This window comes from Burkholderia sp. SIMBA_062 (genome assembly GCF_046534765.1).
Classification (GTDB): Bacteria; Pseudomonadota; Gammaproteobacteria; order Burkholderiales; family Burkholderiaceae; genus Burkholderia; species Burkholderia ambifaria.
On sequence record NZ_JAWRYD010000049.1, the window covers coordinates 1 to 42,455 of the forward strand.

The following is a 42,455-nucleotide window of genomic DNA, read 5'->3' on the forward strand; positions in this document are numbered from 1 at the left end:
GAATCGCTTTTTCATTGCCGTTCCTCTCTCGAACGGACTCTACACCGTCACCGTACTAAACGCGGGGAGCAGGTCACGAGCGCACCAGTGGCCACGCCGGATAGAATTGGGCGTAGCTAGCCAGCGATGGCCCCACGCGCACTCCCACTCCAGCTTTGTCGCACTATTCACATAGCTTGTGGAGACACACATTCCTCCACGCTCGGCCGCAATCATACGCATCAGGTCGATACCGAGTTTGGCCGCATTGTGACTGCAGGCGGCGCACCAATGACCTCGAACGACTGCCCCTGGATAAGCCCACCAGCGATGCCCTAGTGCGCACTCCCATTCCAGTTGGGTAGTTGTATTCCTGTAGGAATTGGTTAGGCAACGCCCTCCGTGACCGGCCGCCAACCGACGCATGAGGTCGATACCAAATCGCTTCGCCTCATGCTGGCACTCCGTGCACCATGCTCCACGAAAGATCCGCGCACCTAACATTTCCCATTCGTGACCGGCCTTACATCGAAACCGATAGTTTGCCTTACTTCCTTCATAAACTTGGGAAAGGCAGCTTCCGCCGTGGTTCGCGGCGCACGCGCGTAAGCGAGTCATCCCATCCTTGAGGCGATACGCGTGGACCTTCTGCTGGTTCGAACAGATGCGACACCATGCACCGCGCGTGACCTCGAGACCAACCGTCTCCCATTCATGACCTTCCGCGCACCGGAAACGATAGCGGTCTGAAAGTTTGGTGTAGATTTTCGTCAGGCATTTGCCGCCGTGCGAACGCGCGACATTGCGCATTCGGTTCATCCCGTCGGGGGCGGCCATGCGTTTCGAATGTTTGGCATGCGCGCACAGTACGCACCAAGCCCCTTTCTCCAAACTACCGACAGACTTTTCAAAGATATGCCCCTCACGGCAAGCAAATCTATAGCGTGTCGATCGCCCCACATATCGGTCCGACAGACATCGGCCACCTGCCTGACGCGCGAGGTGTTTAAGGTACTGCAAAGCTTCGTCATCTCTACAGGCAGGGCAGTTCACGAGGTGATAGAAAAGATGAGAGCCCGATCGACTCACTTCATGGCCCTTTGGGCAGCGGAATCGATATTGCGCATGCCAGCCGAGCCACTCCGTATCGAGCAGCTTCAATCCGTATGGCAAGAGTGCCTTGCGCAAGCGCTTCAACTGATCGGCGGACAATGCAGCTCCTCACATCGGTAGCATTCCTTCGACGATGCCTGCTAGCTTACCCGTGGACACACTTCAACGTTGGGGAGATTTCGTATCGGATTGACCCGATGAAGTTTGGGGGCTAGTCTTCGCTTTTTAACTAAACGAACTCCCCAAGCCTATGGCAACTTACCTTGAACTGAAAGCACAGGCGGATGCGTTGGCAAAACAGGCAGAGGCTGCACGTCTCGCGGAACTTGAAACGATTGTTGCGGCGATTCGGGAACAAGTGGCGGAATATGGTATTACGCCTGAGCAGATCTTCGGGCGAAAGCGTGGGAGCGTCGCTGGCAAGCGTGCGCCTGCGGCTCCGAAGTATCAGGATCCGAAGACCGGTGCTACGTGGAGCGGCCGCGGCAAGCCGCCTCAATGGATCGCCAAGGCGAAGAACCGCGATCGCTTTCTGATTGTCGCCGCTGACGTCGAATAAGGCGGTAGTTTTTCGATCCTCATCGTCGGCCGATCGGTCGGCGATGCTGCGCTCAATATAGCGCGAGAGTGCATATCCGATGTGTGGACCCTAGCTCCGCACTACGAGCAATGGCGCAGCCTTCGACCGTCGAACAAACATGCGCGCCGTTCAAGATTCCCCCAAGCACGGCTACCTCGAAGGTACGGTAGCCAAGCAGCCTCTCATAGCGGACCACCCGATTCAGCTTGAGTCGTCCCAATCACCTCAAGTCCGCACTCACGAAACCAAGCAATCGATTCTGGCAACCGCCGCCGAATACGTTGATATTTCTGCGCAACTCGCGCTCGGTCGACAGCGCTTACCAGGACACATAGTCACGTCGCCAACGGACCTTCCATTTATATCGATATTAATTCACAACAAACGAAGATCTATAGCGCGGCGCACCCAGAATTCCCGCTCAAATTCGCCACCACAAATCTCCAGGCCGATTTAGATCGACCGACAATCAACGGCGCACCGAAAAAATTAGCGTACATTGCATTGATTAAAATCGATCTCAGATGTACGATAATTTCGACGAATGCTTAAGCGAATTTTTTCACACCCATCCTTGTAGGCTCCACTATCGCGAGGAGGAAACGCTGGAGAAAGTAAGCGATGAATTACCGGCTCGCCCCTGACTCCACATCGCATTTCGGGGCAGGGAAGATAACATTGAAGCGCCCAGCAGAAATTTTGGAACATCGAATTCCACAATTATCCCGACCACATGAAAGTAAATTTTGGGAAGATTTTTTCCATTTTCACACTAGCATCCTTTATTTTTTCCGCCGCGGGATATCTACTGTGGGCCCCGACCGACGCCCCGACCGACGTATTCGATACACACGGACGAGACAAGTGTCGCGCGAGCTCATCTCCAGAAGGCATCGGACAAGTGTATCTGCATATCGAGGGGGGATCGGGTGGAAAATTCCGTATGAAAGGTTCGGTGTATGTTCCGGTCTGGCTGTGGCCGAAAGCCGCCCCCGAGTCGCTGAGAGGATGGGCCAGCCTTCCCGCGATGTCAGAAGACGGAAATATACATTTTGCCGGGCTACCGGTATCCATTTCCCCTCCAGTCGAAACCAGGCTTGGTTCGATCGCGGTTTATCAGATGGATATCGAAGAACGATCTGTCGGCATCGGATCCCTTCGAAATTACCCTTTCGACCAATATTGGGTGGGCATAAAATCGGCACAATTGAATCTGCAAACGCAGTCTGGACAACCAGTCGCAAGTGTCCCGTTGGAGCTAAGTGTTCGCTTCGATGGCGAGTCTGGATGGGACGCACGACGCGACATCGGCGTGGATGATGCGACACCAGCACGCTTCGATACCTTCACAAGTCAGAGCAATCAATCCTCTGGGATGCGTTCCTGTGGATTTACCATCAAGCGAAGCTTCTGGTATATCGGGTTCGTTTTTTCGTTGCTTGCCATCTCGGCCACGCCTGTCTTATACGTCTGGCGTCGACCGCAGGAACCAGCTGGACTGGAACTCATCGCGGCGATTCTTGGTATGGCGACCCTGCGATCCTATCTGATTGGCCCACCACCGTCTGTTGGAAGTCTATTGCCCTTCGATTTTATCTTGGCGTTAGTTATTATCGCGGTCGCTTTTATTCCGCTCTGGAAGCGCAGCCCCCATGGACCGAAATGACCGCCTCTCAACGTCAGCGCACAAGCGCCGAAGCGGATAGCACACGTCCTTTCGCATCGGTCACGATTTTCGTGCCTTGCAACTACATTTTGATTTTTTTGGAGAAACAATGGGACCTATTTATCTGACTGCATTCGCCGGCGTAGCCGGGGCCATTTTGGCCCTTGTCGGCGTTTTCATCACGAGCCGAACCCAAACAATCAACCTAGATATCAATAATCAATTTCAACTCGCACTTGCCAAGGAAAAATCCAGAATCGATCTGCTGACGAAATCCAATGAAACTGCAGCCATTCAACTAGCCACTGCACATAAACTTCTGAGTCATATAGCTCGAGAATTCTCCATAACTGGACTCAACATCATGTGGAGCGCATCAATGTCTGTTGACGAATTCAATGGAAAATATTTTTCATTATGCGAGAAAGCCGACGAAATCAGAATGATCGTTGATTTTCATGCGTCCTCAGCCTCTGAGGCTTGCAGCGAAATGTACGGTCAGATGAATATTTTTTGGGGAAATTTTCGCCAAGTCCTGCACCTCACCGAGATGGGCGAAAAAGTGGATCACAATACTCGATGCTTTCAAAAGGCGCATGACGCGGCGATGGAAATCGAAAAAAAGGCGGCTTTCGCAAAAAGCCGATTGCGACAAAGCGTTGAATCGCATCGAGTTTTTGCCTAAACTCAGACCCTTGTCAGTTGGTCACCAAGTGTGCTCGGACCGGCCGTCCACACTCGAGTTGATACCCGCCCGTAGATCGCAGCCCTGCTTAGACTGAAAGGAACAAGGGACATTAACCTCGGTGGAAGATCTCGTTGTTTTCAGATAACTTGGGCGTCTCGAGAATGGCTATTTGGGCATTCTGCAGCACTTCGTCGCTTACTTCGTAACGGCGTAGCCATTCGGTCGTCGACTTGGCGGTATTGTAGGTCGCCGCCTCTCCGCTCACAGAACCGTGTTGCAACGCATCGAGATCATTCGTCCGGATCATGCGCAATACGTGATCGAGCACAATATAGGCAGGAGGTACAACGGGCGGTTGACCGTCGACGTCGGAAGCTCCTGAATCAGGTATGACTCCGGCACGGACCACAATACCGCGGCCGTAGTCTCCGATCGCGAACCATTCCTGAGGCAACTCGGAGCGCAGTCGCGAGAGGCCGCCCACGGCGTCGAGCATCGATTGATCAATGGCAGTCAGCCAATCCACCGTTTTTATCTTCCCTTTCAGTTGACGCGTTGCGAGGTCGCTAGGCACGCCCACATCGAGGCCTGGCAACATGCGCGAGATCAAATATTCGGTGGATTCGTTCTGATTGACGCTCGTGGGCGAGAGATTGACCGCGAAACCTGCGTGTCCGTGAGCCGCGCCAAGTCGACTCGCCGCGTCAAAGAAGAGCTTCACGAACGCGTCAGGATTCGACAGTACGTTAGCCGAGGGCCAGGAAAATGACAACGCGTTGAATCCTCGGTTTCCGGCCTTTTCCTGCCGTTGCCGCAGACCTACCACGGAGAACTGATAGAGGCTCGCGTCAGTCGGCTCTTTACCCCCGACGTAGTCGAAGTCAAAACGATCCTCGGGCGTCAATAAAGTGGCAAGCACTGCTATTGGCTTCGCCATCGTGATCGCCTGTGCGGCCTTGCCGTTATTCCAGACAAACGTCAACTTGTCGGGTACGGCCTGGACATACTCTTCGAAGCACTCGGCAATCGCGGCGCGCACGGACGTGTCGTAGGCGCGCTCGAAATACAGCGCAGCACGTACGACGAGCGCCGCGCCGATGCCACCGGTCGCGTACCGAGGTTCGAGCAAGCCGTTGGCGATAAGGGCAAGATCTTGATTTTCCTTGGCCAGATCGAAGAAGTTTTTGTCGAAGATTCTGTGCAATTTCGGTCGCGTGATCTATTAGCCACGTGTACGTCGATCTTGAGCTGTTCGCACGCAAGCCACCTGTTCGTTAAATCCTTTATATTCAATTCCTGCCCACGCCCAATTAAGGCTACTTGCACGGAAAACGCGTGGACAAGGCATGCAAATAATCAAGTCTGATCAATTGAAAAACATTGATTCCAGGCGGAGGATTGTTAACCACCGACATTGCACCTGGTGCATTCAACAGATAATCATCCAGGATCGATAGCTTGTTTTTCATATCCAGATCGACACTTGGTGGCAAGCAAAACACCCCCTTTCTGGGGTCTTTTGTCAAGGATTCGTTTACTGCATAGAATCCGTCGGTAACACCGGTTAGCCAATACTTAAATTCAAATGAATCTTTGAAATTCTGATAATGCTTCCAATCTACCGCATTCACGGTGCCTGTTACGGCGAGTGCGATGAGCCCAACACAGATCCTTTTCATCGTATTCCCGAATTCTGCGATTGTCAGTGGTCGACTCACCTAGCATGACCCGCAAGCTGTCGACGCCTCCGTCGTTCCTCGCTTCGACCAAGCCAGACGTTATGTGATGCAAACACCGTGGATGCTAACGCATCATATCGGAACCATAGTGGGCATGCCAGCCCCGCTCAAAGGTCCCGATCCAAATCAACGACTTGTGTCGTTGCGGGATGTGCTCGCCTTCAACGTGCGCGCGGTTCGGGTCAGAAACTCGCTGAGTCAAGAACAACTCGGATTCGCAGCAGAGCTAGATCGAACATTCATCAGCCAAGTGGAACGGGCGCGGATCAATGTCTCGCTTGACAATATTGAGCGCCTAGCCGATGCGTTGGGCGTGGCGGCCCACATTTTGCTTCAACGTCCCGACCCCAGCTCTATCGCGAAGACCCAGAAGGTCGGATAGAGATGCCATCGGCGCAAAGGAACGTTGCCTAACGCCGGTGAAGGCGGCGGCGCACCTTAATTAAGCTCCATTTGCTTGGGCGTCCATCTGTGTTCGGGCGACGCTGTTGCTGAACCGCTACACCGCGTCCCGCGGCTTGAGAAAAGCCTTCTGCGCTATCTCCTAGATCGCTGAGACACGCCCGAAACAAGCGCCGCGCCGCAACGAATCCACATTCGGGTCGATCAGCCGAAGCTTGCCGCCGGCGACGATCCGCTCTTGACGAGCGACTGCACCGGGTCCTCGAAGCCGGCCCAAGCCGCCATCGCGACGAACCCACCAACGCGACTACACCGCACGTCGAGCTTCTCGAGACCTGCTGTTACGTGTTGGGGCTGACGAGGACGACGGTGACGGGCGTGGGTGAAAACGCCTTCACGATGGCGTCGATATCGTCCGGCTTGGTGGCGCCACCGCGGGAAGCACATTGGCGCCCGCCTGCGAATACGCCCTCAGCCGTGTCAGCGAGCCCTCAAGCTTGGTTCTTTCCAGCGCCTCTCGAGAAAACAGCCAGCCGGTAAAGCCTGGCCTGCCCCTCAGAACTGCTTCCGGCTTCATTTCGCCACTAAGGATCAACCGAAAAAGACGCTCGACCATCTCGTTACGCCAAGCGCACGACCGAAGCACCCGTGCCAACGCTATCTGTCCGGCGCCCTCATAATCGACGAGCGGTAAATCTTCGGCAAGCTTGAGTAGCTTCTCGATACCGGATCTCAACACTTGCACGTTTACTCGTTTGTTGAACTGCACGGTGCCTCCTTGAGCCTCCGGAAAGAGGAGCGGGAGCAACACGATCTGCCGTCGATTCGAAATCCCAAGATTTCGTAGCGCCTTGATACCCGACTGCTCATGCAAGATCTGCCGAATCTTCGGTAGGTCTTCGCGCCGAACTGCTAGCAACATTCGCCTGCTTCGAGACGGGCGATATTTGACCTCGATTAGCCCCTTCCCGGCCAACTCCTTGAGCTTCTCCTCTTTCATATTGAGTTCTCGAGCAGCGCTGGAGGCCCACATCCAAGGCAATCGAGATGAAACGGCGTCCACCATGGAATTTCTGCGATCAAGCGAAGGCCACGGCCAATGGTCGACGAGGTACTGCAAAAAGCATTCCTTCAGGAATCCGAATTGCGTTTTATGATGATTTGAGCGAATATAAAGATAGATGCCGCGAAAGGTTGATTCGATGGATCCCTCGTCATCACCTCGCTCCTTGTGCATGGCACTCAGATACGTTAAAAAGCCACATGGCCAAGCTGATAGTGCATCAGCCGCTGGTTCGAGAGTCGCGATAGCGTTGCTCATTTCGCCGATGTGACTTGCCCCACGAAAGTAACCGCCCTTGTCGGCATCAGCCGGGCTCCCGAAGTGCACAACAAGAACAATCATCTCATGCAACGAAAGTCCATCGAATACAGAAGATTCTCCGCAAAAATTTGGAAGCCTACTAGCTATTATTGAGGATAGCTCAGTGAACTTCGTTGGTGCTGACGATGTTTGCATGTCTGCAAACCGTTCTCCACAGTCGCAGCAAAGCAGCGATTTTCTTGTCCAAAGTATGGGTCGGTTGCACGCGCCACACCGATCGATCAGCCAGCATCGATGCTTGGTGCACGCTAGATAGGGACGCAATTCCCACTCGGCTGCCCAGCGCGTCTGTTCGCGCAAGCAAAGCGGGCAGCACCGTGCAGTCTTGTTCAGCCACGCCCTGGGCGCAGAGCGACGTAAACTGATCAGACTATTCAAGTATCGTCTCGATTCGACCGGGGGCGCGATACGATCCCAAGACAACGCCTTCTCAAGAGCCGTCTCGTCGAGGACTACACCAAGCTGATACAGGCGATCTAGCGAGATACCATTGCTGACGGCGATGCGCTTCATATAGGCCGAACTCGCCTCTCCGACCTGGATGACCGGGTGCATAAACATCCTTGGAGGAGAGGCGATTGCAACCGCTACCGACGATTCAGCGGAGTTTCTTGCCATTTCCATTCACGTCGCGAGCGAGATACCAGAAGGGCTCACCAGTACCCACGAGATCACGCAACTCCGCATCGGGGTGAAATGGATTGAGCCTACCTACCCCACCAGCCCAGACCTCCTCGGCAAAAGCTTGTTCGAATTCCGTAAGACCGAGCCGACTCTTACCACGCTCAATGGCACACAAAACCGCCCCGTCGATGATCTTGGCAACGTAGTCGATTACACCGGCGGAAGCCAAGTACATTCTCATCGCGAAATCCGGAGAATAAAGTTCGGAGCACGGCAAGGGTAATCGGCTCTGCATGTACTTCAGTACGCCAGCAAATTCCCGACGATCGTCCGGCAGCGCCCAATCAAACCGACGCAGCTCATGATGCGCTGAGAATCGCCGGGTCAGCTGAGGGTTAGCCTCCAGAACCGTAGCACTCTTCGGCAGGCCCGCTACGATCATCACAATGCTGCTAGCCTCCAGGAGATTCTTCAACCAATCCGTTGCGCGACTTGCCTCCGCTATCTGCCCGGCGTCGACGAAATGCTGAAATTCGTCGATGATCAGCAATTCCACCCTGCATTGTTTGAGTAGCTCGAGGAGGTATATCGTCCGATCTTCCGCCGAAGCTCGCCGTATTCGATCCCCTAGTGCATGGAGGATCGCCTGCACGAGGTTCTTGATGGTTGGCCTCGATGGCATGACAACATATAGCACCGGAACAACCGGGCCTTCGGTTGTTTCAAACCGCTCGAACTGGCTGGCATAGAACTTCAGGATGGTGGTCTTCCCGGTTCCAGTGTGTCCCAAGAATGCTAGTGCGCGCGGCCCCGGTGACATCGCTCGCCATTGACGATGAATAGCAGCGATCCGCCGCAAAGCGATGCAGAATCGGTCATAGTGGATGAGTTCTTTTCGTATCGAAAATCTGACGACCAGAGTACGTGACTTCTTCGCGTCCTCAGGAAGGCCGATCGTCGCAAGAAAATCAAGAGGATCTTTTTTGATGGTTTGGATATCAGTACCCACGAGCGTCTCCTTGATACTTGGGATTCGGCGAGCCATTCAGATCGGGGATCTGTCCGATGTCGAACGAGTCAGGCATAGGCTGTTGCGATTCTCGGATACGTGGCCGACTCGAGTTGCGAGAGCGACGACGATCGCTCGACTCATCAGAAAACACTTGCTCGCTGTCCGTGATATCGAGGGAAGCAGCTCGCTTGCGATCTCGCAGTTTCTTCGCCCGCAAAGCTTCGCGAATCATGGACTGGATCTCAGCCTTCACTCGCAACAGATGCTCGTCGTTCCACTTGTTCCCGTGAGCAAGCCTTGTCCGTTGGCGAATCAGAAGATGCTGGTGTAAGGTCATGCCGTCCGCATAGTTCGCGAATCGTTGCGTAACGGGCACCTTGAAATAGCTCCCAGCTTCGTCATCAAAGACGTGGATGTAGCTGACATCATCTTCGTAGCGCTTCAACTGCACGTGCGTCCGGTAGTTGCGCGCACGGCTGCGCAGTACCTGGAGGTGTTCGTTGTTGTAGTACAGGCCATCAAGCTCGACGCCGTAGTGCCAAACGGTTCGGCTCTCCGGTAGTCCCGTCAATACATCGAGCAGTTGCGGGTGTGCCGGCAGTTCGATCCGTACGTTCGCGATACCCTGTTGCCATTTTTCTGCTGGAGTCATTCCCAACGCGCGATGCGGCGTATAGTGATACTCGTCGACGATCCATTTGATAAGGATCTGCGTCAGCGTCTTCAGATCGATCGCGGCCAGTTGCTCCGCCGGGTAATCGCCACGTTCATCGACGCACGAGAACACGGTCCCCGGCAGCTTATGCATCACTGAGCGCTGGATTGTGCCGATTACTCGCTCGACAGCCCCTTTGAACTCCGGTTGCCCCGCGGGGCAATAGAGCATCGAGATGCCCATCTCGCCACACACCATCTGGACCGCTTCCGCGTGGAGCTCCATGCCGTTGTCGACGGCAACGAGGTGCGGAATGCCGTACCCAGGATGTTCGCGATGCAGATCGACAATCTTGCCCCATCCCGCCTTTGGCAAGATCGCGCGTTTGAGGCACTGCAGTACCGATTGGGCCGAGGGAGTTCGGAAGCTTATATAGAAGCCAAGAATGACTCGACTATATCGGTCGATAGCAACCGTGATCCACGGCCGGCCCAACGGCAGGTTCGTGGCCAGGTCGATCACCAGGACATCCAGAGGCGTGTGGTCGATCTCGACACGATGCAAGGGAAAATCGGCTGTGGCCATTCCCTTCACCCAACGGGCCTTTCTAGCGGCAAGGTCTTTCCCCAGCCGCGCTTCGTCCGCCACGTTCTGATCGAGGTTCCTCAACCAGCGATACACCGTCGACTCGACAGGACAGGTGAGCGGCGACTGATCAGGTCGATTCTTGTTGTATTGGTTGATCTTCTCGACCAAGCTACCGTAGACATCTTGTCCCGAACGCTTCTGTGGATCGAGATATATCTCGTTAACAGCCTCCTCAAATAGCACCTGGATGACGCCATCGCGTCGACGCCCGCTATTCGTTCTGCGATCGGTCAGCTTGGTGACACATTGCGTGTATCGATATTGTCTCCACCAGCGCTTGATACTGCTGACCGAGGGCACCACCGTATCGCCGATCTCTGCAGCAATCTTCGCGGTCTGTTCGCGTATCCACGCGTTCGTATCAGTGAAACTTTCCGTCAGCTTCTGCATGTAAATGTGCCGACGCCGTGCATTTTGCTGATGGTGTTTCGGGAATGTAGAGAGATCGCGTGGAACGGCCGTGAACAGCACGTTCGGATCGACATTCAGACTCTGCTCATCGATTGACATCGTGTTGAGCAAAACCGCTTGGTAAAGCTCGTCGCGACTCATCGTGCGCGGCTCGCCCTCATCACACTCGAGCTTTATCTTCCCGAAAACCGTCCGGCCAATAATCGTCCATCGTTTGAGTCCTTCTCGGAATACCAGACCCTTCTTGAAGGTGAATCGGATCATGATTGCTCCTCCGAGGCGAAGCGCAGCATGGTCGAATTCGTCAATGCGGTGTCGCGATCGAACTCCAGGCAACCTGCTGACAGCAGGCGCATGATCGCGTGTTCACTCCCTGCGATTGAACAGGCACGGCCAAATGTCAACGGTTGAACCTGAGCTAAACGCCGCAAAAGCTCAACACGTTCGAATCCGGATGGAGTGGATCGGCGGTGATAACTTAGGCGCTCAAGATTGGCAATTCTTGCTGCACCTCCGACGTCGCGTTCGGTCAAAACCTTGAACGACTGACCTCGATGCGCGTAGTGCTGCGCGATATCTTGCAGCCGCTCACGCAGGTCAACCCGACGTAGCTTCGATGAAGGCTTGATCTCGACATGTACAGACGCTCCATTTCTCATCGTCAGTTCAAAATCGGGAAAGTACTGCCGTACTCGATGGTGGCGGTCGCGATAAGTCACTCGGGTCGGTTGCTCGCGATAGCGTGCGACGTCCGGCGAAAACTCGAAGTGCATGGCCGCATCGAACTCAAGCCGCGATTCACACTGCACGAGCGCGCGATTCTTGGTTGAGGGATACAAGTAGCGGACACGTCGTCCAGATCGGGTCAGCACTTTGCGTGCAGTAGTCGTCTTCTTCATGGTTCAGTAATAGGAGATCCGCCCGCTCTTCACGCGGGTACAGATACGGATAGCACCAAATTTCGGACGTAAGTACACCCCGCCACGCGTGCTACGCGTGGTCGATGGATACAAACGGAAGGGAAGAAGGCTTGACGATATGGATCATCTGGACGAAACTACCGGCGTCAACTAGTGGTGCGTCCAGCCCACACAAGAAGCGGGGCAAGCCTTTGGGTTTGTCTCGCTTTTTACATTTTGGCGTCCTCCTTCCCTCTTCTGACCACGCGACCAACAATCGGTCGCTCTACCTCCTGGCCCATTCCGCTTCGCATTGCGATGACATCGCGAATCACGCGCACTTGCGCATCGGTCAGCCTGTCCAGGTCGTGCCAAAGCTCGCTGCAGAGACGATATACGTCGGCAGACGCCGTATGAGGAATCGTGAAGTGTCGTTGCGAGAGCAACAGGGCCTCGTGCAGACTCGAGTGTTCGTCGTCTGAGAGCCGCAGGCACGCGGCGAGCCGGTCAACGACTGCCGGCGAGGGAGGGCCCTTCGTACCAAGCTCAATGGCCGAGACGTAGCTTTGCTCAAGCGCCATGGCCACTGCCAGATCCTTCTGGCGAATGCCGTAGCGAAGTCTGAGTGCGCGTAGTCGTTCGGAAAAGGGGCTCACCTAGTTAACTCATGAAAGGAGTTCTTAGCACCGAGCAATGTTATGGTGACTCCGCGCAAGAAGTCAAAAGCACCGCTTTGATTTTAGGGAGCTTTTTGTACTTCGCATGCGATGCAATAGGATAATTACAGAGACACGGACGCGCGCTGAAAACGCCACCCACAAAGGGATTCGTCGATTTCAGCGCGAGTTAGAATGTTTCTTCTGGAACAAAACCCCGAGCGGATATCTGAGCTCCGGTCAGCAATACAGCTCTTTGCAACGACTGGGGATCGTTTCGATCTAAGCTCGGCAACCAGCCACCAATGTGCCTACTCTCCGTCCGCAGCAACCCGCAAACCTCACCACTCGGAAGGAATGCTCTTCTCGCCGCCTGCACACAACTTCGACCGAGCAGTCTCATCTCTCGGTCATCCTCGAGCTAGGAATTCGACCAAATTAGCAACATAATTCTCAGCGCGACGAAAAATGAAGCTACACGCGATGGGCTTCGACAGGTGACGTCTTTGTCAGCCGAGAAAATTCAAGCATGAGGTGCACATGTGCAGCATCAATGAAACCTTCGGTACAGAATTTCCATCCGTTGGTCCTAATTCAGACATCCCATCAACCGTGATCGACATGCTTACTGCGCTTGTGCAAAAGATGGTCGATGAATCTGGGAATCCTAATGACTTTGACTCACGCGCGTGGATGCTTGACTGGATTCACTCCCCGATTCCTGCTCTTGGTGGGAGACGGCCGACAGACTACCTTCACACACCCGATGGAATTGATCTAATTTCGAGGATGCTAGTGAGCGGACAAATGGGTGCCTACTGGTAAATCAATTCGGCCTATGGCGCCACGAGTCCGTTCGGTTCGACGTCTGACGACCGCGTCAATGATCACGTCGGAGGTTGTCCACAGATTGCACCTCTCGCTCCAGCCCGAGCGACGCCGACAGGCTGGTCGCACGAAACCGCACGCGCAGCAGGTACGACTGCAGCCTGCACACTAGGTAGCGGGCCTTGCTCCCGAGGGGCTACTCTGTTGCAGGCCGAATACCAATCGGCGGTTTGATTCGAGCGCGAATCTCTTGGCACACCGGAATTCCCGAGTCAACCGCGACCTCCAAGGAAATACATAACACGAATCGGACGTTGCCGACGAGGTCGCCAGCATCAGCGGCACAGTTCACCTTGCACTCGAATCGATCGCCATCTATGAATGCTACGGCGTCCTCGCCCTCCAATATCTCGTGCTGTACCGTTCTTCGCAAGGCCGTCCTATCGTGAACGCTGTTGGTTCTCTTGATACGCAGTTGTTCCTGAGGTGGCGTGATCCATAGCCGAGATGGTGACTCATCTCGCCGCCCAGCGCTCGCTCGATCAGCGCCTTCTTAAGGGCCAACGTCGCGGCATTGATCACTTCGGCTGTCATCGGGCCGCTGCCGAATTGCTCAAGCAGCTCGGCAGGAATCGCCGGCAGGTCTACCGGTTTGGCTTTCGGTTTGCGAGGCATATAGTCTCCTTCGGAGCATCATGTGCCTTGAACACGAAATTACTGACAGGCCCGCGCTCGACACCCCACCACTACCGGATACACGCATGACCGCAACCGCAGCCGTCACAGCCTCAGCCATCTCGACAGTCTCAGCAGTATCCGCAGCGATTGACATTATTCGCAACCTCGGCCTGGTCGCCATTCCCTTTACGCTGTATTTTGCGTGGACAAAAATCGGCTTCCGGGTGATCGCGCAGGCCACGTGGGGCGTCAGGCGGCATGCCGCATCGGGCATAAGTCGCTTGACATTGATCAACATGAAAGACCGCGCCATTCCGGTTTTCCACGTCCATGCCGAGCAGGACGGCATGGTGATCCCCCTCAAAGATTTCGACCCACCGCTCATCTTGCGAGCGTATGAAGCAACGAATGTCGAGATACCGGAAGTCAGCCAGTATTACGTCGGAGACCAGCCGTTCAAATGGGAAGCGGGAAGCGAACTGCACAAGATCACTATCTACCTGTCAACAGCTTCGAAAATGGTGAAGTGCATGAGTGGTTCCCCCCCAAGCCATATCGGTTTCGCCATGAGAATGAAAAGAGCGCTCGTGTTCCGGCATACCGAGACGTTTAACAATCGCGTGTACAACGACAGCATCAAATACGCGATTGTCTATCGACTCGATGGCACCCAGCACACTGCGTTCATCGACAAGAGCGGATTCATCGATTGGGAATTTTCCCCCAACATGCTGCGCCTACAGGACATGCCCAGCGAGCAGGCGATTCGCGTCGCCCTCGATGCGTCAGGCATCGACAAAATCATCGGCCATTACTTCGTTGAAACACTCGGACAGAATCGCCCGAAATCAGCCGCCGGTCGCAAGTGACTTGTCACAAGCGCCCCATACACGCGAGGATCGCTTCGGTGGCCGTGCCGCCCGCGCCCACCTGTGCCGCAACCTCGCGCGTGCAGGTTCATAAGCGGCGCGTTGTGTGACAAATTCCTTCGGGCTACTACAGGAACAGTTCTAGCCCAGCTGCGGAAGAAATGAGGTATCGACAACGTACTGCTTCGGGTTGGCGGGGTTGATGACAACGTCAACCTCGTTGCTCCGTACATAGAGTCTCGGATCGAACCAGAGCGCATCACTCTGGAATACGTAGACCTTGTTCGTCGCCGGGTTAAGCCATTGTGCTGTGAGGCGCCATGGATTTTGACCGTTGACTGATTCACCATGGTCGAGTTCAATGCGTTCAAGTCGGGCCGATATGCGTACACCAAATCGCGGCAACCATTCGCGAATCCGGGCCCTGCGAATACACCACCCGAGCAACAATCTCATCTCTTGACCCCCAAGCCTAGGATTTCGGCCAATTTAGCAACATAATTCCTAGCGTGATGATGAAGCTACAAGCGGTGGACTTCGACCATTGCTATCTTCGTCGCCCCGCAGAAACTCAAGCGCGAGGCACACATGTCCAGCATCCACGAAACCGCCGATGGTGAATCACCGGCAGCGAGTCTGACTTCCAACATCCCATTCGCCGTGATCGACATGCTCACTGCGCGGGATCAGAAGATCGTTGACGAATCTGGAAATCCTAAGGACTTTGACTCGCGAGCGTGGGTGGTTGACTGGCTGCACTCACCGATTCCGGCTCTTGGTGGGAGACGGCCCGCTGATTACCTTCATACATCCGATGGCGTTGATCTAATTTCGAGGATGCTGGTGAGCTTGCAAGCGGGAACCTACTGGTAGATCCGACAATGGTATGTCTTTATATGCCAAATTTAGTGAACTCATAAGGCGTGCTTGATGATTTATACAGCCCAGCCTTAATTCGGTCAATCTGCAGCCGAGTGAAGTCAGTATTATGCGGAAGATACATTTTCTGCGTGACCAGCGTCGTCCAATCCCCCTCCGAAACTACACGAGCGCGGGCATAAAACACGAAACTCTCGTGGGTAATAAACGGATGCTCTTTAGCTTGAAATACGCAGGTTGGATCGTGGTAGATCCCTTGGACGACGGTAGAGAAATTCACCATGCAGATATGAGGCTGTTTGCCATACCCATTCAACTGGATGGGATCGTTCAATACGGCAAACAAATGCTTCTTCGACCCCGTTTGGACGAGTACGGCTGAGCCTTCTCTTGGCGCCCATGCCATGATGGCTCAATCCGCTTGAATAGCAAAAATCTGATTGAGTTCGGCTTGATCCCGCAGGCGCTCCATAATTGCCTCAACCTGCGCTTGGTTGTACCCGATCGCAGCCAGCAGACTCTCATGCTGGATGGGTACCATATTTCGATGTGGGTCGGTCCACTCGGGGCAACTGCGCTGGGCGTCATCCACCAATTGGCTGACAGTCATCGCACCATAGTGGTCCCAAACGGCGTCCAACAAGGTTGTATCAGCCTTACTCAGGCAACGAAAAACCCAGTCGTTGACAGCCTTGCTCTTGTTCAACACAACCTGGTGGTCCGCCAGATCCGAAACCCACTCGTCCCAGCCCCCCAGCACCGGCTTCGGATCACCGCCAGTGAGCAAAGCATACGTCCGAGAGAGCACTGGACCTTGCTCCGTTGAGAGAACCGCGTCACCAATAATCGGCTCTGCATACTCTTGGAGCGCTCGCCGTTCAGCGAGGTACAAGAGACGCATCAGCTTCATGCTTGGCATTGGGTCTGCGGCGCGCGCGAGCAAATACCCAGCGACCTGCGCAGCCTTGTGTTCATTGAAGATGAGCTCGAGCATGATGTGTCTCCGGAGCGTACTGGGGACGGCGGAGTCCGACCGACTGACCACTTAGCACTGTGAAGTCTTGACAAACGCAAATTTCGCACGTGCGAAATTCACTTCGACTGTATCTCGCGGATTCCTGTGTGTCTATAAGCAGATATCGGCGAACCGTCACTGAAATTTAAGACCGTTGCAATTCCGCTACCGAGAAAACGCCGCAAGTTTCGAACCACGCCGCAACTGGCGGCGCTCAACGCGCAACGCTCGTACTGTGGCCGTCCAGTTGGTAACCCGTTTGTTACATCGCTAGAACTTAATCTTCGCCCCTCCTAATCGTGGATTGCTCCAGCAAGCGTGCTCAGAGCGTCGAGTCGACTATGTCGGCACGCTCGTCTATCGAGACAGACAAGCGGGTCGACAGATGTTCGATGCCTTGGCAACCGGACTCGCCCGTTCGAATTTAGACTATTTAAAACAATAATTTGATAGTTTTGCTCAAATACCGCAAAAAAGGTCACTTTTTTTGCCAACCTACAACGGGTCGCTCGGCACAGCCGCACGCCCCCCATCCCACCCCCAATAATCCTCCTTGACACCCTATCTTTCGATATATATCTTTAGATATGTTTTCCGATATATAGGACACGATCATGCGACACAACCCCTCCCGCGGCCATGCCCGATGCGACGGTCATGGTGCGCATGCCGGCCCTGACTGGTTCGTCGGCCTCTGGCACGCGATCGGCCGCCATCGCCGCGGCCACGACCCGTTCGGCGGCGGCGGTCCGTTCGGCGGCCGTGGCGGACGCGGCGGCTTTGGCGATTTCGGCGACGACGGCATGCCGCGCGGCCGCCAGTTCAGCTCCGACGATCTCCAGTTGTTGCTGCTCGCGTTGGTCTCCGAGCAGCCTAGCCACGGCTACGAGCTGATCAAGGCGCTCGACACGCGCTCGAACGGCTTCTACAGCCCGAGCCCCGGCATGGTGTATCCGGCGCTCACGTATCTCGAGGAAGTCGGCTTCGTCGCGTCGCAGGCGGAAGGCAATCGCAAGCGCTATGCGCTGACCGATGCCGGCCGCGCGCATCTCGACGCGCAGCGCGAACGCGTCGACACGCTGTTCGCGCGCCTCACGCACCTCGCGCGCAAGATGGAATTCATGCGCCGCGCGTTCGCTGGCGAATCGGCGAGCAGCGAAGCGCCGGACGATGCACAGCCCGGCTGGCTTCCGGAGTTCGTCGAAGCGCGTCTCGCGCTCAAGCGGGCGCTGCTGCACAAGAGCGCCGCCGATGCCGAGGAACAACGGCGCATCGCGGCGATCATGCGCCGCGCGACGGCCGAAATCGAGGGCGGCACCGGCGCGTAATCCGCGCCGCCCCGTCAAACCCCAAGGAGAACGGATTGATGCAGAACACCTCCGAGCGCACCGTGACCCGCGTGCGCCATACCCTCAAGTTCCGCCTGCTGCAGGTCGTGCGCGTGCATGCCGTGACGCCGCATCTGCTGCGCGTCACGCTCAGCGGCCCCGACCTCGCTGATTTCGAATCGTCGTCGTTCGACGATCACGTGAAGGTGTTTTTCCCGCCGCCCGGCGCCGAGCGGCCCGCGATGCCAACGCTCGGCGCGAACGGCCCCGAGTTTCCCGAAGGCGAACCGAAGCCGGTCGCGCGCGACTTCACGCCACGCCGCTTCGACCGCGCCGCCTGCGAACTCGATCTCGAATTCGTGCTGAACCATCCGGGCCCCGCATCGCAGTGGGCGGCGCAGGCTAGCGTCGGCCAAAGGCTCGGCATCGGCGGCCCGCGCGGTTCGTTCGTGGTCCCAATCGATTTCGACTGGCATCTGCTGATCGGCGACGATACGGCGCTGCCGGCGATCGCACGGCGTCTCGAGCAATTGCCGGCGGGCGCCCGTGCGGCGGTCGTGCTGGAAGTCGCGGATCGCACCGCGCAGATCGCGTTCGATACGCGCGCCGACGTGCATGAAATCTGGCGTTTTCGCGCCGAAGCCGACGCGGCGGACGGCGACGTGCTGCTGAATGCGGTGCGCGAACTGCCGCTGCCGTCCTCCGGCGACGGTTATGTCTGGGCGGCGGGTGAAGCGCAATCGATGCGCGCCGTGCGCCTGCACCTGACCGGCGAGCGCGGCATCGACAAGTCGCGGATCCGCGCGGCGGCATACTGGAAGCGCGGTGCGGCGGCCGTACACGAAACGCTGGAAGACTGACGCGAACGGGCGTCCGCGCATCGGCGGGCTTGGCATCGGCGGCGCGGCTGGTATATATGTATGTCTGCGACGCCGCTGTCGGGCGACAGCCGCCGCAGCCCGCCCAGGAGCGCCCGGTCATGACAAGAGAAAGCCACGCTTCGCCTTTCCTTCGCAACCTGAAGATCGCCGGCTATTGCGGCCTGGCGGCCGTCGTGCTCGCGCTGTTCGTCGCGATGTGCGCGATCCTGAAGGAAAGTTCTCTCGAACGCGACGCCGCCCGGCACCCGGGCGAAACGCCCGAACTGCACGAAGCAGGCGACGGCACGTCGGCATCGGCCGACGCGGCCAAGACGCCGGGTTGATGGCGTCCGGCCAGCACTTCTCCCGCTTGGTTCTCTCAGGGCGCGCGCTCGCGCCCCATCATCACCGCGTGCACCACGTCGCCGATCCGTTCGAGCAACTCGACCACGCGTTGCCCGTACAGGTGCGCGGCCAGCGCGCCGGCCGTGCCGACCAGCACACCGCCGGCCATGTCGAACGGCCAGTGCACGCCCGCATACACCCGACCCCACGCAATCGCGACGGCCATCGCAGCCATCACGAACCCGGTCAGCCGCGTGCTGCCGGCGAGCATCATGCCGACGGCGAGGCTCCACGCGAACGTCATGTGATCGCTCGGAAACGAGCTGTCCGGCACATGCGGAATCAGTTGCGTGCCGACGCCGGCCATGAACGGCCGCGGCGAAAACCAGAAATGCCCGAGCACCTGCGCGAGCGCCAGCGCCACGCATGTGCCGACGCCGGCTTCGATCGCCTGGCGCCGCGTCGGGCGCTCGCCGAAGATCCAGGTGAGCAGCAGCATCGCAGGCAGCGCATAGACGAGCCAGTCGGCGGCGAAGATCGCGAGGCGGGCCACGCCGGGGTGCGGCGCGGCGCCGGCATTGATGGCGGAAAACAGGGTGAGATTGAGGTTCTGCATGAATCCGGTTGCGTGGGGCGTGATGAGTGGACCGGCCGTGCCGGTCGGAGGCAAACGATGCTAGGGCGCACCCGCTTAAGCGTTGCTTAATGCGTCGGCCCCCGATGACGAGGGCCGGCCAGTGCGCCGCGCGCGAACGCACTTAGAGCCCGCACTGCAACACTAGTTCACACAATTGTCACATCGGCGCGGGACCGTCTCCCGTAGAAGCTCACCAATCATCCCGTAAAGCCTCACCTTTTTTGCATCGTGGTGTCATTGATCGGAGCGAACAGCGGGCCGCCGGGCGCCCTCCACGCCGTTTGTGCCGCTCATCTCAATATTTACGCGGCAAATGAATCGAAATCGGCAACAATTAATTCCATATGCGGCATCGCACAACGGCGACGCACAGGCATACGATTACGACCAATCATCCACGAAGCGATCAACAACAAGGAGTCCGCATGAAAATCAGCGATGTCCGATCAAAAGCGTTTGCGATGCCATTGACCAGCCCCGCTTTCCCGATGGGGCCGTACCGTTTCGTCGATCGTGAGTTTCTGATCATCACGTATCGCACCGATCCGGACCGTCTGCGTGAGATCGTTCCCGAGCCGCTGCAGATCACCGAGCCGCTCGTGCAGTACGAATTCATCCGCATGGCCGATTCGACCGGCTTCGGCGACTACACCGAAAGCGGCCAGGTGATCCCGGTCGAATACAACGGCCAGCGCGGCGGCTACACGCTCGCGATGTATCTCGACGATCACCCGCCGATCGCCGGCGGCCGCGAGCTGTGGGGCTTCCCGAAGAAGCTCGCGTCGCCCACGCTGCACGTGAACACCGATCACATCCTCGGCACGCTCGACTACGGCAAGGTGCGCGTCGCGACCGGCACGATGGGCTACAAGCACAAGGAACTCGACATCGACGAGCAGGCGAAACGCCTCGCCGGCCCGAACTTCCTGCTGAAGATCATCCCGCACGTCGACGGCACCGCCCGCGTGTGCGAACTGGTGCGCTACTACATGCAGGACATCAAGATGAAGGGCGCATGGACGGGCCCCGCGTCGCTCGAACTGGCGCCGCACGCACTTGCGCCGGTGGCCGACCTGCCGGTGCTCGAGATCGTCGAAGCGCGCCACATCGTCGCGGATTTGACACTCGGCCTCGGCGAAGTCGTCTACGATTACCTGGCTCAATAACACGTCCGCAGTCCTCTCCCTGTCAATCCTTTCACCACGGGAATTCGAAATGAGCAACCTGAATGGCAAGACCGCAGTCGTCACGGGCGCCGCAAGCGGCATCGGCAAGGAAATCGCACTGGAGCTCGCGAAGGCGGGCGCGGCCGTCGCGATCGCCGACCTGAACCAGGACGGCGCGAACGCGGTTGCCGACGAGATCAACAAGGCAGGCGGCAAGGCAATCGGCGTCGCGATGGACGTGACCAACGAGGACGCCGTGAACAGCGGCATCGACAAGGTCGCCGAAGCGTTCGGCTCGGTCGACATCCTCGTGTCGAACGCCGGCATCCAGATCGTCAATCCGATCGAGAACTATTCGTTTTCCGACTGGAAGAAGATGCAGGCGATCCACGTCGACGGCGCGTTCCTGACGACCAAGGCCGCGCTCAAGCACATGTACAAGGATGATCGCGGCGGCGTCGTGATCTACATGGGCTCGGTGCACTCGCACGAAGCGTCGCCGCTGAAGTCGGCCTACGTGACGGCCAAGCACGGCTTGCTCGGCCTGGCGCGCGTGCTGGCGAAGGAAGGCGCGAAGCACAACGTGCGCTCGCACGTCGTGTGTCCGGGCTTCGTGCGCACGCCGCTCGTCGACAAGCAGATTCCGGAGCAGGCGAAGGAGCTCGGGATCAGCGAAGAGGAAGTGATCAAGAAGGTGATGCTCGGCAACACGGTCGACGGCGTGTTCACGACGGTGCAGGACGTCGCCCAGACGGTGCTGTTCCTGTCGGCGTTCCCGAGCGCCGCGCTCACGGGGCAGTCGTTCATCGTCAGCCACGGCTGGTTCATGCAGTAATGTCTTCGCCTCCCTGACGGGAGGCGATTGCCGCACCACCGCCCATTCTCAAGACTCACGATGGCGTGCCGTCGATCGACGTTACGCCATCCGTCTCCGCCATCACGGCGGGATTTCTCGGAGCAACTGATGAAACCGCACGCGCGTACAGAAAAGCAGGCCGTCGATGCGGCGGACCTGCATCACGAAGCCGGCGCACCGGCCGCTGCGCGGTCGCTGCCGTACGAAACGATCGCGCTCGTCCTGCAAGGCGGCGGCGCACTCGGCGCGTATCAGGCCGGCGTGTTCGAAGGGCTGCACGAAGCGAACGTTCCGCTCGACTGGATCGCAGGCATCTCGATCGGCGCGCTCAACACCGCGCTGATCGCCGGCAATGCGCCCGAACATCGCGTCGAGCGGCTGCGCGAATTCTGGGAAACGATCTGCCAGCCGGCGTTCTTTCCCGCGATTCCGGCCGCGTTCGAATTCGCGCTGTTCAACAGCATCGACCAGATCCGCACGTTCTTCACCGCATCGCAGGCCGCGAGCGCGATGATGCAGGGCCAGCAGGGCTTCTTCGTGCCGCGCTTCCCGCCGCCGGTGCCGGGCGTGTCCGATCATCCGGAAAAGATCAGCTGGTACGACACGTCGGCGCTGCGCGCGACGCTGCTCAAGCTGTGCGATTTCGACCGGATCAACTCGGGCGAAATGCGCGTGTCGGTCGGCGCGGTCAACGTCGGCACCGGCAACTTCGTGTACTTCGACAACTCGCGCATTCGCCTCACGCCCGAGCACTTCATGGCATCCGGCGCGCTGCCGCCTGCGTTCCCGCCCGTCGAGATCGACGGCGAGTACTACTGGGACGGCGGCGTCGTGTCGAACACGCCGCTGATGGAAGTGCTGCGCGCGCGCCCGCGCCGCGACACGCTCGCGTTCCAGGTCGATCTGTGGAGCGCACGCGGGCCGCTGCCGCGCACGATGGCCGATGTCGCGGAACGCACGAAGGACGTGCAGTATTCGAGCCGCACGCGTTTCGTCACCGACACGCTGCAGCGCGAACAGCGCTACCGCAACGTGCTGCGCCACGTGCTCGATCAGGTGCCGGAAGAGCAGCGCAAGAATGACCCGTGGTGCGTCGAGGCTGAAGCGATGTCGAGCGGGAAGAAGTACAACATCCAGCACCTGATCTATCAGCAGAAGGCGTACGAGCACCACTACAAGGACTATCAGTTCGGTCTGTCGACGATGCGCGACCACTGGTCCGCGGGTCTCGACGACATCCGCAAGACGCTCGCGGTCAAGGACGGCCTCGCGCTGCCCGTCAACGACGCGGGCTTCGTCACGCACGACATTCACCGCCGCCGGTAATGCCGTGTGCCGCGGACCGGCGCGCTGCCTGCGCCGGTCCGTCCTCTTTTCCGATTCGACATGCCGATTTTCATTGCACTGTTCGCGCTCATCGCCATTGGCTGGGGCGCGGTTCACCTGTTTCACGTCATCGCCGCGCAGTTCGGCCAGCCGGTCGCGATCGCGGCCGCCGTGCTCGCCGGCGCCATCCTGATCGCGCTGATCGCGTGGTGGATTAAACGCCGCCGCGACATCGCGCCGAACACGAAAGAGCAAGGCTGGACCCACATCGTGCATCGCGCATGGGGCGAGGTGCGCGTGTCCGCGTCGCAGGGGCTGCTGTGGCTGTCGCAAGACGGCGCGGACGGCCGCTATACGCTGTCGCAGCTCGACGGCTGCGAGGCCGCGCCGATCGACGGCCGCTGGCATCTGGTCGTGCGCGTGCGCGACGCGGTGCCCGGCGAATGGAAGCTGCCGATGATGGACAAGCGCGATGCGCGGCGCTGGGCGCGCGTGCTGTTGCTCGCGAAGGACAATCGCCTGTAACGGGCCCGAGCTGCGCGCTGGCGCCTGCCGGCCCGCATGCGGCCGCACCGGGCGACAGGCTGAAGCGTTCGGCCTCGCCCATGCCGCGTCCGGTCGAGTCGGCACCACGGCGTGCGTCCTGCACGGCGGCGCGGCTCCCTATCGCGCGCCGAGCGCCCATAACGCGTCGAGCACATGCTGTGTCGAGCGCTCGACCGGGCCGACCCGATGCGCGATACCCAATTCACGCCACAACGCCGGCCGCAGCGGCCGCATGACGACGCGTGCGTCGGGCGGCGGGGCGCCCGCCTCGTGCGGCAATAGCGTCGCGCCGTAACCCGCGGCAACCAGACTCTTGATCGCATCGTTGTAGTTGAGTTCGATGCGCGGCTCGGGCCTGTGGCCGCCGAGCGCAAACCATTCCGTCGTGAGCCGCGACAGGCGGGTGGTCGCATCGTTGAGAATCAGCGGACGCGTGGCCAGATAGGCCGGCGTCACACGCGCCGGAAGCCGCCAGTCCGCGGGCAGGAAGGCCAGCACCGGATCGCGCCGCCACGCGCGGATCGACAGCCCCGCGACCGCCGCCTGCGGCAGCGCGACCAGCCCGACGTCGAGCGTGCCCTGCGCGATGCGCGCGAGCGTGTCTTGCGACGTGAGCACCGCGATCTGCACGTCGATATCCGGATGCCGCTCGCGCAACCGGGCCACCGCCTGCGGCAACAGATGGGCGATCGCCCCGGTCGATGCGCCGAGGCGCACGCGCCCGGTGAGCCCCTGTACTTGCCGCTCCACGTCGTCGAGTGTCGACTCGACCTCGGCCAGCAGACGGCGCGCCCGCTCCACCAGCACGGCACCGATGGTAGACGGCTGCACGTTGCCGCGCGTGCGCGACAGCAACGGCGCGCCGATGCGGCTTTCGAGTTCGGCGACATGAAGACTGACCGTCGGCGGCGCCAGATGAAGCAGTTGAGCGGCGGCCACGAACGATCCCTGGTCGGCGATCGCGACCAGCGTACGCAGTCGGTCCAGACTGATCTCGCGCATGCGCCTCCTCTCGTTCAGGAAAACTGAATCCGGTAATCAGGAAATTCAACTTTTCCTATTCTAGGCGTTCGGTGGACGATACGGCTTTCCCGATGCCCGAAACGAGGAACGCGACCATCATGAGCCTCCCCACTGTCTATATCGACGGCAACCAAGGTACGACCGGATTGCAGATCCACGAGCGCCTGCGGGATCGCACCGACCTGCGGCTCGTCACGCTGCCGGATGCAGAACGCAAGGACCCCGTACGGCGCGCCGAAGCAATCAACGCATCCGATATCGCGATTCTGTGCCTGCCCGACGCCGCGGCGCGCGAAGCGGTCGGCTTCATCCGGAATCCCGCGGTACGCGTGATCGACGCGAGTTCGGCCCATCGCACCGAACCGGATTGGGTCTACGGTTTTCCCGAGATGGTCGACGGGCACGCGCAGACAATCGCGCACGCGCGGCGCGTCACCAATCCGGGCTGCTATCCCACCGGCGCGATCGGCCTGCTTCGGCCGCTGCAACAGGCGGGCCTGCTGCCGCGCGATTACCCGGTGAGCATCCATGCGGTGTCCGGTTACTCGGGTGGCGGGCGTGCCGCCGTCGACGCGTTCGAATCGAACGGCGCCGCACGCGCGCAACCGCTTCAGCTCTACGGCCTCGCGCTCGCGCACAAGCATGTGCCCGAAATACAGCTGCATGCCGGGCTCGCGCACCGTCCGCTGTTCGTGCCGGCTTACGGCGCCTATCGGCAGGGCATCGTGCTGACCGTGCCGATCGAACTGCGCCTGCTCCCGGCCGGCGTGACCGGTGAGGCGCTGCACGCGTGCCTCGCGCACCATTACGCCGGCGCGCGCCACGTCGAGGTCACGCCGCTCGCGGACACGCACGCGATCACGCATCTCGATTCGCAAGCGCTGAACGGGTCGAACGACCTGCGGCTCAGCGTGTTCTTCAATGCCGAGCACGGTCAGGTGCTGCTGGCCGCCGTGTTCGACAATCTCGGCAAAGGGGCATCCGGCGCGGCCGTGCAGAATCTCGACCTGATGCTCGGTGCGGCGAGCGCGGTGAAAGCGGCATGAACGTCGCGCGGGCGCCATCGTCGGTCGGCCCGGCGCATCGCGGCCGCCGATGCGGCGGTGCCTGCTGAACGCAGCGGCTCGCGACGCGGCTGCATGCTGTAAACGGCCGCTTGCCGATGCGTCGCACATGCCCCCGTAAAAGCTCACCTTTGGCCGATTTCAGCCTGCAGCTTCACTTGCCGCGGCATTCAACCCGGCGAGCGCCTCCACCAGAAAATCGACGCACACGCGCACCTTCGCCGACGCCGCGACGCGTTCCGGATACACGGCCCAGATGTTCGCCGGCTGAATCGCGTCCGGCAGCACGCGACAGAGCTCGCCACGCTCGATCAGCGGCGCCGCTTCCCAGATCGAACGCAGCACGATCCCGCGTCCGGCCAGCGCCCATTGCACGGCCACCTCGCCGTGGTTCGTCGACAGCGCGCCGCCGACCTTCACCGTGGCCGTTTCCCCACGTACGTTCAACCGCCAGACGCCGAACGGATGGTCGCGCTCCTTGATTGCGAGACAGTCGTGCGACGCGAGATCCGCGAGCGTGCGCGGCGTGCCGCGCCGTGCGAGATAGGCGGGCGACGCGCACAGCACGCGATGGTTGGTGGCAAGGCGGCGCGCGATCAGGTGGTCTGCGATCTCGTCGCCGATCCGCACGTCGAGGTCGTAGCCTTCGCCCGCGACGTCGACGAGCCGGTCGAACAGATCGAGCCGCACGTTGAGCTGCGGATAGCGCGCGGAGAAGTCGAGCAGCGCCGGCGCGACGACATGACGGCCGAAGCCGAAGCTGCTCGAGATACGCAGCGTGCCGCGCGGCACCGTGCGCGTGGTCGACACGTCTTCGACGAGATGATCGACGTCATCGAGAATCTTCTCGGCACGCGCGAACACGCGCTCGCCGGCTTCCGTGACCGTCACGCGGCGCGTCGAGCGATGCAGCAGGCGCGTGCCGAGCTGCGCCTCGAGCAGCGCGATGCGCTTGCTCACATATGCGGGCGACACCGCGAGCTGCTCGGCGGCCGCGCTGAAGCTCGTCAGACGGACGACCAGGCTGAATACGCGCAGGTCGTCGAGATTCGGCGATTTGTTCACGATTCGTGTAAAGTCGATTAACCTTTCGCGTGATTTTAATCTGATTGGAAATAAATAAAATGGCGTCATGTTCCGCCGCGCATGCCGCCGGCGGCCCGACCAGCCACGGAGGCTTGCATGAGCGACAAGACGTACAGGATTGCCGTCATCCCCGGTGACGGCATCGGCCGTGAAGTGATGCCCGAGGGCCTGCGCGCGCTCGACGCGGTGACCGCGCGCTTCGGCATCCGCTTCCAGTTCGAGCAGATCGACTGGGCCAGCTGCGACTACTACGCGCAGCACGGCAAGATGATGCCGGATGACTGGAAGGCGCAGCTGTCGGGCATGGACGCGATCCTGTTCGGCGCGGTCGGCTGGCCCGCGACGGTGCCCGATCACATTTCGCTGTGGGGTTCGCTGCTGAAGTTCCGCCGCGAGTTCGACCAGTACATCAACCTGCGGCCCGCACGCCTGTTCGACGGCGTGCCGTCGCCGCTGGCCGGCCGCAAGGCGGGCGACATCGACTTCATGATCGTGCGCGAGAACACCGAGGGCGAATATTCGTCGGTCGGCGGCACGATGTTCGAAGGCACCGAACGCGAAGTGGTCATGCAGCAGTCGATCTTCACGCGCCACGGCACCGAGCGCGTGCTGAAGTTCGCGTTCGAGCTCGCCCAGCGCCGCGCGAAGCGGCTGACCGTCGCGACGAAGAGCAACGGCATCGCGATCAGCATGCCGTGGTGGGATGCGCGCGCGGCCGAAATGGGCGAGCGTTATCCCGAGATCGCCGTGGACAAGCAGCACATCGACATCCTGTGCGCGCGCTTCGTGCTGCAGCCCGACCGCTTCGACGTCGTCGTCGCGTCGAACCTGTTCGGCGACATCCTTTCCGACCTCGGGCCGGCCTGCACGGGCACGATCGGCATCGCGCCGTCGGCGAACCTCAACCCCGATCGCACGTTTCCGTCGCTGTTCGAACCGGTGCACGGCTCCGCGCCGGACATCACGGGCCAGTACATCGCGAACCCGATTGCAATGATCTGGTCGGCCGCGCTGATGCTCGACTTCCTCGGCAACGGCGCCGGACGCGAGCGCGAAGCGCACGACGCGATCGTCGCGGCGATCGAGGACGTGCTGCGCGCCGGGCCGCGCACGCGCGATCTGGGCGGCGAGGCAGGAACGCAGGAAGTCGGTGAGGCGATCGCGGCGCGCATCGCCGGCTGACGGAACGATGTGTGAAGATGCGCGGCTCCCGGGTGGTCGAATGTCGTGGTCGAGGGCGAGCAACACGACCGACTGCCGCGCACCTTTGCCGATTCCGATGCGCGCGTTTGCATGCGTTCATGCGTGCAAGCGTGTCGTTGTCGTTGTCGATGTCGATGTCGATGTCGATGTCGATGTCGATGTCGATGTCGATGTCGAACGGTGAGTTGCATCGCGTATCGATGCACACCGATGGAATCTCACCGTGCGTTTTGGGAAGGTGCCGCCAATGCCGCATTCGAATCACGTCCGCTTCGCATGCGAACGGCAACCGATCACGCACGTCGATGCGTGCGGTACTTCCGTCAGCGCATCCGCGCCGTTTCCTGCGAGGATCGAGCGGTGAGATGCAGAGCGTGAAGAATCACACCGTTCCGCACAGAATGCTCCATCTCCCGTAAACGCTCACCTCAACACGCAGCTCCCGTATTTCCTCACCTTTGAGTACGCGTGGACGCGCTCGAGGCATGATCGAGCGCGTCCACGCGTCGTCATCGTGCTGCGTCACAGCCCGAGATCGGACAGGCCGGGATGATCGTCCGGACGGCGGCCGAGCGGCCAGTGGTACAGGCGATCCGCTTCGCGAATCGGCAGGTCGTTGATGCTCGCGTGGCGATGCGCCATCAATCCGTTTTCGTCGAACTCCCAGTTCTCGTTCCCGTATGAGCGGAACCAGTTGCCCGCGTCGTCATGCCATTCGTATGCGAATCGCACCGCGATGCGATTGCCGCCGAACGCCCACAGCTCCTTGATCAACCGATAGTCGAGCTCGCGCGTCCATTTGCGCTGCAGCAGGCCGACGATCTCGTCGCGGCCCGTCACGAACTCCGCGCGATTGCGCCACTGGCTCTGCGGCGTATAGGCGAGCGAGACGCGCTGCGGGTCGCGCGTGTTCCACGCATCTTCCGCGGCGCGCACTTTCTGGCGCGCCGTGTCGAGCGTGAACGGCGGAACGGGCGGACGAACTTCCGGGGAAGCGGACATGGAATGCTCCTGTTCAAGGTTCTGGCTGCGCACGAATGCAACCGGTTGGGACGTACTACTTCGACGCTCGAGACACCGTATCGAGCAAGAGTTCTGCCGTTGCGCGCGCATCGCGCGCGGCGGTCGCATCGCCGCAGACGAGCGCCACGCCGATCGCGCCGTCGATCAGCACCAGCCATTGGCGCGCGACGCGGGCCAACCCGCGACGTTCGATCCCGGCGTCGTCGGCATATGCGTCGAACCGCTCGCGCACGAACGCCAGCAGGCGCGCCTTGTGCATACGCGCGACGACGCGCACCGGATCGTCGGCGTCGGCGATCTCGCCGGATGCGTTCAGGAACGCGCAGCCGTGAAAATCGGGTTGCGCAAACCAGTCGCGCAGCACATCGAACATGCCGAGCAAGTGCGCGCGCGGCGACTTGCCGCGCGAGAGCGTTGCATCGACGAACCAGCGCATCCAGCGTTCGTCACGGCGCTCGAGCGCGGCGACGACCAGCGCCTCCTTCGATTCGAAATGCGAATAAAAGCTCTTTCGCGCGGCGCCGGACCGCTTCACGATCGCATCGACACCCGTGGCGTGGATGCCGCCCGAGTAGATCAGCGCTTCGGCCGCGTCGAGCAGCCGGTCGCGAACGGCCGGTTCGCCGGAAAGGTCATCTTGTGTGTTCATGGGTTTACAGTAGAACGATCGTTCTCCCTCGTCAACACCCGCGCGAAATGGCCCTGTCGGCGGGAGGGGCGAACGACGCGTGGTTCCGATCGCGGGCGGCGGTAGCTCGTCGTGTCGAGTCCGCAGTTCGAACCACGATGGTTGAACGGTGAATGGAACAAATAGGGGACAGCGCACCGATCGGTGTCGGCCGGAGGCTCACGGGTGAGTTCGCACGGCATTGATCGCCTCACGCATCGAGGCTGCGGTGTGATCGCGCTGCCGGGTGAGGTGCTGCCGAGGTGCTGTCGCGGGAACAGAGCAAAGCCGTCGTAAGCGGATGATGTCGCCGGGGCTCGATACCTAAGCGCGGCATGAGAAAGCGGGAGGGCAGGAAGAAAGACACGCGCGGGGCGACGCGACAGAATGGATTGGGGGCGTGCGCTTGATGGGTGAGTTGCATGCGCGATTGCATGTCACCGATGCGTCCGGCGGAATCGACGCGTGATCGCCTCGTTTCGCAAACGAGAAGGTGCGTGCTACCCGCTGCATTGCGCGCCCAAGCGCGCCATCAAAGCGCGATCGCGCCACCATTCGGCACGCGAGCACGGCTCCCGAATAATCTCACCTTACGCGTTCGTCGAAGCCGAGCGGCCCCGCAAACGCTCGTGCCGGCATGCGCGGGGCAGTCGGCAAACGCGCCGCGCCGCCCCATCGGCACTCAGACCGTCCAGTCGAGAATCACCTTGCCGCTTTCACCGGACAGCATCGCGGCGAAGCCTTTCTCGTAATCGTCGGCCGCAAAGCGATGCGTGATGATCGGCGCCAGATCGAGGCCGCTTTGCAGCATCGCGACCATCTTGTACCAGGTCTCGAACATCTCGCGACCGTAGATGCCCTTGATCTCGAGCCCCTTGAAGATCACCTGGTTCCAGTCGATCGCCGTCTGCGCGGGCGGAATGCCGAGCAGCGCGACCTTGCCGCCGTGATTCATCGCCTCGAGCATGCTGGTGAACGCGCTCGGCACGCCCGACATCTCGAGGCCGACGTCGAAGCCTTCCGTCATGCGCAGGTCGTCCATCACGTCGCGCAGCGACTCGCGCGCGACGTTGACCGCACGCGTCGCACCCATCTTGCGCGCGAGTTCGAGCCGATAGTCGTTGATGTCGGTGATCACGACGTTGCGTGCGCCGACATGCTTGGCGATCGCGGCGGCCATGACGCCGATCGGGCCCGCGCCGGTGATCAGCACGTCTTCGCCGACGAGATTGAACGACAGCGCCGTGTGCGTCGCGTTGCCGAACGGATCGAAGATCGACGCGAGATCGTCGGAAATCTCGGGCGGGATCTTGAACGCGTTGAACGCGGGAATCGCCAGATACTCGGCGAACGCGCCCTCGCGGTTCACGCCGACGCCGACGGTGTTGCGGCACAGATGCCGGCGCCCGGCGCGACAATTGCGGCAGAAACCGCACGTGATGTGGCCTTCGCCGGACACGCGATCGCCGATCGCGAAGCCGCGCACTTCCTGCCCCATCTCGACGATCTCGCCGACGTATTCGTGACCGACGTGCATCGGCACGGGAATCGTTTTCTGCGCCCAGTCGTCCCACTTCCAGATATGGATGTCGGTGCCGCAGATCGCCGTGCGGTGAATCTTGATCAGCACGTCGTTGTGTCCGACTTCGGGGCGCTTCACGCGGGTGAGCGTGAGGCCAGGGGCGCGTTCGAGCTTTGCCAGTGCTTTCATGATCGCGCCTCCGTCAGACGATGCCGAGCAACTTGCCGACGCGCACGAACGCGGCGACCGTCTGATCGATCTGTTCGGGGGTATGCGCGGCGCTCATCTGCGTGCGGATGCGCGCGCGGCCGCGCGGCACGACCGGGAACGAGAAGCCGATCACGTAGACGCCTTCGGCGAGCAACTTGTCGGCCATGTTCGTCGCGAGCTGCGCGTCGCCGAGCATCACCGGGATGATCGGATGCGCGCCCGGCACGAGCGTGAAGCCCGCGGCGGTCATCTGCTCGCGGAACCGCACGCCGTTCTCGCGCACGCGTTCGCGCAGCTTCGCGCCTTCGTCGCTGCCGAGCAGCTCCAGCACCTTCAGCGATGCCGCGGCAATGCTCGGCGTCAGCGTGTTCGAGAACAGGTACGGGCGCGAACGCTGACGCAGCAGCTCGATCACCTCGCGACGCGCGGCGACATAGCCGCCCGACGCGCCGCCCAGCGCCTTGCCGAGCGTGCCTGTGATGATGTCCACGCGACCGTCGACGCCGCAGTGCTCGGGCGTGCCGCGACCATGCGCGCCGATGAAGCCGACCGCGTGCGAATCGTCGACCATCACGAGTGCGCCATAACGATCGGCGAGGTCGCAGATGCGTTTCAGGTCGGCGATGATGCCGTCCATCGAGAACACGCCGTCGGTCGCGATCAGCTTGTGGCGCGCGCCCGCGGCGTCGGCTTCCTTCAGCTTCGCCTCGAGGTCCGACAGGTCGTTGTTCTTGTAACGGAAACGCTTCGCCTTGCAAAGGCGGATGCCGTCGATGATGCTCGCGTGGTTCAGCTCGTCGCTGATCACCGCGTCGTTCTCGTCGAGCAACGTCTCGAACAGGCCACCGTTCGCATCGAAGCAGCTCGAATAGAGGATGCTGTCCTCGGTGCCGAGAAACGACGCCAGCGCGCTTTCGAGCTGCTTGTGCACGGTTTGCGTGCCGCAGATGAAGCGCACCGATGCCATGCCGAAGCCGTCCTGGTCGAGACCGGCCTGCGCCGCGGCGATCAGGCGCGGATCGTTCGCCAGGCCCAGATAGTTGTTCGCGCAGAAATTCAGCACGCCGGCACCGCCGGCAAGCCGCACAGCCGCCGCCTGGGGACTCGCGATCTCGCGCTCGGTCTTGTAAAAACCGTCCGCGCGGATCTGGTCGAGCGTCCCGCGCACCTGGGCGAGAAAGGCATCACGCATCGCAAAGCTCCTGACAGGGATTCGCATTCCGCAGCGCCCCGCTCGTGGCGGACGCGCAACGGCCTGCTACTGTTATAGTCGGTCGTTCGGTTGACCGCATTTATCCAATATTCCGAACTAGAATTCGAAATACCGAACAACTCTAAGCGAACGGAAACCAAATGGCAAGTTCCTCCGCGTCGCGGCGCACGCCTGCCGGCGCCGCACCGCAGCCGCCGGGCGTGACGCCGCCGCGGGTCGGCGAGCAAATCCAGCGCCTGCGCAACGAGCGCAAGCTGACGCTCGACGACCTGTCGCGCGCGGCCGGCGTATCGAAGTCGATGCTCTCCGAGATCGAGCGCGACAAGGCCAATCCGACGATCGCGGTTGCGTGGCGGCTCACCAATGCGCTCGGCATCACGCTCGACGAACTGTTCTCGCAACCGAAGACGGCGGAGACGATCCGCGTGGACGGCCCGCACGACATTCCGACGCTCGCCGGTCACGACGGCCGCTATCAATTGCGCGTGTGGGGCCCGATCGACCTGGCCGGCAAGTTCGAATGGTACGAACTGACGCTGCCGGGCGGCGGAGCGCTCGTATCGAACGCGCACGAACCGGGCACGCGCGAGCACCTCACCGTGCTGCAGGGCGCGATGGAAATCGAAGCCGCGGCCGCGAGCCGACGCCTGAAGGCGGGGGACACCGCACGCTACGCGGCCGACACGCCGCATGCGATCCGCAACCCCGGCAAGGCCGAAGCGCGCGCATTACTGATCGTGATTCATCGCTGAAAACGCGGATAGCTGGCCGAAAGGCCAGTTGCGGAAAATACTGTATGTTTGTACAGTATACGGACATTCCGCCATGCATGGCCGGGGTCGGCGCACCGAGGCGCCCGCTCCGGTCGACAGGAGCCTGCGATGACAGAAGAACAAGATTTGGCCGCGCTCAGCTTCAAGGCTGCCGCGCACGACCTCGAGCTTATCGTCCGCCATATAGCCGAGCGCTACATCCGTCAGCGCGTCCCGCTGTCGTGGCGTCTGCTGCACGCCATCGAAGCCGAGGCGCTCGCCGATCTCGGCTTTGCCAGCCGGCACGACGCCGGCATGCGTCAATTGTTCGAACGGCCGTCGGACATGACCTTTCCCGAAACGGATGATCCAATCGACTTCGGCCGGTCGAACGCACTGCCCGCCGTCTTTTCGTTCGCGGTCCTCGCATATGAAGCCGCGGCCCGGTCGCAAGAAGCCGCGCGCCGCGAGCGCGTTCAACGTCCGTCCAATGCATGGGGCGACTGACGCCACGCCCGGATCGTCCGACACGGCGGCCGGCTCTCGCATCCTGCTGCCCGCGATGTTGCGCAAAAGGGCTATCATACACGCAACTAACGGAATAAATAGCATGTCCCTTCCCACGCCCTCCGACACCCCGACACGCCCGGAAGAAAAGGATCTGTTCGACCGCGGCGCATCCGACTGGATCGTGTCGCCCGAAACCGCATTCGACGCATGGCTTGCCATGCAGGACTACCGCCGTTCGTCAGCCGACGTCTATCGCGCACAATGGGGGGCCTTTCTCACGTGGCTGCGTGCCCACCAGAAAAACCTGGCGACGGTCGATACCGCGTCGATCGCGAACTTCGTCGGCGAGCTGCCTATCCGGAAAACGCAGCGCATGCGCTATCTGCGGCTGATCGAGCGTGTGCTCGACCACATCCGGCGCACCGAGCTCGCGTCCACCAACCCGGCCCGCTTCATTGCTCAGGATGGCGAAGCGAACTGGCGCCAGGCACGCGACAACGAGCCGACCGGTTTCCTGACACCGGCCGAACGCGCGAAGTTGCTGGCCTACCTGTTTTCGCCGATCGGCGTATCGGGCTCCGCCTACTGGAAAGAGCGGCGCGACCGCGCGCTCGTCGCTGCGTTTCTCGGCGCCGGCGTGAAGACCGGCGAAGCACGTGCGCTTACCATTAGTTGCATCAACACGAGTGGAACGTCGCTGCAGATACCGTCGACGCATCCGGATTTCGCGCGCGAAACCCATCTGGCGTCGTTCGCGATCGCGTTGCTCGAAGCGTGGCTCGTCGAGCGCAAGCGCCAGGAGATTCCTGGTGAACTCGTGTTTCCGGCGTCGCACACCGGTCGGCCGATGCACAAGGCGACGATGCTGCGCGCGATCGATGCGATCGTCGAATCGGCGGGGCTCACGTCGTCACGCACCGCGCGCGCGAGCCCGCAAACGCTGCGCAACACATATGCGGCCGAACTGTTCGAACACGACGTGCCGCCCGAGCGTGTCGGCAAATGGCTCGGCTTCATGCGGCCGATCTCGTCGAATCGCCTGCATCGCGCGTGGAAAAACTGGCGCGATGATCTCTCGAATGGTGACGCGCCCGATCACGACGGAACTCACTGATGCCGAGCCGGCTGCTCACGCGACATGATCCGTGAGCAGCCTTGTGCGGCGTAGCCTCACCGTTTCACAGCTCCCGAAAAACCTCACCTCACGCGTCCCGGATTACCTCACCTGTGCGATCGCTGTGCCGGCTGATGCGTCAGGCGCGTGCAAAACGCGCGATCGCTTCGAATCGGGAAGGCCACGGCCCCGACGCATGTTCGCATTCGGGGCACGATACTTCGAACCCGTCGTCGCCTTGCGCCAGTTCCGGTTCGCCGTCGCAATGCGGGCACTGGCTCGGCACCGGAACTTCGTGGTCCAGCGACGTACCGATCGCGGCATACGCATCCGCATCCAGTTGACCCGCATCGGCCAGGCGCCGGATCAGCGCAGCGATTGCCGGATTCATCCCTTGGCTCGCGCGCAGCATATTCGCGTCGCGCGTCGCGCGTTCCAGTTCATCGCCCTGGCTGCGCAACTGTTCCTCGAGCCGGTCCGCACGCGCCTTGGCCGAACTCAATTGCTGAAGGAAATCGAATTCCTTGCGCTGCACGTCGCGCAAACCGCTCTGGTAGGTCGCCGCCATGCTGCGCAGCGAGTCCAGCTCGACCAGCATCGGTTTGACGCGACGCTCGGCTTCGGCCACCGCATCCTTGATCTGCTGCGCATAGTGTTCGGTGCGCTGCTGCAATTCTGCTTGCAGCGTATCGATGCGGTCGCGCAGCGCGGCGTTCTGCGTCTGTTCGGCGTCGACGCGGGCGGCCATCGCGGCCAGTTCCTTCTCGAGTCGAGCGATCGTGGTGAGCAGCGTCGCTTCGTTTGCCGAACCGTGCGTCGATTGCGAAGCTAGCTGCACTTCGAGCTCGGTCACGCGCGCCTGCAGCTGGTCGTTGCGGGTTTCACTACGCGTCAGCGCGCCTTCGAGTGTTTCCTGGCGAACAGCGGCGTCGCGCAGGCGCTGTTCCGCATCGCTCACGCCGGCGCGAATCTGTTCACGGTCGACGTCGAGGCTTTCCCTCGCCGCCTTCAATGCTTCTTCATATAGTGCGCCGAGCAATGCGCCGGCCTTTTCCTCGACTGCTTTCGGAATCGCCGCTCCGTCGAGCCGGACCTTCGACGCGGAACGGATTCGTTCCCAGAAATGGTCGATGTCCTTCGGAATGTCGCTGGCACTGCCGGTCTGGGTCAGATCGCGGACGTTGGCGGCCGACGGCCGGATGCCGAGATCGAAGAACAGGCGCTTGCACGCATGCAGCGACAACTCCTGGCGGCGTGCGCCGCTCGCGCGCAGCGATTCCAGTTCTTCCCGAATGGCTTCACGCATTTCATCCAGCGTCATGACAAGGCTCGCAGACATTGAGATGTGGCGATCATAACGAAATACGTATTTTTTGATACTTGTTTTGGTCGACCGTGGCGAATTTACGTCGCTGTGCACAGAAACCGGGGCTGTGAGCCGATTCGGTCGAAGCAGCACGTCGATTCCGTGAAACAAAGCGAAGAAAGCGAGCCAAGTCCTTGTCGGGAAAGCGTTTTTGAGCAGGGCCCGAAAAAGCGCATTTGTTTCACATGCTGAGCGTCATCGTAGCCTGCCGGTGTTCAGGGTTTGGGTCTCTGTGGAAAACTCGACGACCGATGTCTTGAGAGTATTAGAAGTAAACACCCTTGAACCCTTAGTTAAAAACGTTAACGCCACGGCACAGCCTTACGTAGCAAGGCTTTCCGACCGACAAGGTGAAGTTTTACGGGAGCCAAGGTGATGTTCTGCGGGAGCTGAAGTGATGGGGTTCGGGGAGCTCCGTGAGCCGATGCAGGAGAGGTCGTGAGCGGATTCGGGATCACAGTGAAACACGAGATTTCCTAAAGGTGAGGTTTTTCGGGGCCACACAGCCGCAGAACCCGCGCTGTGCCTGAGCGCACAGTTTTCTGCCTGTGCAGACACAGGTGAGAATTTGCAGGACCTTCTTCGCGCTCTCATTCTGCCCATCTTTTGGGCAATTTTCGTGAAAGGTGAGGTTTCACGGGACGCCAGAGGGATTTGCTGTGAGGGTTTCCGGGAAACGACCGTCATTTTGCACCGCAAAGGTGCCCGGTGGTGCCTGTGAAGCCCCAATGGTGAGGCTTTTCGGGAGCGAAACCCGGGTTTTCCTGGCCGGATCGCATTGAGGTGAGCTTTTTCGGGGCATCAATCACAGGCTGCCATGTGGCATATGGGTGAGCATTTTCGGGAGCGCTATTTGCCTAAAAATTGGCCAAAGGTGAGGTTTTTCGGGGGCCGTCACAGGGCGGATTCGCTGAAAAGCCCGCCGGGACTGGCAGAAATCTGATTTTTGCTGTGCCACTTTTTGGCACAGGTGAGGATTTTCAGGAGTCGACACGCAGCTGTCGCATTCGCCCGGATGCCGGAAAGGTGAGGTTTTTCGGGGGATGATCGTCGGACACAGCGGACCGCCCGCCGCACATAAGTATCGGATGCCATTGACATTTTTGATACCGCGGCAGTTACGGTGAGGTTTTTCGGGAGTGGTTTTCGCATCCGCTGGAGCGCCGCTTTTTTCAATAAGGTGAGGCTTTTCGGGAGGTCCTGGCGGCCGATCCCGCGTGTGTCGGGGATTCCTTGGCATCCAGGTCACAGAATTCCGAGCCTGTGAGGTGAGAATTTTCGGGACCGAGCGGTTTCGGTGGGCTGTACAATGCGCGCCCGGGCCTATGAAACGGCTTCGAGTGGGGCCGCAGAGCGCCTTTTTGGCGCGGATTTCCGGATCCCGGCGCGAATCGCAGTCTTCCGGTCTGCCACGCCTGTACATGCATACAGGTCGGTGCGGGCCCGTCCGCCTGCCGTCGTGACACCGAGTAGCGACCCTCTGACGAGGACCCGGAAGCGCAGTCGTAAAATTGCGACAAATCGAAAGGTGAGCTGATACGGGAGCAAGTTTCGCACGGGTCGAGCACAGGCAAAAATCTGTGAATCCGCGCATCCCGCGACACGTCTGGACGAGTCCGAAACGCTGTAAATCCGGACCGGTGAGGGTTTTCGGGAGAGGGTTGGGGTGAGTGCCGGTTTGGACGCGCGCTTCACCGGCTATGGTGAGCATGTCGTTCTGGACGCACATCACCACAGGCGCTATCCTTCCGTGAAACTTCTCCCTCCGACCCGACGCATGGCCACGAAGCGCGCCAAGAAAACCGATGTGGATGTGGTGAGTGCCAGCTCAGCCGAATTGCGTAAGGCCGTCGAGGCGATCGCAATTCAGCCGAAAAGCGGCAAGATCACCCTCCTGACCCGCAAGCTGTTCAACGTCCTGCTCGCCGTCGCGCAGCAGGCCGACGACTCGGGCGACACCTACCGCGCGCTGCTGTCGGATATCGTCGCCAACTCCGCCTTCGATTCGAACGACACCGCACTGGTGAAGGAACACCTGCGCCGCATGGTGTCGGTCCAGGTCGAATGGAGCACGGGGACGTCGAGCCAGAAGCCGGGCCGCAAGTGGGGGATCTCGACGCTGATCGCCGATGCCGAAATTCTCGAGGATCCGGCCACCCGCCGCGTGTGGGTCGAATTCTCGTTCGCACCGAAGATCAAGAAGAAGCTGCTCGACCCGGTCCAGTACGCACGTCTGAGCCTGCAGTTCCAGAGCCAGCTGCGCAGCAGCGCCGGTCTCGCGCTCTACGAGATCTGCGTGCGCTACCTGACGAACCCGAGCCACCTGACGATGCGCGAGCCGTGGGAATGGTGGCGGCCGATCCTGTCGGGTACCCCCGATACGGAGGCCGGCGACGAGGCGAAGCGCGAGTACAAGTACTTCAAGCGCGACTATCTGCGTCCGGCGATCGCCGAGGTCAATGCGGTCACCAACATCTTCGTCGAGCTGATCGAGCATCGCGAAGGGCGGCGGGTCGCGGAGATCCAGTTCCGCGTGACCGAGCGCAAGCAGCCGATGCTCGCGCTCGACGAGCATCCGAACGTGTTCGACAGCACGCTGGTCGACCGGATGGTGAAGCTCGGCATTCCGCTCAAGGAAGCACAGACGCTCTACGCGGACAGCGAGGAAAACCGGATTCGCGCCGCACTGCAGATGACCGAACAGCGGATGCGCAGCACGACGCTGCCGCCGGTGCGCAGTGCGCCCGCGTTGTTCAAGGATGCGCTGAAGAAGGGTTATGCGCCGCCGGTCGAGTCCGTCGACACGCTGCCTTCCGGCATGCCCGCCGCGAAGGCCGTCGCGGCGCAGCCCGATGATCTGAAGGCGCGCCTGTTGAGCGAATTCTCGGCGTTCCGCCGCAAGGAAGCGAAGGTGCTGTACGAGGAGCAGGGCGACGCGGAGCGCGAAGTGGCGCGCGAGTCGTTCGAGTCGGAAGTGTTGCCGACGATGGGCTCGCACCTGCGTGACGACTGGCGCAAGCGCGGTCTCGATTCGAAGCTGGCCGAGACGGCGTTTTTCGACTGGCTGGCCCAGAAGACCTGGGGCGAGCCGACCGATGGCGACCTGCTGTCGTTCACCCTGAATCAATCGCGGGCCGCCTGAGGCCCGCTCGGGCCCCTCTGACGGGCCGCCGCCGACCGCCCGCCCAACCGGCGGGCCCGGCGCATCGCCAGGCCCTGCCGGCCGTTTCCATCACTCCGACAACAGCATCCGCTCGAGTTGCTCGAGGATCGCGTCGCGCTTGTCCTTCGGAAGGCCGCGCAGGCGCAGTTCGATGCGGTCTTCGCCATACGACTTCAGGTCGCCGACCGACTTGCCGCCAAGCTTGATCTCGAGACGCTGCGCATAGCGCTGGCGGCCCGCCGGCTTCGGCGTCTCCTGCGCCGCGACGCGGCCCTTGACGATGTCCGATACCTGGCGCGTGCTGAGATCGTCGGACACGATCTTGTTGATCAGCCGCAGCGTCGCCTCGGTGCCGCGCGCATTGTGATAACGGCCGACCTGATACGCCATGTTCGAACCGAACCGATCGGGGCGCGCGACCATCTCCTGCATCACGGTTTCCGGCAGCTTGCCGATCGACAGCGCAACCGCGACCGTCGACTCGTCGAGGCCGAGATGTTCGGACAGTTCCTTCTGACTCTGGAAGTGCTTGTCGTCGAGGAAGCGGCGCCACACGACGGCGTTGTCGAACACCGTCTGCGAATCGCGTTGCACGTTCAGGTCGTAGCCGAGCTTGTAGCTCTGGATCCCGATCGGCACGTCGATCACGATCGCCTTCACCGACTCCTTGTTCGCTTCCTTCAGCGCGCGCACGCGACGGCCGCCGTCGCTGACGAAATACGTACCCGGATTGTCGTAGTCCGGAATCACGTGGATCGCCTGCTGCTGCCCTTGCTTCGCGAGGTTGACCGCGAGCTCGGCAATCGACGATTTCAGATAGAAGTGCCGCGGGTTGAACGGGCTATGCTTGATTGCCTTCAGCGGCAGCTCGATCACCTGGCCGGGCGCATAGCGATTCTCGAGGCGCCACGCGCGATATTGCGGCGACTCGTCGACCGACGGATCCAGCAGGATTTCCGTGGCCGGCGGCGGGATGTCCTTCTTGGCGGACTTCGTCGGGGCCGGCGTGGCAGTCTCGGACTTGACGATGCCATCGATGGCATTGAGCCGATCAAGCGCCGTGCGCTTCTCGCTCGTCGTGATATCCGGGCGCGCTTGGAATCCTTTTGCAAATTGGGAGGGCTTCATGTGACTCCTTTATGCGCATAAAGTCAGGGCAGCATGGCGACGATTTCGTCGGCGCATGCGCGGATTTCCGCGGCGGCCAGCTTGGCGCCGCGGTCGTTCATCTGCAGCACGGTCTGACCGAGCGCCATCGCTTGTTTGTACGCTTCCCGGGTCGGGATTTGCGTCTTCAACAACGGGAAGCCGAGTTCCTCGAGCGCGCGCTTGAGTTCACGGGTCAGCATGCGCTTCTCTTCGGTCTTGTTCAGCAAGAAGACCGCACGGAGGTCTTCGTTCATCACCTGCGCCTGCTGGATCAGCTTGACCAGCCCGACGCTCGACCAGTAGTCGGCCGGCGACGACGAAGTCGGAATCACGGCGATCGATGCGGCCAGCAGCACGACGCCGGAGACTTTCTCGGTGATCGACGGCGGGCAATCGACGACGATGATGTCGTAGTCGTTGATGAACTTCTTGATCTCGCGATGGATTTGGCCGCCGGCTTCGGCGAGGTTGACGACCGGAAAAGGGATGCCGGCGTCGCTTTCACCGGATGCGCTCGACCAGTGAATCAGTGTGTTTTGACCGTCGGCGTCGATGACGAGGACGCGCTTCCCTTTCTCATGGAATGCCGCGCCGAGATGCATGGCAATCGTGCTTTTGCCGACGCCACCTTTTTGTTGAGTGACTGCAATGATTTCCGCGGCCAATTTTCACTCCTGTTTTTGGTCGTTGGAATTCTACAGGACGATATTTATATTTCAATGAAATTGTCGTTCGCAAACTACGCATTGGCCGTTCGGGCTATTGGTTTATGCGCATAAACGAAGTAGAGACGCCGGATGGCGGCAATGGCCAGAGGCAGATTGCCGGGCGTCGATGATGAGTGGTGGAGCAAGCTTCGCGTAGGTTGACGTGTCGGGATCGCATTCGAGACGCCGATCGTTGAGATGTATCAGGACCTGCCCTTCCGCTTGTCGAGCGAAGGCGCTGCCGAGACGGCGGCGGAGTTTGTGCGCATAAACTTCCGCGGCACCGGAGAGCCGCTACGCGCCGGTGTCCTCGCTTTGAGCGCGAACCCGAACGATGAACTATGCGTTGCTCAGGGCGACGAGATACGCGTCGTATGCAGCGCCCCCTGATTGCCCCCTGTCTTTATGCGCATAAACCATCGAGAGGATCTGCGGCCATTAGCGAGTGCACGTCGGCTCGCGTGCGTAGAAGTCGACCCCACGACGATGACCCGAACACCATCGCGTATCGACTTGCTGACAAGTCGACGCATCGATTTGCACGAGCCGGCTGCGATATCAGTCGACTGCCTGCCTTACCCCGGGAAGCGACAGCTTTATGCGCATAAACTCGGCGACAGATAAACCGGACGCCCGTCCTCCGGGTCGTAGCCTGCAGCACGCCATAGCGATGCGTCGTGCAATTCATCCGCGCTATTCGCCAGTGAAGGCGGCTCTGGTATCGCCCCGTCCCATGCACTTTATGCGCATAAACGCATCACGGGCTCAGGGCTCAGGGCTCAGGGCTCAGGGCTCAGGGCTCAGGGCTCAGGGCTCAGGGCTCAGGGCTCAGGGCTCAGGGCTCAGGGCTCAGGGCTCAGGGCTCAGGGCTCAGGGCTCAGGGCTCAGGGCTCA

General features: G+C 60.5%; 40 protein-coding genes and 2 pseudogenes. 21 read left to right on the forward strand and 21 right to left on the reverse strand.

All coding sequences use genetic code 11. From position 1 onward, the window contains the following. Positions 1-1,342 precede the first annotated feature (1,342 nt). The 3 genes from SB786_RS32920 to SB786_RS32930 all read left to right on the forward strand — a co-directional run bounded on the left by SB786_RS32920 (position 1,343) and on the right by SB786_RS32930 (position 4,023). On the forward strand, positions 1,343-1,651 hold the full coding sequence (locus SB786_RS32920) for an H-NS family nucleoid-associated regulatory protein (protein ID WP_085503418.1): 309 nt from the start codon (positions 1,343-1,345) through the stop codon (positions 1,649-1,651). Between the two features lie 964 nt (positions 1,652-2,615). Beyond that, the gene (locus SB786_RS32925) at positions 2,616-3,338 is read left to right on the forward strand and encodes a DUF4436 family protein (protein WP_410731111.1); all 723 of its coding nucleotides are present in this window, start codon (positions 2,616-2,618) and stop codon (positions 3,336-3,338) included. A gap of 76 nt (positions 3,339-3,414) precedes the next feature. After that, entirely contained in the window at positions 3,415-4,023 is a 609-nt protein-coding gene (locus SB786_RS32930; RefSeq protein WP_410731112.1) for a hypothetical protein, read from the forward strand. Positions 4,024-4,135: 112 nt separating this feature from the next. Here the strand turns inward: SB786_RS32930 and SB786_RS32935 are convergent, their stop codons facing one another. Then, positions 4,136-5,230: a type VI immunity family protein gene (locus SB786_RS32935; RefSeq protein ID WP_410731113.1), complete on the reverse strand. Its 1,095-nt coding sequence runs from the start codon at positions 5,228-5,230 to the stop codon at positions 4,136-4,138. 112 nt (positions 5,231-5,342) lie between these two features. After that, a complete protein-coding gene (locus tag SB786_RS32940) occupies positions 5,343-5,705 on the reverse strand; it encodes a hypothetical protein (protein ID WP_410731114.1) in 363 nt (120 codons plus the stop codon). Between the two features lie 154 nt (positions 5,706-5,859). Here SB786_RS32940 and SB786_RS32945 point away from each other — a divergent pair, with 154 nt between their 5' ends. After that, positions 5,860-6,147, forward strand: coding sequence for a helix-turn-helix domain-containing protein (locus SB786_RS32945; RefSeq protein ID WP_175002208.1), 288 nt, complete (start codon positions 5,860-5,862; stop codon positions 6,145-6,147). Positions 6,148-6,561: 414 nt separating this feature from the next. Here SB786_RS32945 and SB786_RS32950 read toward each other — a convergent pair whose 3' ends face one another. The 6 genes and pseudogenes from SB786_RS32950 to SB786_RS32975 form a co-directional block, all read right to left on the reverse strand. Continuing rightward, positions 6,562-7,581, reverse strand: a complete 1,020-nt coding sequence (locus tag SB786_RS32950) for a hypothetical protein (protein WP_410731142.1) — start codon at positions 7,579-7,581, stop codon at positions 6,562-6,564. A gap of 204 nt (positions 7,582-7,785) precedes the next feature. Beyond that, a pseudogene (locus tag SB786_RS32955) lies at positions 7,786-8,175 on the reverse strand (TniQ family protein); the annotation flags it as partial. After that, a complete protein-coding gene (locus SB786_RS32960) occupies positions 8,150-9,184 on the reverse strand; it encodes a TniB family NTP-binding protein (protein ID WP_410731115.1) in 1,035 nt (344 codons plus the stop codon). The pseudogene SB786_RS32955 and the gene SB786_RS32960, both read right to left, overlap by 26 nt. Continuing rightward, entirely contained in the window at positions 9,174-11,165 is a 1,992-nt protein-coding gene (locus SB786_RS32965; protein WP_410731116.1) for a DDE-type integrase/transposase/recombinase, read from the reverse strand. The genes SB786_RS32960 and SB786_RS32965 overlap by 11 nt, the downstream gene beginning before the upstream one ends. After that, positions 11,162-11,800, reverse strand: coding sequence for a TnsA endonuclease N-terminal domain-containing protein (locus SB786_RS32970; protein WP_082729748.1), 639 nt, complete (start codon positions 11,798-11,800; stop codon positions 11,162-11,164). Before SB786_RS32970 ends, SB786_RS32965 begins: the two co-directional genes overlap by 4 nt. Positions 11,801-12,030: 230 nt before the next feature. Continuing rightward, positions 12,031-12,456: a helix-turn-helix domain-containing protein gene (locus SB786_RS32975; RefSeq protein ID WP_410731118.1), complete on the reverse strand. Its 426-nt coding sequence runs from the start codon at positions 12,454-12,456 to the stop codon at positions 12,031-12,033. Between the two features lie 645 nt (positions 12,457-13,101). Here SB786_RS32975 and SB786_RS32980 point away from each other — a divergent pair. Continuing rightward, positions 13,102-13,281 (forward strand): MbcA/ParS/Xre antitoxin family protein, encoded by a 180-nt coding sequence (locus tag SB786_RS32980; RefSeq protein ID WP_279609890.1) that lies wholly within the window; start codon positions 13,102-13,104, stop codon positions 13,279-13,281. A gap of 501 nt (positions 13,282-13,782) precedes the next feature. On the opposite strand, the pseudogene SB786_RS32985 reads toward SB786_RS32980, so the two are convergent. Then, positions 13,783-13,959: pseudogene (locus tag SB786_RS32985) on the reverse strand (IS256 family transposase); the annotation flags it as partial. An 86-nt stretch (positions 13,960-14,045) separates the two neighbouring features. Between SB786_RS32985 and SB786_RS32990 the strand changes: the two are divergent. Together SB786_RS32990 and SB786_RS32995 are read left to right on the forward strand one after the other, a co-directional pair. Beyond that, positions 14,046-14,831, forward strand: a complete 786-nt coding sequence (locus SB786_RS32990; protein ID WP_410731119.1) for a hypothetical protein — start codon at positions 14,046-14,048, stop codon at positions 14,829-14,831. Positions 14,832-15,419: 588 nt separating this feature from the next. Next, complete coding sequence (locus SB786_RS32995; protein ID WP_410731120.1) at positions 15,420-15,704, forward strand: MbcA/ParS/Xre antitoxin family protein; 285 nt, start codon at positions 15,420-15,422, stop codon at positions 15,702-15,704. 19 nt (positions 15,705-15,723) lie between these two features. Here the strand turns inward: SB786_RS32995 and SB786_RS33000 are convergent, their stop codons facing one another. Continuing rightward, on the reverse strand, positions 15,724-16,116 hold the full coding sequence (locus tag SB786_RS33000) for a hypothetical protein (RefSeq protein WP_410731121.1): 393 nt from the start codon (positions 16,114-16,116) through the stop codon (positions 15,724-15,726). A 6-nt stretch (positions 16,117-16,122) separates the two neighbouring features. Continuing rightward, positions 16,123-16,704: a Panacea domain-containing protein gene (locus SB786_RS33005; RefSeq protein WP_410731122.1), complete on the reverse strand. Its 582-nt coding sequence runs from the start codon at positions 16,702-16,704 to the stop codon at positions 16,123-16,125. 635 nt (positions 16,705-17,339) lie between these two features. On the opposite strand from SB786_RS33005, the gene SB786_RS33010 reads away from it, so the two are divergent. From SB786_RS33010 to SB786_RS33020, 3 genes are all read left to right on the forward strand, one after another. Beyond that, entirely contained in the window at positions 17,340-18,053 is a 714-nt protein-coding gene (locus SB786_RS33010; RefSeq protein WP_410731123.1) for a PadR family transcriptional regulator, read from the forward strand. A 38-nt stretch (positions 18,054-18,091) separates the two neighbouring features. Next, entirely contained in the window at positions 18,092-18,913 is an 822-nt protein-coding gene (locus SB786_RS33015) for a siderophore-interacting protein (protein WP_410731125.1), read from the forward strand. 119 nt (positions 18,914-19,032) lie between these two features. Continuing rightward, complete coding sequence (locus SB786_RS33020) at positions 19,033-19,257, forward strand: hypothetical protein (RefSeq protein ID WP_410731126.1); 225 nt, start codon at positions 19,033-19,035, stop codon at positions 19,255-19,257. Between the two features lie 35 nt (positions 19,258-19,292). On the opposite strand, the gene SB786_RS33025 is transcribed toward SB786_RS33020, so the two are convergent. Continuing rightward, a complete protein-coding gene (locus SB786_RS33025; RefSeq protein ID WP_175746360.1) occupies positions 19,293-19,874 on the reverse strand; it encodes an undecaprenyl-diphosphatase in 582 nt (193 codons plus the stop codon). Positions 19,875-20,320: 446 nt separating this feature from the next. Between SB786_RS33025 and SB786_RS33030 the strand changes: the two genes are divergently transcribed. The 4 genes from SB786_RS33030 to SB786_RS33045 all read left to right on the forward strand — a co-directional run bounded on the left by SB786_RS33030 (position 20,321) and on the right by SB786_RS33045 (position 23,768). Continuing rightward, a complete protein-coding gene (locus SB786_RS33030) occupies positions 20,321-21,061 on the forward strand; it encodes an acetoacetate decarboxylase (protein ID WP_410731127.1) in 741 nt (246 codons plus the stop codon). 49 nt (positions 21,062-21,110) lie between these two features. Next, a complete protein-coding gene (locus SB786_RS33035) occupies positions 21,111-21,896 on the forward strand; it encodes a 3-hydroxybutyrate dehydrogenase (protein ID WP_006480179.1) in 786 nt (261 codons plus the stop codon). A gap of 129 nt (positions 21,897-22,025) precedes the next feature. Next, positions 22,026-23,243: a patatin-like phospholipase family protein gene (locus SB786_RS33040; RefSeq protein WP_410731128.1), complete on the forward strand. Its 1,218-nt coding sequence runs from the start codon at positions 22,026-22,028 to the stop codon at positions 23,241-23,243. A gap of 60 nt (positions 23,244-23,303) precedes the next feature. Further along, positions 23,304-23,768, forward strand: a complete 465-nt coding sequence (locus tag SB786_RS33045) for a signal peptide protein (RefSeq protein WP_410731129.1) — start codon at positions 23,304-23,306, stop codon at positions 23,766-23,768. 138 nt (positions 23,769-23,906) lie between these two features. Here the strand turns inward: SB786_RS33045 and SB786_RS33050 are convergent, their stop codons facing one another. After that, complete coding sequence (locus tag SB786_RS33050) at positions 23,907-24,791, reverse strand: LysR family transcriptional regulator (protein WP_410731130.1); 885 nt, start codon at positions 24,789-24,791, stop codon at positions 23,907-23,909. 119 nt (positions 24,792-24,910) lie between these two features. Here SB786_RS33050 and argC point away from each other — a divergent pair, with 119 nt between their 5' ends. Next, entirely contained in the window at positions 24,911-25,858 is a 948-nt protein-coding gene (argC, locus tag SB786_RS33055; protein ID WP_410731131.1) for an N-acetyl-gamma-glutamyl-phosphate reductase, read from the forward strand. 159 nt (positions 25,859-26,017) lie between these two features. Here argC and SB786_RS33060 read toward each other — a convergent pair whose 3' ends face one another. After that, positions 26,018-26,941, reverse strand: coding sequence for a LysR substrate-binding domain-containing protein (locus SB786_RS33060; RefSeq protein WP_410731132.1), 924 nt, complete (start codon positions 26,939-26,941; stop codon positions 26,018-26,020). A 117-nt stretch (positions 26,942-27,058) separates the two neighbouring features. Here SB786_RS33060 and SB786_RS33065 point away from each other — a divergent pair, with 117 nt between their 5' ends. Next, positions 27,059-28,144: a tartrate dehydrogenase gene (locus SB786_RS33065; protein WP_175670797.1), complete on the forward strand. Its 1,086-nt coding sequence runs from the start codon at positions 27,059-27,061 to the stop codon at positions 28,142-28,144. Between the two features lie 543 nt (positions 28,145-28,687). Here the strand turns inward: SB786_RS33065 and SB786_RS33070 are convergent. The 4 genes from SB786_RS33070 to SB786_RS33085 all read right to left on the reverse strand — a co-directional run bounded on the left by SB786_RS33070 (position 28,688) and on the right by SB786_RS33085 (position 32,779). After that, positions 28,688-29,167 carry a DUF1348 family protein gene (locus SB786_RS33070; RefSeq protein ID WP_126226303.1) on the reverse strand — a complete coding sequence of 160 codons (480 nt, stop codon included), beginning with the start codon at positions 29,165-29,167 and terminating at the stop codon, positions 28,688-28,690. 55 nt (positions 29,168-29,222) lie between these two features. Continuing rightward, positions 29,223-29,837 carry a TetR/AcrR family transcriptional regulator gene (locus tag SB786_RS33075; RefSeq protein ID WP_410731133.1) on the reverse strand — a complete coding sequence of 205 codons (615 nt, stop codon included), beginning with the start codon at positions 29,835-29,837 and terminating at the stop codon, positions 29,223-29,225. A 700-nt stretch (positions 29,838-30,537) separates the two neighbouring features. Next, positions 30,538-31,566 carry an L-threonine 3-dehydrogenase gene (tdh, locus tag SB786_RS33080; RefSeq protein WP_410731134.1) on the reverse strand — a complete coding sequence of 343 codons (1,029 nt, stop codon included), beginning with the start codon at positions 31,564-31,566 and terminating at the stop codon, positions 30,538-30,540. 13 nt (positions 31,567-31,579) lie between these two features. Then, positions 31,580-32,779, reverse strand: a complete 1,200-nt coding sequence (locus SB786_RS33085) for a glycine C-acetyltransferase (RefSeq protein WP_410731135.1) — start codon at positions 32,777-32,779, stop codon at positions 31,580-31,582. Between the two features lie 161 nt (positions 32,780-32,940). Between SB786_RS33085 and SB786_RS33090 the strand changes: the two genes are divergently transcribed. From SB786_RS33090 to SB786_RS33100, 3 genes are all read left to right on the forward strand, one after another. Then, the gene (locus SB786_RS33090; protein WP_410731136.1) at positions 32,941-33,552 is read left to right on the forward strand and encodes a helix-turn-helix domain-containing protein; all 612 of its coding nucleotides are present in this window, start codon (positions 32,941-32,943) and stop codon (positions 33,550-33,552) included. Between the two features lie 129 nt (positions 33,553-33,681). Beyond that, entirely contained in the window at positions 33,682-34,059 is a 378-nt protein-coding gene (locus tag SB786_RS33095) for a DUF2471 family protein (protein ID WP_410731141.1), read from the forward strand. Between the two features lie 103 nt (positions 34,060-34,162). Further along, on the forward strand, positions 34,163-35,176 hold the full coding sequence (locus SB786_RS33100) for a tyrosine-type recombinase/integrase (RefSeq protein ID WP_410731137.1): 1,014 nt from the start codon (positions 34,163-34,165) through the stop codon (positions 35,174-35,176). Positions 35,177-35,315: 139 nt separating this feature from the next. On the opposite strand, the gene SB786_RS33105 is transcribed toward SB786_RS33100, so the two are convergent. Next, complete coding sequence (locus tag SB786_RS33105; RefSeq protein WP_410731138.1) at positions 35,316-36,497, reverse strand: DNA-binding protein; 1,182 nt, start codon at positions 36,495-36,497, stop codon at positions 35,316-35,318. A gap of 1,822 nt (positions 36,498-38,319) precedes the next feature. Here SB786_RS33105 and SB786_RS33110 point away from each other — a divergent pair. After that, positions 38,320-39,684, forward strand: a complete 1,365-nt coding sequence (locus SB786_RS33110) for a replication initiation protein (protein ID WP_012365031.1) — start codon at positions 38,320-38,322, stop codon at positions 39,682-39,684. A gap of 90 nt (positions 39,685-39,774) precedes the next feature. Here the strand turns inward: SB786_RS33110 and SB786_RS33115 are convergent, their stop codons facing one another. Together SB786_RS33115 and parA are read right to left on the reverse strand one after the other, a co-directional pair. Next, a complete protein-coding gene (locus tag SB786_RS33115) occupies positions 39,775-40,833 on the reverse strand; it encodes a ParB/RepB/Spo0J family partition protein (RefSeq protein ID WP_006757758.1) in 1,059 nt (352 codons plus the stop codon). Positions 40,834-40,856: 23 nt separating this feature from the next. Beyond that, entirely contained in the window at positions 40,857-41,519 is a 663-nt protein-coding gene (parA, locus tag SB786_RS33120) for a ParA family partition ATPase (protein ID WP_410731139.1), read from the reverse strand. Between the two features lie 240 nt (positions 41,520-41,759). On the opposite strand from parA, the gene SB786_RS33125 reads away from it, so the two are divergent. Further along, entirely contained in the window at positions 41,760-41,951 is a 192-nt protein-coding gene (locus SB786_RS33125; RefSeq protein ID WP_410731140.1) for a hypothetical protein, read from the forward strand. Positions 41,952-42,455 lie beyond the last annotated feature (504 nt).

Coding starts and splice junctions, on each gene's coding strand:
- SB786_RS32920 (WP_085503418.1), top strand. CDS start 1,343: ATGGCAACTTACCTTGAACTGAAAGCACAGGCGGATGCGTTGGCAAAA.
- SB786_RS32925 (WP_410731111.1), top strand. CDS start 2,616: ATGAAAGGTTCGGTGTATGTTCCGGTCTGGCTGTGGCCGAAAGCCGCC.
- SB786_RS32940 (WP_410731114.1), bottom strand. CDS start 5,705: ATGAAAAGGATCTGTGTTGGGCTCATCGCACTCGCCGTAACAGGCACC.
- SB786_RS32945 (WP_175002208.1), top strand. CDS start 5,860: ATGCCAGCCCCGCTCAAAGGTCCCGATCCAAATCAACGACTTGTGTCG.
- SB786_RS32965 (WP_410731116.1), bottom strand. CDS start 11,165: ATGATCCGATTCACCTTCAAGAAGGGTCTGGTATTCCGAGAAGGACTC.
- SB786_RS32970 (WP_082729748.1), bottom strand. CDS start 11,800: ATGAAGAAGACGACTACTGCACGCAAAGTGCTGACCCGATCTGGACGA.
- SB786_RS32980 (WP_279609890.1), top strand. CDS start 13,102: ATGGTCGATGAATCTGGGAATCCTAATGACTTTGACTCACGCGCGTGG.
- SB786_RS32990 (WP_410731119.1), top strand. CDS start 14,046: ATGACCGCAACCGCAGCCGTCACAGCCTCAGCCATCTCGACAGTCTCA.
- SB786_RS32995 (WP_410731120.1), top strand. CDS start 15,420: ATGTCCAGCATCCACGAAACCGCCGATGGTGAATCACCGGCAGCGAGT.
- SB786_RS33000 (WP_410731121.1), bottom strand. CDS start 16,116: ATGGCATGGGCGCCAAGAGAAGGCTCAGCCGTACTCGTCCAAACGGGG.
- SB786_RS33005 (WP_410731122.1), bottom strand. CDS start 16,704: ATGCTCGAGCTCATCTTCAATGAACACAAGGCTGCGCAGGTCGCTGGG.
- SB786_RS33010 (WP_410731123.1), top strand. CDS start 17,340: ATGCGACACAACCCCTCCCGCGGCCATGCCCGATGCGACGGTCATGGT.
- SB786_RS33015 (WP_410731125.1), top strand. CDS start 18,092: ATGCAGAACACCTCCGAGCGCACCGTGACCCGCGTGCGCCATACCCTC.
- SB786_RS33020 (WP_410731126.1), top strand. CDS start 19,033: ATGACAAGAGAAAGCCACGCTTCGCCTTTCCTTCGCAACCTGAAGATC.
- SB786_RS33025 (WP_175746360.1), bottom strand. CDS start 19,874: ATGCAGAACCTCAATCTCACCCTGTTTTCCGCCATCAATGCCGGCGCC.
- SB786_RS33030 (WP_410731127.1), top strand. CDS start 20,321: ATGAAAATCAGCGATGTCCGATCAAAAGCGTTTGCGATGCCATTGACC.
- SB786_RS33035 (WP_006480179.1), top strand. CDS start 21,111: ATGAGCAACCTGAATGGCAAGACCGCAGTCGTCACGGGCGCCGCAAGC.
- SB786_RS33040 (WP_410731128.1), top strand. CDS start 22,026: ATGAAACCGCACGCGCGTACAGAAAAGCAGGCCGTCGATGCGGCGGAC.
- SB786_RS33045 (WP_410731129.1), top strand. CDS start 23,304: ATGCCGATTTTCATTGCACTGTTCGCGCTCATCGCCATTGGCTGGGGC.
- SB786_RS33050 (WP_410731130.1), bottom strand. CDS start 24,791: ATGCGCGAGATCAGTCTGGACCGACTGCGTACGCTGGTCGCGATCGCC.
- argC (WP_410731131.1), top strand. CDS start 24,911: ATGAGCCTCCCCACTGTCTATATCGACGGCAACCAAGGTACGACCGGA.
- SB786_RS33065 (WP_175670797.1), top strand. CDS start 27,059: ATGAGCGACAAGACGTACAGGATTGCCGTCATCCCCGGTGACGGCATC.
- SB786_RS33070 (WP_126226303.1), bottom strand. CDS start 29,167: ATGTCCGCTTCCCCGGAAGTTCGTCCGCCCGTTCCGCCGTTCACGCTC.
- SB786_RS33075 (WP_410731133.1), bottom strand. CDS start 29,837: ATGAACACACAAGATGACCTTTCCGGCGAACCGGCCGTTCGCGACCGG.
- tdh (WP_410731134.1), bottom strand. CDS start 31,566: ATGAAAGCACTGGCAAAGCTCGAACGCGCCCCTGGCCTCACGCTCACC.
- SB786_RS33085 (WP_410731135.1), bottom strand. CDS start 32,779: ATGCGTGATGCCTTTCTCGCCCAGGTGCGCGGGACGCTCGACCAGATC.
- SB786_RS33090 (WP_410731136.1), top strand. CDS start 32,941: ATGGCAAGTTCCTCCGCGTCGCGGCGCACGCCTGCCGGCGCCGCACCG.
- SB786_RS33095 (WP_410731141.1), top strand. CDS start 33,682: ATGACAGAAGAACAAGATTTGGCCGCGCTCAGCTTCAAGGCTGCCGCG.
- SB786_RS33100 (WP_410731137.1), top strand. CDS start 34,163: ATGTCCCTTCCCACGCCCTCCGACACCCCGACACGCCCGGAAGAAAAG.
- SB786_RS33105 (WP_410731138.1), bottom strand. CDS start 36,497: ATGACGCTGGATGAAATGCGTGAAGCCATTCGGGAAGAACTGGAATCG.
- SB786_RS33110 (WP_012365031.1), top strand. CDS start 38,320: ATGGCCACGAAGCGCGCCAAGAAAACCGATGTGGATGTGGTGAGTGCC.
- SB786_RS33115 (WP_006757758.1), bottom strand. CDS start 40,833: ATGAAGCCCTCCCAATTTGCAAAAGGATTCCAAGCGCGCCCGGATATC.
- SB786_RS33125 (WP_410731140.1), top strand. CDS start 41,760: ATGTATCAGGACCTGCCCTTCCGCTTGTCGAGCGAAGGCGCTGCCGAG.